Source organism: Vibrio sp. 1F255, from assembly GCF_041439145.1.
In the GTDB taxonomy this organism is placed as follows: Bacteria; Pseudomonadota; Gammaproteobacteria; order Enterobacterales; family Vibrionaceae; genus Vibrio; species Vibrio crassostreae_C.
Genome location: NZ_JBGONQ010000037.1, coordinates 1 through 44,203, shown reverse-complemented (window position 1 = coordinate 44,203; position 44,203 = coordinate 1). Strand labels below are relative to the sequence as shown.

Genomic DNA, 44,203 nt, shown 5'->3' with positions numbered 1-44,203 from the left:
AACATCACTTCACGCTACCCCTTATTCCATATGGGTTTTTCATGATCTTGCCCTGTCATGCCAATCTGATTTTGCATGATAAATGGCATCACTGATACGGTGGTGATCATCAAGCTAAAGTTAAGCCAGCCAATACTCGCAAAGCTCATAAAATAACGAGAAGTGAGTAGCTCTTTGTATTGAGAAATCATTTTCTTCGGTGAAGGGATAGCCGAAACCTTAGTGACGGTTTCCTTAAACTTGAACGCCAATACCACCCAAGCCAATGAGACATAGCCAAGTAGTGAGATAAACACCATACTCCAGCCAAAGTGGAAGTTAATAAACCCACCGATAACAGGCGCGATCAAAGGTGTTATAGAGGCAACCATCGCAATATAAGACATAGCCAAAGGCAAGTCTGCGCCGTTGAATCTATCGCGCGTCGAGGCACGAGCAAGTACAGCGCAACAGCCGGTTCCTAGGCCTTGTAGAAATCGCCCCATCACCATATTGGTAAACGAGTGGCTGAAGAAAATGATCATCAATAGTCCCAGCATGGCGATTAATAATCCGCTCAGCAGCACTTTCTTGCGCCCAAGAGCATCGGAAATAGGGCCATAAATAAACTGGGAAGGCCCAAAACCTAATAGGTACACGCTTACCAATAGCTGGGCTTGCTCTAGTGATACATCGAAGTCTTTGGCGATCCAAGGTAGTGATGGAAACACCAGTCCCATACTGAGCTGACCGATACTGATGACCAAGCACGCAAGTAAGATCGATTTAAAATCAAATCCACGACTCATCGTTTAATAGGTCCGTTCGAAGAAAAATCGTGCGTATCTAACTCACAACATAAAAACTGAGAAAATAGCGAAAATGCTGCTGGTGAGTTGTTCATAATGCTCCGACAGGATCAAATAGAGAAAGGCAGAGTAAACATACGTGAGCTTGTATAATCATACAATAGGCGTTCAACTAAATATGTGAATAGTCACTTTTCAGCAACCTCGGCTTTCCGCCTATCGGCCACAAGCGCTAGACTAACACTAGATGCTCATAATCAAGGGACTTCAATGAACACTCATCACCGTATTTTTTCATGTGCTTTGGCGCTGCTTGCCTCAGGTCCTGTAACGTCAGCCTTTGCTTGGCAGGCAGAGAAGATCACCGACGGACTCGTGATCCCTTGGGGACTGGCTTATGTCAACGATAAGTCCATGCTAGTCACAGAAAAATCAGGCGTCATTAAACATGTCGATTTAAAAACTGGCGATCAACACACACTCTTCAGGCTGCCCAATGTATGGTCGAAAGGCCAAGGTGGATTATTAGATATCGCACTTTCCCCTTTTGAAAACGGAAAGTTCTACGTCACTTACAGTAAAGACATCGATGATGAAGGCGTAACAACACTGGCTTCTGCTAATTACAGCAATAATGAAGTCATCAATTGGACAGACGTGTTTGTAACTAAATCCAGAACGGACACAGGACGTCACTTTGGTAGCCGTATCACCTTTGATGATAGCCACCTGTATTTTTCAATCGGTGATCGAGGTGATCGAGACAACGGCCAAGACACCATGACTCACGCCGGATCAATATTACGACTGAATGCCGATGGAAGCACACCAAGCGATAACCCATTCACGGATAACAACAAAGTGCTCAATGAAATTTGGAGCTTTGGCCATCGTAATCCACAAGGTCTGTATTACGATTTCCCGACTCAAAAGCTTTGGTCGATTGAACACGGCCCTCGCGGTGGTGATGAAATTAACCTAATAAAAGCGGGTGCCAACTATGGGTGGCCTGTCACCTCACACGGAAAAGAGTATTGGGGCCCTATCAGCGTTGGCGAATCGGAAACCAAAGATGGTATTGAAGCGCCAAAAAAAGTCTATGTTCCTTCAATCGCTCCGGGCAGTTTGCTTGTTTACCAAGGAGACAAATACCCAGAGCTGAAAGGCAAACTGCTGGCTGGCGCACTAAAACTTACTCACATCAATATTGTGACAGTCAATGAACAAGGTGAGGCAATCGAGGAAGAACGCATTTTAGAGGACTTGGGCGAAAGGATAAGAGACATCGAAACTTCACCAAACGGAGACATCTTCTTCAGCACTGATAATGGCAACCTGTACCGCTTGAAAAAGTAGCCGAGACCTCGTTCAAGTAAAGGCACTTACCTTACAACGACATTTATAAATATAAGCCGTTAAAAGTGGGCTCAACGCCCAGTTAGCGGCTTTAAATTTGCAAAAATGAATGCGCTAAAACAGTGCATTGACTCCAAATTCGTCATCAATTTCGACCACCTTTTTCACAAAAACTACAACAAATCACCATACAACTGTAACTCCATGATATTTAAGGAATGCAAAGTTTGACTACCCCCAAGTTTCTGCAACCTTTCCCTATGTATTCGATTGACTATCCCCTGATTTGATTTAGACTCGTTTCCGGCTAGAAAGAAAGTTCTTTGTATATAAACATTTCGTTGGATTACTAGTAACCCCGTTGTGTTGTACGCAATAGCAATAAACTTTTCCGCGCTATCAGTGCCACAATTGGCTCAAAATAAAAATTTAATTTTAGGATATCATCATGTCTAACACAGTTACTGGTACAGTAAAATGGTTCAACGAAACTAAAGGCTTCGGCTTCATTCAACAAGAAAACGGCCCAGACGTATTCGCACACTTCTCTGCTATCACTGGCGACGGTTTCAAAACTCTTGCTGAAGGCCAAAAAGTTGAGTTCGTAGTATCTCAAGGTCAAAAAGGCCCACAAGCTGACAGCATCAAAGTACTTTAATTTAGTATTTTAAAGCTTTCTAAAAATAGCCAGCCTCTGCTGGCTATTTTTTTACCCGCTATTCAGAGATTTAAGGTAATATTCCCCTTCACTATTTCTACCTAAGACACCCTCTCAATGGCTCTTAAACCGACAATCTACAAGTTTCGTATCTCTTTAACCGATATGAATCGCGACTATTACGACTCTTTCAATCTAACGGTTGCACAACACCCTTCTGAAACAGAACAGCGAATGATGGCTCGAATCATGGCTTTCTGTATCAATGCGTCTCCTGAACTTGAGTTCACTAAAGGGTTGTCTAGCATTGAAGAACCCGATTTATGGCAAAAGTCGTTAGACGATCAAATCCTAGAATGGGTTGATGTAGGCGAACCTGATCCAGAGCGTGTTAAGAAGGCAACTCGCCTATCTAAATCAGTACGCGTATTCAGCTTCAACACTAAATCAAACGTTTGGTGGGAGCAGAACAAAGGTAAATTCGGCTACCTAAAAGCTCAGATCGTTCGTCTAGACAACGATGGTATTGAGCAGCTAGCAGCGATGACACAACGTACGATGGATCTTTCAGTCATGCTGACGGGTAACTCTGCTTTCATTAACAGCGATACTCAATCGGCAGAAGTAACGTGGGAAGAGCTACAGAGTAATGACTGAGCGTCCAACCCCGAATAATTCGCAAACAGCAGCTAGCCAGCTAGAAGAAGCCAAGCAACAAGCCGACGCGCAGCAAGAAATCAAAGCTAAACAACAAGCTAGAACCAAGCTTCACCAGTGTTTAAAAGAAGCAGGTTTAGGTTCAGTCAAAGCGCTCTCGACAGGCTACGAGAAAGAGCTGTCGTCATTTATTGATGAAAACCACGCTTTGTTTAAACACGCTTGCGAGAACAAGCCGGAGAACTCTGCACGTCAGACGTTGCTTGGCTTGCTAACCAAGGTACATATCGATGCAAGCTATCGCTTTGAAAGCAATAAAGAAGCGAATGAGGCGATGCAAAATGTATTCGATAATACAGTGGGAACTGAGCACAGCGACAAGTTTCAAAACTCTAACGCTCAACAGTTAAAACTAGTCACGCATTTGTGGTTGTTCATTCAAGGACGACTAGGAATGGATTACAGCCTAGCCAATGATCACGCAGCTGTAGCCGCTACGCTACTGTCTCGTATATCGAGAAGCAGTGATGATGAGATTCGCGTAGAGTTCATGGCGAGTTTTTACGATGGTTTGAGCATCTATCAAGCCGAGAACAAGCCATCCGGTATTGTTCACCACTTAAAGCGTTTGTTTAACCTTTCTTAAGCACTCCACCAGCGACTGATTCTAGTTACGCTCTATATGCTTTCAACAAACGTTAAGATATAGAGCGTGCTTTTTCTGCTTGGCCGCAACAGATTCCCTATTACGTTCATTCCTCACTTTAGGGAATGGCGAAAGTGAATAAGTCGCTCATTCTTCACTTTAGGGAATAACAGCATTCTCAGCCATTACAGTTGACTTCATTGCAGGCGTAAAAAAGCCCCGCATAAAGCGAGGCTTAGAATATATTTCAATGAACATCAATTTACAGAGGCTAAATTGAATTCATCTAATAATGCAGTGAATCAACGCAGGCCGTGTAAGAACTCGTGGCGCGTTGCTGGGTTTGATCTGAAGATACCGCCCAGAGCTGTTGTTGTCGTTTCGCTAGTCGCGTCCATTACACCGCGTGATTTCACGCAGTAGTGAACCGCATCCATGGTGACAGCAACGTCATCAGTTTCGAGTAGCGTTTGCAGTGCAACAAGGATCTGCTGCGTCATACGCTCTTGAACTTGTGGGCGCTGAGCAAAGAATCGAACAATACGGTTAATCTTTGAAAGACCAATGATTTTTCCACGCGGGATATAAGCGACCGCAGTCTTACCATCAATCGTCACTAAGTGGTGCTCACAAGTACTGGTCACGGTAATGTCTTTTACTCGTACCATCTCACGAACGCCCATCTTGTTTTCGATTACCGTAATTTTAGGGAAATTGGCGTAATCCAAACCAGAGAAAATTTCATCCACGTACATTTTAGCAATACGTTGCGGTGTTTCTTCCAGACTATCGTCCGTAAGATCAAGTTCAAGGAGAGTGAGAATCTCACGCATATGGTGTTCGATTCGTTCCTTTTTCTCTTCTCGGCTAACCTGGTTTGGACTCATTGGTGTCTCTAAACCACGGCTTGCTAGCGCATCTTTAACCAACTTCGCTGATTCGCTAAGACCTGACATTGAACTTCCTCTTTTATTACCCCTTCTGGATGGCAAACAAGGATACTCGGAATTTTGAATAAATACACCCATATTTTAAGGGAGGTCATTATTTACGGGGCTTAAACTGTGCTAGAGTGGCTAGAATTTCGTTGGCGAACCATCATGATTTGATAACTATTGAATCCCTATTGCCAACCGCCAAATCAAAATAATAACGATCAAAGGATTTCAATTATGGGCTGTTGCGACGCTCCGGGCTTGATGCCAATTGAAGAAGCACTAGATAAGCTGCTATCACCAATTCAACCTATTCAAACGACCTTATCACTGCCATTAGCAGAAGCATTGGGTTACGTACTTGCTGAAGATATTCTATCCCCTATTTTCGTACCTCCTTTTGATAACTCAGCAATGGACGGCTATGCACTGCGCTTAGCAGACCTAGAGAACAGTAAAGTGCTGCCTTTAGCGGGCAAGTCCTTTGCAGGTCAACCATTTGAAGGTGAATGGCCTGCAAACACCTGTATTCGCATTATGACTGGCGCAAAGATCCCGGAAGGTTGTGACGCCGTAATCATGCAAGAAAACACGGCTGAAACTGACGCTGGCATTGAGATTCAACAAGACGACATCAAGCTAAACAATAACATTCGCCCTACTGGTGACGACATCAAACAAGGCGATATCGTTCTTAGCCGTGGCGAACGTTTAACACCTCGTGACATTCCAATGATTGCTTCGCTCGGTGTGAGCCATGTAACTGTGGTACACAAGCCTAAAGTCGCTTTCTTCTCTACTGGCGATGAGCTCAAGCCATTAGGTCAGCCTCTTGAAGATGGTCAGATCTACGACAGCAACCGCTACGGTATCAAACCACTGATTGAAGCGTTTGGTTGCGAAGCAATTGACCTAGGTATTATTCCTGATTGCCCTGCAACGCTTAAAGAAACCTTTGTAAAAGCACAAGAACTGGCAGACGTAGTTGTCACCTCTGGTGGCGTAAGTGTCGGCGAAGCTGATTACACCAAAGACATTCTTGAAGAGCTTGGCGAAATCGGCTTTTGGAAACTAGCAATCAAACCAGGTAAACCATTCGCATTTGGTGAGCTAGACAACGCTTGGTTCTGTGGCCTACCGGGTAACCCAGTGTCTGCAATGATGACCATGTACGTGTTAGTTCAACCTATGCTGGCTAAACTTGCCGGTCACACTGCGTGGACAGCACCAGAATCGATTCCTGCTATCACTAAATCTGCATTCAAAAAAGGCCCAGGCCGTACTGATTACCAACGTGGCATCTACTCGATTGAAAACGGTCAGTTTGTAGTAGAAACAACAGGTAACCAAAGTTCAGGCGCTTTCCGCTCAATGAGCTTAGCAAACTGCTTTGTGGTACTAGAGCGCGAACGTGGCCGTGTTGAAGTCGGTGAAACGGTTCAGATTCAACTGTTTAACTCCACGCTTTACTAACGAGGCTTGCTGATGGAAATACTGTCTGACGCAGAGATGCTTCGTTACAATCGCCAGATCATTCTCAAACAGTTTGATTTTGAAGGCCAAGAAGCGCTGAAACAGAGTTCAATCTTAGTGTTAGGTGCAGGTGGTTTAGGCTGTGCCTCTGCTCAATACCTCGCGACTGCGGGAATTGGTAAGCTAACACTGATCGACGATGATATTGTCGAGCTTTCAAACTTGCAGCGACAAGTGCTTCACACCGATGCTGACATTGGTAAGAAGAAAGTCGTTTCAGCCGCTGAATCATTACAGGTGTTAAACCCACACCTTAGAGTTGAAACGGTCGACCACAGACTTGATGACGAGGCACTAGCAAAGCTCATTGAAGCGCATTCGTTAGTACTTGATGCCAGCGACAACGTTGAAACGCGCAATCAACTTAACCGTTTGTGTTACGCATCAATAACGCCTCTAGTATCGGGCGCTGCGATTCGCATGGAAGGTCAGATTAGCGTATTCACTTATCAAGATGAAAATGCACCTTGTTACCAGTGCTTGAGCGCTCTATTCGGCAACGCTGCTCTAAGCTGTGTTGAAGCCGGTGTGATGGCACCTGTTGTTGGCATGGTTGGCGCGGCTCAGGCTTTGGAAGCTATCAAGGTTATTGCCGGGTTTGGACAACCAAAGCAAGGCAAGCTTTTGATTCTCGATGCCATGTCTCACAGCTGGCGTGAAATGAATTTAATGAAGATGCCTAATTGTTCGGTGTGTGGATAAGATAAATCATATCCCCCTCTGATCGAAAACCTAAGCCTTGACTATATGTTGGGGCTTTTTTATGTCTCAACGTCAGCATCTCACTCGCTTTATCAATTTGAAATACTCTATGAGAGATTAGTTTCATTTGAGTTCTCATTTTGAGAATACAGTGAAAAAATCAGCACCTAAAAACATAACCTTTAAAAATCAATAATTTAAAATTGGCACATAACTTGTAACTGTATCTGTACCTTCCATCACAAGGATGTAGATATGAGAATTACAACGTTAAGTTTGCTATTAAGTGCCCCTCTAGTCGCCAACGCAGCGCCATTCGATACCTGCCCTAGTCAAGCATACCTCTTTCAGTCGAAACCCGTTGAAGTTTGGGGGGTAAACCTTGTAACAGGTTCAACCACTCTGTTGGAAGACGATACGGGTATGAATGCCAATATCAATGGTGTCGGTTTCGACTTTCAAGACAGATATATTTATGGCTATGACACCACCAACAAACGCTTGGTGCGCCTTGGACAGGATTTCCAAGCTGAAGTTATCAATACCAGTGGCTTACCAACCGATCACACTTTCTATGTCGGCGACGTCTATGACCATGTTTACTACTTGTATCGTACAGGTAAGGGACTATTTACTGTTGACCTCTCTCCTTTAGACTCTGATCCGAATGCGACCGTCACGGTCAACAAAATCGCAGGCAGCCCTGCAACTGTAAAACTGACTGATTTCGCCTTTCATCCAAGTGATGGCTCTTTATATGGTATCGATAATAACTCTGGTGGCTTATACAGCTTCAACCCTACAACTGGTGCCGAAACCTACATCGGAGACACCGGCGAGTTAGGTACGTTCGGTGCTGGCTATTTTGATGTCAACGGCTACTACTACGTATCTCGAAACCAAGACGGTAAAATTTACCGTATCAATCTGTCTCCAGACAACGCTGCCAATATCGCGGCAGGTATTGTTCCAGCCGTTGAATTTGTTTCGAATGGCCCAGCTTCTGGTCAAAACGATGGTGCTCGTTGTGCTAATGCACCTGTTGTTGATGAAGACTCAAACATCGACTTCGGTGATGCTCCAGACAGCTACCTAACGTTACTGGCGAGCAATGGCCCTCGACATGAACTCGATGGCATCACATGGTTAGGTACAACTCCTCCAGATGCGGATTTAGATGGTTATGTCACACCTCAATCAGATGAAACTGTCGGGGTGGATGATGAATGGGCAAACGGTGGTATCGGTTTTGTTACCGCACTTGAAGCAGGGCTTGATTCAAAAGTAGTAATTGAAGCTTCAACAACCGGTTACCTTTCAGCTTGGATAGACTGGAACCAAGATGGCAGCTTCGATGGCGCCAACGAGCAAGTGTTTACAGATTACGCGCTCGATGCTGGTGAAAACGATCTATTCCTAAATGTCGACATCAACGCACTAACCGGTACTACGTGGGCTAGATTTAGATTCAGCCAACAAACCAACCTAAGTTACTTTGGCGGTTCAACCTCTGGTGAGGTGGTCGATATTCAAGTCGATGTCCTTAACGATGGCGCCACCGCTCGTTACTTCCCAAGTGCTTCTGGCTACGCAACGCTCGCGTACGAAGATAACTGGCCTTATAAAGCCGACTACGACATGAACGATGCTGTTCTTATGTATCGCATTACTGAGATCCTTAAAGATGGAAAAGTCGTTAAGTCCACTATCGACGGCCGCCTAGCTGCTGTCGGGGCAACGTACAGAAATGGTTTTGCTGTTCGACTTCCTAACCTAGACCCGAGCTTGGTGAGTAGTGGTAGCTCTTACATGAAACACAACGGTGTATTCACTGACCTTGACCTAGAAGATGGACGTAGCGAAGCAATCTTTGTTATCGCCAATGACCTGACAGAAAAAATCAGCACTGGCTGTACCTTCTACCGCACCAGTAATGGATGTAAAGAGGATGAGCAGTTCTCATTCCAAATTGGTATTACTTTAGCCGGTGACGGTGTGAGTACTGGCAGTTGGACCGATATGCCTTACGACCCGTTCATTTTTGCAACGCCTGGGTATTATCACGGTGAAAACCTACCTCTACATCCAGGGCGCAGCTGGGAGGTTCACTTGCCAGACCAAGCTCCAACCGAAGCATTTGATACCACTAACCTCTTTGAAGCTGGTTTAGGCGTCGATGACAGTAATCCATCAACAGGTAAATACTTCAAAACAGCAGAAAACCACCCTTGGGCTCTCATAGTAACTTCGGATGACGAATGGGAGTGGCCTCTAGAGTACGTCGATATTGTTACCGCTTACCCAGAGTTTAAAGAATACGCAGAATCCGGCGGTGACACGAACCAAACATGGTACCAATCACCTGCAGACAACCAACGTTACGAACCATAAGGAGAGACGTTATGACTATTCACACTAAACAATATCGAGACAATCATTGCGTTGATTCAAGCCGCAATCTCTCTGAGGAAGAACGTATGTCTGTACAAAGCACTTGGAACATGAAGAAGTCACTAGCCGTTATTTTAGCTACAGCGCCATTGGTATTAGCCGGTTGTGGGGGCGGCGGCGGTGGGGGCGGAAGTACATCTACGGCATCACCATCTACACCCTCGACACCTGCAACTCCGTCGAATCCGGTAACAGCAACGACTCCGGTAACAGCAACGCCTTCGCCGTCTCCCGCGACAAGTGCGGTAGCAGCGCAGAGCTATACGATGAGTGATTTGGTGGTACCTGATGGATTTGACTACAACTCTGTTGAACAGTTTGATCTCAACATTGACATCAGCAGCATTTCGACAGACCGTTCTTTTGTGACCGTTTATAGCCGCTTTAGTACAAGAGATGACTCAACCTTGAAGCCGGATTACTCCAGCAAGGTCATTTCGGGCCCACTAGATAACGGTGTGTTCGCCTCCAACTTTGCAGCACCAGTAAACCATGACGCACTCTTGATAGAGATTTGGTTTTACGATGGTCAACCTCCATTACAACAAGTGGTTTCTAGCGGCGACTCTCAGATTGTCTGGCAGTAAATTGTTTAACAGCAGGTAACTTGTCGTTAGCGAGATCTCTGACGAAACAGAGTCAAAATGGATTGTTTGTAAGTAGAAAGTGAGCAGAAATGCTCACTTTTTTATTTTCGTCGAGGAGCAGTTAATTCAGCTTTCTTAGCGAGTAGCATTCACTTTACCACCAACCTCACTTATATTTTCAACATAACCTTCAAAGACTTACTCTCATGAAACAGTTAAAAATAGGTCTATTTATCTTAATGTGTGGCGTAGGCGTGTTAGTTGCCCTTGCCTATTTCCCGCTAACATCAGAGACGGGGCAACGTATTCAAGCCAAAGTAATTTCGAACACGCTTACTCAATCCTTAGATGGGCACAGGCGTTATCTGACGGTTCAGACAAAAGATAATGACGTATTTCGGCTCTCTATTGCTCCTACCACAGACTGCCCTATTGATTCTGTGGTCGCGCTTGATACATTAAACAATCAAATAACCGGACAAAGCAGTTATCAGTTCATCCACTGTCGAGCTGCACAGTAGCCATCGATGCAACAACGGTATTCGTAAAGCAACTGTATTCGCAAAAGCAACAGTAATCGCTCTACCACTGTATTCGCTAAAACAGTATGAATCGCTAAAACAACAAGAATGGATATAACAATAATGAATCAGCCACTCATCTCACCACAACAACTTCAACAACGTTTGCTAGCAGAAGACAATATCATCATCCTCGACGCCAGCATCGAGTTTCAAATTCCAAGCGAGTCAGAAAAGATCAAAGGACAAATGATTCCTGGTGCTATTCGTTTTGACTACGACAAAGACTTTTGTAACAAGCACACTCTGCTTCCTCACATGTTTCCGAGCGAAAAACACTTCAACACTCGCGCAAAAGAAATTGGCATCAATCAAGACAGTACGATTGTGGTTTACGATAACTCCGGAACCTTCGCTTCTCCTCGTGCGTGGTGGATGTTTATGGCAATGGGACACAACGACGTATTCATCTTAGATGGCGGTTTGCCAGCTTGGATCGAAGCCGGTTACGCGACCGAGACTGACTATCGCACCGAAGTAAAAGCGGGCAATTTTGAAGGCCATATTCAAGACAACTACTTTGTCAGTGCTCAGCAGATTGAAGGTTACTCAACTGACAAGAGCGCAAACATTGTAGATGCTCGTTCTCAAGCTCGTTTCGATTCAGAAGTTCCTGAACCACGTGAAGGCTTGCGTAGTGGCCATATACCGAATTCTATTTGCCTACCATTTGCCCAAGTACTCAAAAACGGCAAGTTAAAGTCCCAAGAAGAGCTTATTGATATCTTTTCAACGCTAGAATTAACGCCTTCTCAACCTATGTTCTTTAGCTGTGGCTCTGGCGTAACAGCTTGCATCATATTATTAGCCGCTAAACTCGCTGGCTATAACGGTGAAATGGGTGTTTACGATGGTTCATGGACGGAATGGGGTGCTAACGACAAACTCCCTATCGCCGTGACTAAAAAGTAATTCAACTTCGCTTAATGCAACTATTAGAATATACTGCGCATGCATAAAGAGCTTACTGATAATGATGGCCCCACGTCTCATGAAGTAAGCCTCTATGTCGCAGTTAACGCTATGTTCATTTGAGACCAAGACTCGATTCACGCTGTTTGATTTGTAACCCACATCAACTTGCTAACCATAATTCGTGATTAATCATAAACTAATCGTTATCGACGTTATGAATACTAATTTTTCACTCAAGAATCTCTGCTCGTAGTCGTTACACTATTTAATCATTAATACTTTCATCATTGATGTTTGTATTTTTCGTTGCATGAATCGCGCTGACAACCCAATAGTTTGTCACTTGCAGTCTGTTAAAAGTAGTAACCAACAAAGGCATCTCATGGCTCTATTTAAGCAAAATATCTGGTCGCTGTACGCGTTTGTCGTACTACTGACCCTGATACTTTTCGCCGCGTTGGGAATAACAAACTGGAAAGCAAACAGAGACGACTTCATAGAGCAGCAACACATTCAGGTTGAGCTTTTTTCTAGCTCCGTCAACTCGCTGCTGACCAGTCAAGAAGCCTTGTTAGAAGTGGTTGGCCATCAACTGGCTCAACAGTCTGATTTCACACGTACTGCATCTATCCAGATTAGGCCAATATTAGACAAGCTACTTGAGACCCACCCTGCGATAGCAGCGTTTGGCTTGTTGAACACCGACGGTGATTACCTCTCGATTAGCTCAAATCTCGAACTTGCGAATCAAAGGAACTTGCTGCAATACGCGCCAACCAGAGGCTCCTTCCTAGACGCCCTATCAAGCAGTAGCATGGTGCTTGGCCGTACCTATTTTCAAGATTCGTTGAATAGCTTAGTCATCCCGCTGAGAAAATCCATTTCAATCGATGGCAAGAAAACCGATGCAGTAATGACCGCAGGGCTACGATTAGACGCAACGATCGTATTTGAAAATAATGCTCACGCCGGAAGTTTCAATACACTAAGCCTGATCAGAAAAGACAGCTATCGCCAGTTTTATTCAAGTGATATTGAATCTGAGAGTGCCTATTCCTCTCCAGTCGGCAAAGATGTCATACAGCGTATTGCAAGTATCTTTACCGACCACTTCGGAATTAGCGTACAAGAAGCGATGAATGGGCAAGAAACCTATTCTTTTGTCGTCGACGATGAAGAGTACCACTCTTTGATGAGCGCGAAATACATCCCAAACTACAAATTATGGGTGGTAGGACGTACGGATCTAACTCACGTCGATAGTATATTCATACAAGAGTTCAGCATTCTTTTCGTTGCCTTTATTTTTCTTCAGTTTGGTTTCTACTTTTTGGTTAAGTCGATTGCCAAGAATGAACAACGGACTCGTAGCCAACTCATTTATCAGGCGAACCATGACCCTTTAACCTCTCTGCCAAACCGTTTGTACATGCGTAGAAACATTGGTAAATGGATTGACGATGAGTCAGAGCCGTTTTCGCTGTTGTTTATCGATATCGATAACTTTAAATGCGTCAATGACACCCACGGGCATGACTTTGGAGATAAGGTTCTCAAACAGATCGCTTTGCGTTTGATGAGGTTCCGATCTCGCCTCAGCCTATTGGTACGTGAATCCAGTGATGAGTTTTTGTTCTTGACGCCCTTGTCGAATGAAGCTGAAATTAAACGACTCGCCAAGCGCATTATTGAAGTGCTTTCTCAACCTTATGAAGTTGAAAGCGCTCAGTTTTTGTTAGGTTGCAGCATCGGCGTAGCGCGTTTCCCAGAACACGGAAAAGATCTGGATAGCCTGTTACGTTCTGCCGATATTTCAATGTACAAAGCGAAACAGCAGCAAAACTCGTACAGTATTTTCACAACGGAAATGCAAGATGCTCATCTCTACAAAATGAAAGTAGAACAAAGGCTACGCATCGCTATCGAGAAACAAACGCTGTTCATGGTTTTCCAACCGCTGGTTCGTGCAAATGAAAGTATTCATGGTGTAGAAGCACTCGTGCGCTGGATTGATGAGGAATTGGGTTTTGTTCCGCCAGATGTCTTTATACCGATAGCAGAGAACACGGGTTTAATGCAAAAACTGGGGACTTTTATTATTGAGTCCAGCATTATGCAGATCGCCCACTTGCACCGAACAACAGAACAAAAAATCGGGCTGTCGATCAACATATCAGTGTGTCAGTTTTCTCATCAATCCTTCTCTGAGCACTTGTTCGCGACACTAGAAAAGTATCAACTCTCTCCTAGCTGTGTAACGCTAGAAATTACCGAGAGCTTGTTCATTGAAGATGTGACTTTGGTGAAACCGACTTTTGAAGCCCTCAAAGAGAAGAATATAAAGATCTCTTTAGATGATTTCGGGACAGGTTATTCATCACTAAGTATGTTGAAAGCACTGCCTATCGATGAACTTAAAATCGATAAGAGCTTTATTGAGAACATTGCTGTCGATCAGCAGTCACTCACCATGGTGCAAAACATCATCGCAATCGGTAAGAACTTCGGCATGGTGGTATTAGCAGAAGGCGTAGAATCAAACGAACACTTCGCAATTCTAAAGGCATGTGGATGTGACTTAATGCAAGGCTATTACTTCTCTCGCCCTATTCCTTATGATGAGCTGGCTACTCACCTAAACAAGAAAGTGACCGAGCACGCGGAATGTTCTGTTTAAGAACGTGAGTTAAATAGACGAGCTAAATAAGGTAGGCGGCTAAACACCTACCTTATTTTCTAGGTATTTTCTGTTCAGTTATTTATTCATTTCACTTTTTATTCATTTCACTATGCATAACATCGATCAACTGCCCGGAAGGATCTCCTGATAATTCCCAAGTAAAAATGCCGCCTAGGTCTGATTTCTTCGCCCATTCTGCCTTTGCTTTAATAGAACGCTGATCTTCAAAAGATATGAATACTTTTTTATCTGGGTTCCACAAATAAGGTGCTTGAGCTTGCTCATCATACTTATACTCATAACCTTGTTTACTGCTGTAGTTATTCATAAGATCCCAAAACATGAAGTAACCGTTTTCGCCGGTACCAAACTGCGCCCCTTGTTCAGAAACTAGGTCACCTTTAGGCAGCTCTCCAGCAAAGTCTTTTGTCCCTTGCCAACCTCGACCATAAAAAGCCGCCCCGATCACGAGCTTCTCGCTAGGAATACCTTGCTCTATCATCTGATTAATGAAGACATCAGCTCCCATTCCCCACCAACTACGCTCGGTGGCATGTAAGTTTGTTGTGTGACCTGTTTGAGTTCCCCAGCCTCCGAGGAAGTCATACGTCATCGCAAACATGTTCGTCAGATATGGGCTAGCTGCGTTCCAATCAATTTGAGCTGCCTTAGCACCAACACCGACAGCCGTTGAAAGCTCGTAATCTCTTTGAGTCGTCTTTGATAGAGCGTCCAAATCACTTCTGATTGTTTTTACTAAAAGTGTGAAAGCTTCACGCTCTTGCGCTTTCTGCTCATCCGTTAGTTTCGTCTCTGGGTTCCAAGGGGAAGTGGTCAAGCCGCCGCCTCCTGGGTATTCCCAATCAAGATCAATACCATCAAAGAAGTCATATTTTTGAATCAACTCAACAGCAGTTTTTGAAAAGTGCGCAATGGCTTGAGGATCTTTCGCCATCGCATGGAAAGGTTCAGACATTGTCCACCCTCCAAATGAGGGCAAAATTTTGATATTTTGATTGTCGGCCTTCAGTTGAGCTAACTGGGCAAAGTGACCTTTATAGGCGACATCAACACCCACGTCTCCGAAATCGACTTCTAACGCAGCTTCTTTATCCACAATAATCGCGGTATATGGTTGTTTGTCTGCACATTGCTGCTGAATTTGTTTTTGGACGGGCTCACCAGCACCGCTATGAGGACCACACATGCTCAAGAAGGCGTAAATAATATGTGAGAGCTTGTCTGCAGGTATGTCGTCAACGGTATAAGGGTTGTCTTTATTCAGATATTGCCAATCCGCAAAATACCCTGCGACGACTTTATCATCGGCATGTACTGTAGGTGTGAGCATACAAGCCGTGGCTATTGAGCTAAGCCCAAAGATAGAAATAGATTTAAAGATAGAACTTGATTGGTCACTGTTGCTAGAAATAGCGTGTGTGATAAATGACAGTTTCATAATTATCTCCTTTAGTGTGGCTTAACATTAAAGAGTGATAATTCTTTCAACCGCTGAACAAATTCACTATTCGAGTCATGTCTAATAGTTATCCCCCTTATTGCACTGGTTTCATTAGGGGGATTTTCCATGATTACTCAAATAGTGAATTCAACGAAGCACAAATATCTTACTATTCACTGCCGTATGGTTTATTCACGCTAAGTTGTTCGTCCAAATTAAGTACCGTTAAAGCATTACTTACGCTGGTTGCGATCACGTCTACCACGCCGGTTCTTAGTGCACCTAACAAAGCGAGTGGTTTACTGTTCTCTGCTGCAATGGCAATGACTTCTGCAATTGGGCGGAATTCTTCCAAGGCCAAACCAATCACACGGTCACTCATTACTGTGTTTGCTGTTTTACCGTGAACATCGAAAAAGTCATAACCCGCAAAGTCACCGACGACTCCTTGCAATAAACGAGATTGAACGACCTCACCTGCGGTAAACCAACCTAAGTCGACCATATAGCTGTTTTCACTCATATCACCGATACCGACTAATGCAACATCGGCTTTTCGAGCGAGATCGAGGGTCTGCTTAACGGTGCTGTTTTCCATGAATGCGGTTTTTTGCGCTTTATTCTCGGCATAAGCGGGCGCGTATAAGGTTTCAGAAGATCCACCGTACTTTTTGGCTAACTGCCTGCATATATGGTCGGCATTAAACATACCGCCTCTTGGGTGAATACCGCCGATACCACACACGAATTTGCAGTCTCGTGGCGTAATGACGCCAGTGTGATGAGCAACAGACGATACGTTTCGCCCTTGTCCTACTGTCACTACCATGCCGTTTTTCAGTGTACTGGTAAGGTAGTTAGACACTAAACCAGCAACCTGTAATCGCTGCTTCTCTTCATTTGGTTGGTCTAGTGCCACAAGCGCACGCTTTACACCAAATCGTTCGATCAAACGTTGCTCGATCTTCGCACTAAAGACGGGGTGATATTTCACGGTGATCTCAACAATGCCCTCATCTCGGGCTTGCTTGAGCATTCGACCAACCTTTGCACGGGAGATAGAGTACTTTTTAGATATCTCTTCTTGCGTGGCACCATCTTGATAATAAGCAACCGCTACTTCAGTGAGGAGATCAGTGTTTTCTTCGGAAACATCTTGGATATTCTTACTCATATACCACTCAACCAATATTTAACAATTATTTTACCTGCTTGAAGAACAAATGTTCGATGCTTAAGCAAGTGATACACAAGTTTACACCCCGAACATATGTAACAGCAAGGTACATTTGCTCATAGTCATAACCATGGTTTTGTTGTTGATTAATTCACCTCACTTTGCTCGTTAAACGTTTGCTTGCATAGCCCATGATTACTAGAGCGAAATATATTTGACTGAAGTCACCATACAGTACTATTTACCGTTGACTTTGGGGCTAGATCGGATAAATATGGCTACATCATTTACTCATCGAGCGATCAAATGTTCTGTGCAAATGTTCGTTCGGAGAAAAATTTAAATTAATGTAAGTTTGGCTCACTGGTACAACCATTGAGAACTTCATTAGTTAGCTTGCAAATGCCCACACCTCTCCCATTAATGAGGTGTTATGCGATACATAGGATGATCAAAATGAGCAATAAATTAGAGCAACTTCGTAAACTAACAACTGTTGTAGCTGACACTGGCGATATCGAAGCTATCAGCAAGTACACTCCTGAAGATGCAACAACTAACCCATCTCTAATTCTTAAAGCTGCTCAAATTGCTGAGTACGCTCCTCTAATCGATGCTTCTATCGAATACGCAAAAGCGCAAAGCGGTGATAAAGCACAGCAAGTTCAAGATACTTGCGACATGCTTAACGTGAACATCGGTAAAGAAATCCTAAAAGTTGTACCTGGCCGTATCTCTACTGAAGTAGATGCTCGTCTTTCTTACGACATGGAAGGCAGCGTTGCTAAAGCTCGTCAACTTATCAAAATGTACAACGACGCTGGTATCACTAATGACCGCATCCTTATCAAACTGGCTTCTACTTGGGAAGGCATCCGTGCTGCTGAAATCCTAGAGAAAGAAGGCATCAACTGTAACCTAACGCTTCTATTCTCTTTCGCTCAAGCTCGTGCTTGTGCTGAAGCTGGCGTATTCCTAATCTCTCCTTTCGTTGGTCGCATCATGGACTGGTACAAAGCGAAAGAAGGTCGTGATTTCGAAGCTTCAGAAGATCCAGGCGTAATCTCTGTTTCAGATATCTACAACTACTACAAAGACCACGGCTACAAAACTGTTGTTATGGGCGCAAGCTTCCGTAACATCGGCGAGATCCTTGAGCTTGCTGGTTGTGACCGTCTAACTATCGCTCCTCAACTTCTAGCAGACCTAGAAGCAGCAGAAGGCGAAGTAGTAGAGAAGCTTATCGACTCTAACGGTACTAAAGAGCGTCCAGCAGCGATGACTCACGCTGAGTTCCTATGGGACCACAACCAAGATGCAATGGCTGTTGAGAAACTGGCTGAAGGCATCCGCAACTTCGCCGTCGACCAAGGCAAACTAGAAGACATGATCGCAGCTAAGCTGTAATCACTCTTACCAAATTCAAATAGGGGAACGTTCAGTTCCCCTACTTTTATCAATTTTGTTTTTCTTAATTTTTATTCGGAAGTTCTTATGAATCGCAAACATCTAGCTAACGCTATTCGTGCTCTAAGCATGGACGGCGTACAACAAGCAAACTCTGGTCACCCAGGCGCACCTATGGGTATGGCTGACATCGCTGAAGTACTTTGGCGTTCTCACTTAAACCACAACCCAGCAAACCCAGAGTGGGCTGACCGCGACCGTTTTATCCTGTCTAACGGCCACGGCTCAATGCTGATTTACTCTCTGCTGCACCTAGCAGGTTACGAGCTTTCAATTGAAGATCTTAAGAACTTCCGTCAACTGCACTCTAAGACTCCAGGTCACCCAGAGTACGGCTACGCACCAGGCATCGAAACAACGACTGGTCCTCTAGGTCAAGGCATCACTAACGCTGTTGGTATGGCTATGGCAGAGAAAGCGCTAGCAGCACAGTTCAACAAAGAAGGCCACGACATCGTAGACCACTACACTTATGCATTCATGGGTGATGGCTGTCTGATGGAAGGTATTTCTCACGAAGCATGTTCTCTAGCAGGTACGCTTGGTCTTGGTAAGCTGGTTGCTTTCTGGGATGACAACGGTATCTCTATCGATGGCGAAGTTGAAGGTTGGTTCTCTGACGATACACCTAAGCGTTTCGAAGCTTACGGCTGGCACGTAATCCCAGCGGTAGATGGTCACGATTCTGACGCTATCAACGCAGCGATTGAAGCGGCTAAAGCAGACCCTCGCCCTACTCTAATCTGCACTAAAACAGTGATTGGCTTTGGTTCTCCAAACAAAGCAGGTACGCACGACTGTCACGGTGCTCCACTAGGCGCTGAAGAAATTGCAGCAACACGTAAAGAATTAGGTTGGGAGCACGGTCCTTTTGAAATTCCGCCGGAAGTTTACTCAGAGTGGGATGCGAAAGAAGCAGGCGCAGCTAAGGAAGCAGCGTGGAACGAGAAACTTGCAGCTTATGAAGCAGCATACCCTGAGCTGGCAGCTGAATTCAAACGCCGCGTAAACGGTGACCTACCAGCTGAGTGGGAAGAGAAAGCATCGGCAATCATCGCTGATCTTCAAGCTAACCCAGCAAACATCGCATCACGTAAAGCATCTCAAAATGCTCTAGAAGCGTTCGGTGCTATGCTACCAGAATTCATGGGCGGCTCTGCTGACCTTGCGCCTTCTAACCTAACTATGTGGTCTGGTTCTAAGTCTCTTGAAGCGAACGACTTCTCTGGTAACTACATCCATTACGGTGTACGTGAATTCGGTATGACGGCTATCATGAACGGTATCGCTCTACACGGTGGTTTCGTACCATACGGCGCAACGTTCCTAATGTTCATGGAATACGCGCGTAACGCTATGCGTATGGCTGCTCTGATGAAAACTCAGAACATCCAAGTTTACACGCATGACTCTATCGGTCTTGGCGAAGATGGTCCAACTCACCAACCAGTTGAGCAAATCGCTTCTCTACGTCTAACTCCAAACATGAGCACATGGCGCCCATGTGACCAAGTTGAGTCTGCTGTTGCTTGGAAACTAGCAATCGAGCGTAAAGATGGTCCTTCTGCACTTATCTTCTCTCGTCAAAACCTTGCACAACAAGATCGTGACGCTGAGCAAGTAGCAAACATCGCTAAGGGTGGTTACATCCTGAAAGATTGTGAAGGCAAGCCAGAGCTTATCCTTATCGCAACGGGTTCTGAAGTTGAGCTAGCGGTTAACGCTGCTGCTGAGCTAACGGCTGAAGGTAAGAAAGTACGCGTAGTTTCTATGCCTGCTACTGATGCGTTCGACAAACAAGACGCGCAGTACCGTGAGTCTGTACTTCCATCTGACGTAACGGCACGTATCGCTGTAGAAGCTGGCATCGCTGACTTCTGGTACAAGTACGTTGGTTTCGGTGGCAAGATCATCGGTATGACAACGTTCGGCGAGTCTGCACCTGCAGGTGAGCTATTCAAGATGTTCGGTTTCACTACTGAAAACGTAGTAAACACAGCGAAAGAGCTTCTAGCTTAATCTTGAATACATTGTCTCGCCCTTCAATGGGTTGATGCATACAGAAAGCCCCGCATGAAAATACGGGGCTTTTTTTGTCTTTTCTCTCATTCGGATTAAATCTAACGGCTATTTTTCTTCGAAACGCTTTGCCAGTTGGTAGAACTCATTGACTTGTTCTTTTAGCTCTGTGGAGTGGTCTTTCACAGAATGCGTTGCCACTAAGTTTTGTTCTGCGGTCGAGGCGATAGACTGCATATGCAGATTGACTTCACTCGACAGCTCACGTTGCTTATGAGCAGAACTTTCAACAGACTGCATGAGTTCATTCATGGATTGCATTAGGTTTTCGACTTCCGACAAGCGCTCTGCACTTACCTTAGCAACATCACCACACGCGTCCGTTTGCTCTCGGTTCGCCAGAATATCTTTCTGCCACCCTTCAATCGTCGTTAGCATTGTATCAATGCTCTCTTTGATCTGAACCGTAGCCTTTGAGGTTCGACCCGACAATGCACGGACTTCGTCTGCAACGACAGCAAAGCCTCGTCCTTGCTCGCCCGCTCTCGCCGCTTCAATCGCAGCGTTCAGGGCCAACAAGTTGGTTTGTTCGGCGATTCCACCAATCTCTTCCATTATCTTACTTACGCTCTGCGCTTGGTCGCTCAGTTGGTAAGTCGTTTGAGTCGCCTTTTCGGCCTGAGAAGCTAGTCTCTCTAAGTTTTGATGAGTTTGATTAATACTCTCTTTAGCGCCAGCACAGGTTTGCAAAGTCACATCGACAATCTGGTGCGCTTCTTCTGTGCGAGAAGAGACCTCATTAGCGGTGACTTCAACCTCTTCAGTCGCCTCTCGTACTTGAAGAATATCTTTTGTTTGTTGATCTAAAGCTTCAGATACTTCAAATGACGTGGCATTCAAGTTGTCAGCCAAATCTTGTAACGGCTTGGCAGAGTCTGTCATACGACCTAATACGGTGCGGATTCTTGCAGACAATAGTTTTAAGTGAAAATCGGCAATAGAAAACTGACTATTACCTGAATAAACAAGACGACTAACACTATCGAATTTAGATTGCAGCTTTTTCAACTGCAGTGGAGTATCAATCAGCTCTTGTCGGAAAAGCAGTGCTAATGCTGAAACAGGAAGTAGGCTCAACAACCATTGTGATACTTGCCCTACTTCAATGAGATTTGAAATTAACGGCGCAGCCAAAGAGCCTAGCAACACGGCGTAACGAACACTGTCACTGATCTTTAATGACCATTGGCGACCCGACTTTTCAGCCTTCAAGAGGCCTTGGTAAGCCTTATCTGCAACTTGTATCCATTCATTCTTTGGCTTAACACGAACAGATTGGTAGCCACTCACCTTACCATTGTCGTAAATTGGAGTTACATAAGCATCGACCCAGTAAAACCCACCAGATTTGGTTTTGTTTTTTACGATGCCACGCCAAGCTTTACCTTGCTTTAGGTTAACCCACATATCAGCAAAAGCGGCTTTCGGCATATCGTTATGCCTTACGATATTGTGGTGTTGCCCTAGCAATTCTTGTTGGCTGTATTCCGCTATGCGACAAAAAGCATCATTACTGTACGTAATCACGCCTTTTAAATCAGTGGTAGAGACAAGTTGTTCGTTTTCGCTGAGAAGCGTTTCACGAGATTGAGTAGATGAGCTGACAGTCATTATATTAACTTAGGTTAATTATTATTTTAGGCGAGGAATATATACAATTATTAAAGTTATGACAAAATGTGAACGTCACATTTTGTGTAAATGCCTGCTATTTATACAAAAATACGCTCGACACCTCACAAAGCTCAACGCTTCACGCTTCTTCTCAAATCAACATTTATAAATCATCTAAGTTACCTACAGTTTAAATCTCATGGTTCTCATTGAAACAGAGGTATGGAATGTACGAATGTTTAAATCTTTGCACAGCACTCATTCAACAAAGCCTTTAGTAAGCTTGGATGTCTTAACCATGGCAATCCTCTACTCAACCATAAGTAAATCGCTAACGCGTACACGAACTAAAAAGCCTAAACGCGGGCTCTTTTTCTTATCTGATAACTCCATTTGATCGAGCTATTGTGAAATCTGTTCTCTTGAAGCACTTTAAATCGCGCTTAATACCCTAATTATTGATATTTTGAGTAAAAATAATTTGAGCATGGGTATTTACTAATGACTCAGTTATTACATGCGTATTTTAAAACACCGATAATAAAAAATCATCTTATTAGTTAGAACCCAACGCCTTGTATAAAGCGCCCTCCAGAATAATAACCACGACCTAATCAATGTTATTAAACATCCAAACTATCAACTATTCATTCAACAAAACCCATTAAATAACTGACAATAGAATAAATAACACTCCTTATTTTATATTAACTCTAAATGTTGAAACCGGAACGAATAATTAATTGTAATAATTATCCATTTGATTGGTAAATTTTATAAATATATTTTGTTACATAATCAAAACTGATGGCTTGATATAATAATGTCACACAAAACAATGGCTTTAATGGTTCTAATTTTTTCCTCACTGTCACAGGCTTCCACTATTGAGAACGACGAACTATTGCTGAAGTCATTGATAAAACAAGGTGTTATCTGTTCAGGCTTAACCTATGAGGAAAATCAAGAAGCTTTGCGTATCTATCTCAACGCTAAAAAAGTGAAGAGCACTCCGTTTGATTCAAAAAATAGAAAAGAGACAACCAATACAAAAGAGATAGAAGGTAAAAAACATACAACAAACACACGTCAGTTAAATAAGACACCACAAGAGTGTATTAGGCCAAACTCGGACAACAGATCCGAATAAGGCAAGTTGATACTGATATCGACATGGAAATACAAAAAGGAAATATAATGAAAATGATGAGAAAAACATTGTTGGCTTCAGCAATGCTTACTCTATTTAGCGTCAGTGGTTATGCAAAAACACCTATTGATTTAGGCGTAGTTAATGAAGACAAACTCATTGAAATGCTAGTTAGACAAGGCTTAGTCGACCAAGATGCAACCGATGCGGCAAAGCGCGATGCGCTTAACCGTTACTTAAAAAATAAGATCAATTCCGGTTTCAAAGGCGATGCTCAATTCGGTAAAAAAGCACTTGAACAACGAGCGAAAATACTCAAAGCCATTGAGAAAGGGTCTGGCGTTAAAAAAGCGAGTGTCTTTGCTTTAGAAGTCGGCACCAAGCGCACCGATAAAGTACTCGCTCTATTGGTCGATTTCCCTGATTTGAACTGGGATGACAACAAGTTGACCGAAGAGCACACGCAGATGCTCTACGGGAGCTACAGCCCTGAACATTATCAAGAGTTGTTGTTTTCAAATTCTGGCTACACAGGGCCAAATGGCGAAAACCTAATCTCGATGCGCCAATATTACCAAAGCGAATCAGGCGACAGTTACAGCGTTGCAGGTCAAGCGGCAGGTTGGTATCGCGCCTCTAAGCCTGCGTCATTCTATGGTGGCAACTCCCCTACCACCGACAACGACCTAAACGCCCAAGAACTGGTTCGTGAAGCGCTGAATCAACTGGCTCAAGATCCGAGTATCAACCTTGCCGATTACGACGGTGACGGAAATTTCCGCGAACCCGATGGTGTGATTGATCACCTGATGGTGTTTCATGCATCGGTAGGCGAAGAAGCCGGTGGTGGCGTGTTAGGCCCTGATGCGATTTGGTCTCACCGATTCAACCTTGGTCGCATTCATGTACTGGAAGGTACTTCTAGCTCGCTTCCAGATCGATTTGGTGGCCAATACGCGGCGTTCGATTACACCATTCAACCGATTGATGCGGCTGCAGGTGTTTGTGCCCACGAATATGGTCATGATTTAGGCTTACCAGACGAGTATGACACGCAATACACAGGCAGAGGCGAACCGGTTTCTTACTGGTCAATCATGTCTTCGGGCAGTTGGGCTGGTCAAATTGGTGGTACACAACCAACGGCATTCAGCTCTTGGGCAAAACACTTCCTACAGAAATCGATTGGCGGACGTTGGGTTAACGATGATCAGCTCTCGATTGATGACCTAGAAGACAACCCACAAGTGTATACGCTGTTCCAAACAACGGATAACAGTCGTCCTAACATGATCAAAGTGGATCTTCCTGAAAAGCAGATTGAAAGTCTGAAACCCTTTGAGGGCGAGTATTCATTCCACTCTCAAAAAGGCGATGATCTGAAAAACAGTATGACTCGCAAGTTGATGATCCCAGCGGGTGATTCTGCACTGCTGTCTTTCAAAACTTGGTATGAGATTGAAAAAGACTACGACTTTGCGCGCGTGCTAATCAACGGACAAGCCATTGCAGGCAACATTACCTCAATGGACGACCCATACAACACGGGCCTCGTTCCTGCTATTGGCGGCGAATCTGGCGGATGGGTTAACGCTGAGTTCGACGTTTCACAATGGGCAGGACAAGAAGTTGAACTTTCATTTGAGTACATCACCGATGGCGGCTTAGCAATGGAAGGCTTCTATTTAGATAACCTTGCTGTGGTTGTCGATGGTGAAGTGACCTCAATAGATGATGGTGAAAGCAACTCCACCTTCTCCCTTAATGGTTACAAGCTGAGTAATGGATTCCATCAAGCGCAGCACTACTATCTATTGCAGTGGCGCAGCCACATGGATGTTGATGAAGGCCTAGCGAACATCAAACGCATGGGACAACTGATGTCATTCGACCCAGGATTGATCATTTGGTACGTCGACGAATCACTCACCGACAACTGGGTAGGTAAACACCCTGGTGAAGGTTGGTTAGGCGTGGTCGATGCAGACCAAAATGCCATGGTGTGGGCAAACTCTGGTGAAGTGGCTCAAACACGCTACCAAGTTCGAGACGCTGCGTTTTCACTCAAAGATCATACTCCAATGCGCCTTGTAAACAGCGATAATGATGTACTCGAAGATACCAGTTTGGTTGGCAATGCTAGCTTCTCGGATGACCAAGATTACACATCGCCTCAAGCACTAGATTCAGGACGCATCCTGACGGAGTTTGGTTTAGCGGTCGATATTGTGAATCAGAGTGATAACAACGAATACGGTGTGGTTCGCTTATCTAAAGTAAGCCAACACAACATCGTTCCTACTGCGAACTTCGAGCTTAATGTGACTGGTCTGACTGTTTCTGCAAACAACTTCAGCTCAGACCAAGACGGTGAGATCGCCCGTTACCTATGGGACTTTGGCAACGGCACAACAAGTAACGAAGTGGCACCAACTTGGTCTTACGAGCAAGCGGGCGAATACACGGTGAACTTGACTGTTGTCGACGACAAAGGCGCTACCGCTTCATTTAGCTCCGTAGTGAGTGTTGAATCTCCAAACGCCCTTCCAGAAGCGAGCGCGAAGTACATTCACTTGGGCCGCTGGGTAACCATGTGGTCTACAAGTTCAGACAGCGATGGTCGTATTGTTGATACCGAGTGGACACTTCCAAACGGAAAGGTGAAACGAGGTCGCACATTCACGTCAATCTTCCCTTCATACGGAAAGCACGAGGTGACACTGAAGATAATCGATGACCAAGGTGGGATTACCACTAAGACAATTTTGGTCGACCTGTAAATCATCGCTGGCTCTGTCATGCGTATTTACAACACAAGCTTAAGTACTGTTGTCACAGGATATAAGCCACGACAGCAGTTTTAAGAAAACGTTATTATTTAAGCCGTAAGCAAAGGCCCTACCGATTTGGTAGGGCTTTTTATTGGTCGCAGTTCGAGATACTAGGGTTTTAATCACAGTAACAAATTTACTGAACCACCATTCGATGAGCCATTACACAGGCTGCTTTTGAATACGCGATTTACGAGCACTGAATGCGAACAGCAAGATAACAGCTAACACGAATGGTAATACGTAGATATTGAGGTTCTGCCACCCTGCTGTCGATTCTAGCCAGCCAGAGAGCATGGCGGTAATCGTCACACAGCCAAAGACAATAAATTCATTAAACGCTTGTGCCTTAGCTTTATTCTGCGATTGGTAGGACTGACTAAACAAACCTGTTGCCGCGATAAACATAAAGTTCCAACCGACACCAAGCACAACTAGAGCCGCTCTGAAGTGCCAGATAGATTCGCCATGAATGTTAATCGCGATACAGACGACGAACAGAACCCCGCCTGCCAAGATCATCATTCTTGAGCCAAACTTCTCGATAAGTGAACCAGTAAAGAATGCAGGAACAAACATCCCCAATACGTGCCACTCAATGACGCCCGCTGCTTTGGTAAAGTCAAAGCCACAACCAATCATTGCCAATGGCGTTGCTGTCATCAGGATATTCATCACCGCATAAGCGACCATGGCAGCAAACACTGCGCCAATAAAGTTAGGCGCTTTTACTATCACACTGAGAGGATCGGATTTAGGTGCCTGACTATTAAAAGAGACTTTTGGAAACTGAATTGTTTGTAAGATGAGTAACGCAAGAATGTTCAATCCAATCAAAGAAGCAAAAGCACCAATGTACAAGCCATCTTGCGACCACTGTTGCGACATAATCGCCAAATTTGGTCCTAATACCGCGGCTAAAACGCCACCAGCCATCGAGATAGAGATCGCTCGGTGACGGGCATTTTCATCACACACCTCGATTGCAGCAAAACGATAAAGCGTGCCAAAACCTATGCCTATCCCAAGTAAGAACGTAGCGAAACAAAACAAATAGAAATGTTGTTGAGACAGTGCGTAGGTGGCAAGACTAGCTCCTGTAATGCCAACCACATTACCAATGCTAAATCCTCGCTTTCTCCCTAACTTGCCTGAAATTAAAGATGCTGGAATAGTGGCTGCCATTAAACCCAAAAACTGCAGTGCAACCGGCAAGGTGATCATGCTGACACTGGGTGCAATCTGCTTACCGATCAAACCAATCACAGAGATCAGTAATATGTTACCCGTCATCAACAAGGCCTGACACAGTGAAAGCAGCCAAACATTTCTATTCATCTTCGTTCCTAAATATGAGCACAGTTGGTCAATAGACCAAAAATTCAACAAAGTCGCAACACTTTGTTACTCATAGCAACTCTACAAAGCGACCAATAGACCAATATAAAGTGCTACCACCACATGACTTTGATTAGCGTTACTTAAGACGCTAGAGTTGAAATTATCATTACTTAAGATAATAATAATTTTCTGTTATTTATTGGCTTTGTTATTTATAGGCTTTAGTATTTGAAGGTGAGTATGATTAATCCACTTTGGCTCAATACGTTTAAGACTCTGGTTGAAGTTGGCCATTTCACCCAAACGGCAGAAAAGTTGTATATGACACAACCTGGAGTCAGCCAACACATCAAGAAGCTTGAACAAGCTTGTAATTGTGACCTGCTATCTCGAGAAAACAAGAGCTTCGAACTGACCGAACAGGGTCGGATTATGTATCGCTATGCGATCAAACTAGAGAAAGACCAAGAAGATATTTTTGAGTCTCTGAGTTTTGATAATCCTTATGCTGGGCAATGTCACTTGTCTTGCTCTGGTTCACTCTCTTTGCGTCTGTATCCCAAGCTTCTTGAACTTCAGCAGCAACACCAAGAGCTCAGCATTAACTTAGAAGCAGCTCCAAACAAAAAGATATTGAATGACCTAAGTGAAGGCACTACCGATATCGGCATTGTTAGACATTCCCCGAACGACAGCTACTACCAAAGCCAAGTCATCGGTAAAGAAGCACTGTGTCTTATTGTTCACCACAGCCTTGCTGATTTAGAGATAACGCCGCAAGTATTGAACGACATTGGCCTTATTGCCCACCCAGATTCCGCACACTATCTGTCTTTGTATTTCGACCTTTGCGGAGATAAAGACTTAGCGAACATCAACGTTAATGAGATACCAAGATCTGGCTACATCAATCAGCTTCACCAGATCTTGCTACCCGTATCAAAAGGATTAGGTTTTACCGTGTTACCGGCTGGCGCGGTTGAACACTTCCCAGATAGAGACAAGCTACACGTTGTGCCGCCAAAGGTAGAAGTTGAGGAAACGTTGTATCTGGTTCAAAAACGAAACCGAAAACTGCCGCACCGATACGATACGGTTGTTGAATTGATCAAACAGAATGTGAGTGGTTAGTTCGGTATAGATAGATTTAAAGCCTTTAGCTAGCGCGTTATTTCGCTGTAAGAGCTAAAGGCTTTAATGTTGAAGTGATATTTATAAAAGACAACTACTCAGAAGCGCCAAGCCCCTCTTTGGCTCGTTCAAAGTCATAATTATCTAACGCACTTTGAACATCTTTAAGAACAACAGAATGTGGATACTGTGCCAGTAACTCAGTCACATATTGAGTTGCATCGTTATCATACGCATCCAGCAGTGATAGCAACTGAGCATGCTGTTCTGACGTGATGCTCGGTGAGTCAGAGGTATCAGCAAGACTCACATCGGCTACTTCAGAACTTGTCGTATTAGATCCTTTGGCACCAGGCACATCAAAGCTGATCTCAACTGCTTTAATCAGTTCAATTAACCCAAGCTCACCTTGTTTAAGATCCTCTTCATCACACGCCTTGTTATGAGCTTTGCTTTCTAAATCACTGAGTAACTCTGCCAATCGCAACCCACCAATCGAAGCTGCCATGCTTTTTAAGGTATGTAGATTACGCTCTAACGTCTCCCATTCGCCTTGTACTAAGCTATCAAAAGCATCCGACATCATGTCTGGTGATCCTTTGCAGAACCTATCAAGCATTTTGGCTTGCAGTTTCACATCATGATAAGTCAGTTGCTCAAACCTCGACTGAGAGAAAACAGGCGGTTTTATGTAAGTATCAGAGTGTAATTCCGCACTCTCATCAGAATCACCTGTCTGTATCGCATCTGAATGCGTTCTACCTTCAACTAATACCTCAGGAACAATGTATCGAGTAATCAGAGACATCGCTTTATCAATAACAATAGGCTTGTCTAAGAAGTCCGTGACACCCGCTTCCCTCGCTCGTTGTTTCGCATCAGCAAAAACATTGGCTGACATTGCAATAATCGGTACATCTATATCGAATTCACGAATCAAACGGGTAGCTTCAAAGCCGTCCATAATCGGCATTTGAAGATCCATGAAGATTATTTCGTAGTCGTTGTTTTTAGCTAACTCCAGCGCTTCCTTTCCGTTTTCAGCAAGATCGGCATTTAATTTAGAGCGACTGAAAAATGCTAAGGCGAGATCTTGGTTCAGCTCATTGTCTTCAACCAATAACACTCTTTGGCCTTTGAACTCTATCTGGTAATCCAGTTGCAGTTCTTGGGCTTTGAAGTCGGCTAACGCATCCGAGCTTGATCGTGGCAATGTCAGTACAAAGGAGAACTCACTGCCTTGCCCGTAAACACTCTCCACCGTAATTTGACTGCCCATCGCATGCACTAATTTCTGGCTAATGTTGAGTCCAAGCCCTGTACCGCCAAACCGACGTGTCGTTGTGGTATCCGCTTGGCTAAAGGCTTCAAACAGCTTGTGACGGTTCCCATCCGAGATGCCTATCCCGGTATCCATCACACTCACCTTCATGGTTAGACTGCTATCGTTCGAGTCAACATGCTCCACCGTTAACGCTACGCTGCCTTTTTCCGTAAACTTAATCGCGTTACCCACAAGGTTGAGTATGACTTGGAACAACCTCAATGGATCGCCTTGCAATGGCGTGTCTAACTCAGAGTCTATGACCATCGACAAATTGAGCTGCTTCTCAGCCGCTTTCGACTCCATCAGCTCAATCACATCTTTAAAGGTCGTTACGGGATCAAACGGGACGTTATCAATAACAAGTTGTCCAGCTTCTATCTTTGAGAAATCAAGGATGTCATTGATGATACCGAGTAACGAATGGCCAGAACGGTGCACTTTCTCAATATAATTTCGAGCGACAGGATTAGATATTTCGCCAATCGCCAGATAAGACAAGCCAATAATGGCATTCATTGGGGTTCTTATCTCATGGCTCATATTAGCTAAAAATTCCGATTTAGCTTGGCTCGCCAAATCGGCTCTCTGTTTTTCTTCTTCCAATTGTTCGTTAAGGCGCTTCATTTCTGAAATATCGAATGCCCAAAATAGTGTGGCGACTTCCCCATCAATCTCAAAAAGATAGTAACTGACCAAAGCAACAAATCGGGTTCCATCAGACTTTCTGAGTACCAACTCCCTATTTTCAACTTTACCGTTAAGGTCGAGCTCTTTATGCACGCCATCACGAACGCTCAGCGAGTCATGGATAGCAGCGACGTCGATAGAAGACAACGCCTGATTATCCACGCCAAACAAACGTTTCGCCGTATCATTCGCGTAACGAACCTCTTCTTCAAATACCACGCTGGCTGCAATTGGAGAGCTATTTAGCATGTTGTAGAGTTGGTTCTGCGCCTTTTCCAGAGCTTCGGTCGCTTCCTTAGCAATACTGATCTGCTTCGCTAATTTACGATTCCAGAAAATAATAAGAAGAAGGATCACCAGAGAAAAAACCGAAATGGTGTAAACCAATTGATAATCAACTCTTTCTATCGCTTTGGGTGCAGCCCATTTTGCAGAGATCTTCTGGTGTTCTTCAGCTGAGATACTGCCTATCGCTTTGTTCACAATAGACAACATCAAAGGTTCAGATTTGATGACATGCAGAGTTGGCGACAGGAAGAAGTCTAATCGACCGATGATGCCAATTCCTCGATAGCCAAATGAGTCGATTAAGTAATTTAAGACGTCAACGGTATCAATCATCGCATCAAACTCACCCGATTCGACGAGCTCTAATCCATCATTAGTCGATGACACCATCGACCAATTGATCTCAGGGTAACTATCCACAATAGCTTCTGTGTTGGCTCCCCCTTCTAAAATACCTATTTTCCAACCTGCAGCTTCTTCTAAGACAAGGCTGTTCACATCTCGTCTTGAGGCAATAGCCAAACGACTAGAAAATAACGGCTTACCCGCCTTCACGCCCTCGCCAAGCGAACGATTCTCCACAGCGGCCGACACAAGGTGCACTTTTCTATGGTCAACGAGTCGTCGAGTCTCCTGCCAACTGCCGACATCAACATGTTCCAAGCGTAAACCTGTTTTCTGCTCGATCAGCTTTAGGTAATCATCGATCATGCCGATGTATTCCCCTTTGCTCGATACGGCTTCATAAGGCAAAGAGTTAGGATCAATACCGATTTTCAATACTGGATGAGATTTTATCCACTGACGTTCATTTTGACTAAGATTAAGAAGTTCACCGGCTAAACTGTTCGATTGATAAACATCTGAAATATAACGTTTTGCACCATCTCCGAATGAATCAAACTGCTCAATGGCAGGGAAATAAACATAACTTCCTTCCACGGAATCCACATCGAAATAGAACGTCATAAACCCAGCATTGGTGCTGCCCGTCTGCGTTTTATAGCCAACGCCTTTCGTTACGGATGACAATTTAGAGGTGTTTTTCTTGTCCAATGATGGCGTTGATACATCTCCTAGGAACCAAGATTCAAGCGGTCGCTTATTATTATCAGCCAGTGCCGAAATAACCATGAAAGTATTATCTGCATCAAATATGTCAAAAATCTTAGGCAATTCGTCAAAGCGATCATTAACAATAAAGTACGCTGAGATTTGAGCAATAATATCGGCCTTCTTCAGAACCGGAGTCAGGTCGTTCTTAATTTGTCTTCTAAGAATTGGCTCAAACTCCCCGTCTTCCCTTTTCAGGTTTGCCAATGCGGCATTGAAGCGGTCTCTTAGCTCAGCCCCCCTGAAATCCACGTAGATGGGATAACTGACTTTATAATCTTCATGGATCTGAATCTCGCGCATTTCAATAAACCGGGTATTGGTGACAAACCAGGTTAATACGCGCCTTTCTACCATCAGGAGATCAACATTTTGAGCTCTCAGTTGGGAAAACGCCGACTCTAAGCTGTCGAGATCATCTATCCGATCAATGCTCAATTGGCTTTCCAACACTTCTACGGAGTTTTTAATCGGCGATGTTTCATCGAACAACAATGCACCTAAGGACAAATTTTTTGCCGACTTCAAATCCAGCTTACGCCTCTTTAATGACACTGGCACAAAATCAACATCCATCACCTTGTCACTGACAAAGTGCAATGAAGAGTCATCAAGTTGAACGCCAGAAACAAATGATATTGAGTTGTTGTTATCGATAGCTTGACGAGCTGCAGTACGAGGCAAAGTGACAACGTCACCCAATCGATACCCCATATCGTTCAATGCCCTTTGCATAATGTCATGCTCTAAGCCAACAGAAGTACTGTCTGGATACATGTAAGGCGGGTTGCCGAATCCAAATACACCTTTAATGGGAGAGCGATAAGGCGAGTCATCTAACCATTTAGATAAAATGCGGTTCTTTTTACTGATATCAAACGTTGCAATCTGTTGATTCAATAAGTTAAGCAGCTCATTGTCGTTTGAACGAATAACCATGGCTGCTTTGATGTTCTTCCAGCGATCAAGTACATGGTTGACCGCTAAATTCTCGACTCCGCTTTTATGAGCAAGATCCATGGTGGTTACAGGTTCAGCCAGTAAGCCATCAACCGACCCATCTTCTAATGCACGAATAGCATCAATGGCCGTATCGAATTCAACTCTCTCAATCGAACTAAGCTGCACGCCAGATCGCTTTAGGTCGATGCTTTCTCGAACCATGGCAATTCGCCTTTTGGCCTCTTGCTCTATTTTATTATTGAGATGATCTTCGGTAGGAAGAATGACGGCAATTTGGTACGAGATATAAGGATCAGTTTGAAGGAAACGTCCTCCTTCGCTGGGATCAAACTGTTGAAACGGAAACACATCGCCTTTCCCGTCTAACAAAGCTTGCTTTGCTTCAGCATGAGAATCTACGCTGATGAAGTTGGTTTTTACGTTGAAACGCTCTTCAAGATCGTAAGCCCAATCTCGAATAATCCCGTCGACTTTTCCGTCATCACCAATAAATGAGTAAGGATAATGACTGGATAGTGTAACAAACGTGATTTCACGATCAGGATCTTGCCATAGGTTTGGTTGTTGATCCGGAGCAGCCTCAGCGTTAACGCTAGCGGCACGAACAACGAATACAACAAACAAAATTATGGCGATGACATAACGCTTACCCCACTTACCCCACATCTGCCAGAGGTCACTCATCTTTGAACTTCTCTTTAATCTCTAGAATCTCTGGCAATTTAATGAAAAACAGATCAACGATAGTCGGGTCAAAATGCTTACCTTTCTGCTCAGTGATTAAAGCCAAAGCATCTTCGACACTCCAAGCTTTTTTATAAGGGCGTTCTGCCGTTAGAGCATCAAACACATCAGCCACAGCAGCAATTCTGCCAACCAGTGGGATATCTTCCCCTGCCACTTGACTCGGGTAACCAGAGCCGTCCCATTTCTCATGGTGATACTGCGCCACTTGAATCGCCATGCGCATCAGTTTTGAATCACTTTGCTGCCCTAAAATCTCCACACCATACTCGACGTGCTTCTGCATGATCGCCCACTCTTCCGCATCGAGTTTTCCGGGCTTAAGCAACACGTTATCAGGGATACCTATCTTACCAATATCGTGCATTGGCGCCGCGTCACGGAGCGTTTCGGCATCTTCGTCAGTCATGCCCAACGCCTTGCCTAGCACCTCACAGTAGTGGCTCATGCGCTTAACGTGCATACCCGTTTCGTTGTCTTTAAATTCCGCTGCTCTCCCTAAGATATTGAGCGTCTCAAGTTTACCTAGGTTGATCTCGACGGTTTTGTCTTTCACTTGATGGAACAGCGCTCGTTGTTGGTCATACAACGCGATGTGGGTTTTGACACGCTGGAGCGCGATTTCAGGCGTAATTGGTTTCGTTAGGTAATCGACAGCACCTAAAGACAAGCCTTTCACTTCGGCTTCTGGACCAATTGTGGCGGTCACGAAAATGATAGGAATGTGAGCCGTATTCGGCTGAGCTTTAAGTTGGCGGCAAACCTCGTAACCATCAATGTCAGGCATCATGATATCAAGGAGGATAAGGTCTGGCTGCGGCACCATCTTCGCAATCTTGATACCAATGGTGCCGTTAATCGCCACTTTCACTTGATAGGTATCTTTGAGTATTGCCGTTAACACATCCAAGTTACTTGGGGTGTCATCCACGACTAACACTATGGGTTTCCGACTCATTGATACCTCGTATACAAATCAAACAGTTATAACCATAGTGTAGAACGGTTTTCAGAGGTTAAGCAGAAAAAAAGCAATTGATTTTCAAAAATGAAGAGTAGATCTGTGAGTGACTTCAAACTGGCGTTATTAGAAGTACGACCAGTCAATATTACGTCAGTTAAGTTATTATTATACAAGGGGAATTACCTTTGCATTGCAACATTTCACTAACAACACAGATACTATCCGAAAACAAAAAGAGCTCCTCATATGGGAGCTCTTTTCGTTCAACGGCTAGAAAGCAAAACAACCGAGTTATTCAGTAATCTAACGACCAGAATAATACATACAGATTCGAACACCATCGAACTCACGAATCTCAAATGGGATCTCATAGATCGACTCCATCACTGATTTTTCAACCACTTCCGAAACCTTACCCGACTTAACCACTTTACCTTTCTTCATCGCGACAATGTTATCCGAGTAGCAAGAAGCGAAGTTGATGTCATGAATCACGATAACGACCGCTTTATTGAACTCATGCGCTAAACGACGCAACGTCTGCATAATTTCGACCGAGTGTTTAATATCAAGATTGTTCAGAGGCTCATCTAAGAACACATAATCCGTATCTTGCGCCACAACCATCGCGATAAACGCCATTTGACGCTGACCGCCACTCAACTCATCAAGGTATTTGTTTTGGATGTCAGTAATGCCAAGGTGTTCTAGTGCTGTATCGACGATCTTATGATCTTCGTCTTTCAAGCGACCTTGAGAGTGTGGGAAACGACCAAAACAGACCAATTCACGAATCGTAAATCGCATGTTGATGTTATTTGATTGTCTTAACACGGCAAGGTGCTTCGCTAGCTCTTTGGTATCCCACTCAGCCAGTAACTTATCGCCAATGACCACTTCACCCGCGTCGCTGTCTGTTAAGCGGCTCGCCATTGAAAGCAGTGTACTTTTACCCGCACCATTTGGGCCAATGATAGAAGTCACTTCGCCTTTCGGGAACATAGCACTGGCATCATCAACCACGAGTGACTTGCCATACTTCTTACTTAAACCTGTTAATTTAATCACTACTTACTACCTTTACTGAATTCTGGTGCGTAACAACAAGAACATAAAATACAAACCGCCGACCAAGTTAATAATCACACTCACAGTGGTTTCAAACGCCATCACTTTTTCGATAAACCATTGGCCAGAAACCAATAGAACGATCGCTAGTAAGCTGCTTGCGATGATAAGCACACGATGCTGATAAGATCGGAATATCTGGCGAGCTAAGCTTACGGTGATCAAGCCAAAGAACAGCACTGGGCCAACCAAAGCAGTCGATACCGCGACCATCACTGACACAATCACCAAGGTAATCTGAGTCAGTCGTTTGGTGTTCACACCCAAGCTTGTTGCGTTATCAACACCAAGCCAAAGTACATCAAGCTTAGGCGCTAACAACCAAAGGCCAAGCAAGCTCAAACCCAAAGGAATAAGGCTGAGGTAAACCAACTCGCCTTTCACGTTATTGAAACTTGCGAACATCACATTCTGCAGCACCGCGAACTCGTTCGGGTCAATCAACATCGCCAAGAAGTTAGACAAACTCGAGAATACGCTGCCACATACGATGCCTATCAACAGCAGTGTGAATACGTTGTTTCGCTTGCTCTTAAAGTAGAAATGGAACAGAGCAAACGAGAACAAGATCATCACAGTCACAGACATCGAAAAGTTTGCGATCGAGTCAATCACCCAGAAGCTAGCACTGCCAAACACAAACAGAAGTACCGTTTGTACCAGCATATACAAGCTGTCAAAGCCCAAGATGGAGGGGGTTAGAATTCGGTTATTAGTAATGGTTTGGAAAACCAATGACGACGCCGAGATCGCTACCGCCGCCAACACAATCGACAGCAATTTTGGTAGGCGCAGAGACAAGAAGAACTCGTAGTTATCCCACGTCAGCCCCTGCCCGATGAATAGCGCTGTCATACCCAAAGACGCGATAGCCAGAATCGCAATTTTTACTGAATCACGCATTCGACTTGTCTCTCATGATTAGGTAAATAAAAATCATGCCACCAAAGATGCTGATTACCATCGAGATTGGAATCTCATAAGGGAAGATGACGATTCGAGCTAGCAGGTCACAAGCCAACACCAAGATCACCCCCCAGTAGGCAGTCCAAGGCAGAATCTTCTTCATGTTATCGCCCATCATCAGCGACACGATATTCGGCACGATAAGGCCAAGGAATGGGATAACACCAACGATCATCACCACAGAGGAGGCACTGATAGCCACTAACGCAACACCAATGAAGACGATCTTCTGATAATTCAAACCGATGTTTTTCGCGAAGCTCTCACCGATGCTCGCCGCACTGAACTGGCTCGCGAAATAGTAAGCCAATACACAAGCAGGCACCGCGAGATAAAGGATTTCATAGCTGCCCTGCAACACGCTCGCAAAGTTCGCCATAGTCCATGCCGACATGGTTTGTACTAAGTCGTACTTATAAGCAATAAAGGTTGTTAGAGACGAAACAACGTTGCCATACATAATGCCAATCAAAGGCACCAATACCGCGTTCTTAAACTTGAGGTGTTGTAGGAAGCGAACCAATAGCATGGTGCCAAACACTGCAAACGCGAAGATAAAGCCTAAGTAGCTCCATTGCGCAGCATTGCCTAGCACTAGAATGCCGACAATGTAACCCAACATCGCACAGTCAATGGTGCCCATCGTCGAAGGCGCGGCAAACTTGTTCTGTACGATTTGCTGCATGATCAAGCCAGAAACACTCAATCCCGCTCCGGCAAGCACGATCGCGAGTAGTCGAGGAATCCGACTAACAATATAAATAGAATTGGCGTGTTGGTTGCCATTGAAGAAGTCACTAAAACTGATTTCAGCGACTCCAATCATCAATGACGCAACGCATAACACAACAAGAAATACAGCAGCTGCAATGGGTTTCAACATAGGAATAATACTAAAGATAGGTCTCGGGTAGCCCGTATAAAAAAGTGAAAAAGGGCTTATAAGAACACTCTTATAAGCCCGAAAATCTGATGGTTAGTAACTATTGAATCGTACGTTCAATGTCACTAATCATTCTGTGAATCGCCGTCACACCGCCACCAGCCAGATACCAAGCACTTGAATCAAGGTAAACGATATTGCCGTGCTGCGCTGCAGGTGTTGCCGCAACCAGTGGGTTATCAAACAGTTGTTGAGCGCGACCTTCTGATTTGCCAATCGCTTTTTCGCGGTCAAGCACGTAAAGCACTTCCGGTTTTGCATCAGCAATGTATTCAAAAGAGATTAGGTTGCCGTGTGTTCCTTTGATCGGAGCCACAGTTGCACTCTTTGATTCCACGAAACCAAAGTCATCAAAGATGATTGAGAAACGGCTGCCTTTGTTGAACATCGCAATGTTGTTACCGTTGTTCATTAGCATCATTGCTGAAGTTTCGTCAGACGCTACTTTGTCGTTTACCGCTGTGATAGAAGCTTGAGTCTCTTTAATGATCGCTTCGACTTCAGCTTGCTTACCAAAGATGTCGCCTAGCACACGCCAGTTTTGCTGAGCATCAGCCCAGTACTTGTCGCCTTCAATAGAAAACATGACAGTAGGAGCAATTTGTGCCAGTTTGTCGTAAACCTTAAGCATGCGGTTTTCCGCGATGATGATGTCAGGCTTCAACATGTAGATAGCTTCAAAATCAGGTTCGCTTAAAGAGCCTGTATTTGCCGTCGTATCTTTGTACGAAGCTAGGTAATCAGGCAGCAAGCTATGAGGCGCGCCAACTGGCTGTACACCAATTTTATCGAGCACGTCTAAGCTACCGTGGCCTAGAACCACCACTCGCTGTGATACTTCAGTAAACTGCGCTGTGCCTTTCACATGCTCAATGGTGACGGTTTCCGCATGCGCGGTCATCATGAATGATGATGCTAGAACGATGGCAAGCCCGCTCAATAACTGGCGAACTGAATTGATTGTTTTCTTCATGTTTCTTCCTTTGCCATTGATACAAACCACCACTCATGACAATGAAAGTCACATTACTCATAGACGAGCATGGGGCGTACACAACTGCTAAATAACGATAATTTAAAGTCTGTCATTGGATTGACAACAAACTTGTAACGCAAGTGAGAACTATTATCAATTATATTTGCACTAAATTGGCGATACAACAACTTTATTATTCAGAAATGTAAAAGTGAGTATTCATATTTTGCGTAGTCAGGAGAGGTATTAGGAATCAGAAATATCAAAAAGACGCGAAGAGGAAAATACTCATCAACCTGAAGAAAAAAACAGATGGGGAAAGCACCCAAAAACCCTGTAATTACAACGCTGAACCCCAAAATCATGGATTGTAATTTACAATGTAAAGATCATATACAACAGAGACTTAATCATCACCAAATTAGCTGATCAATTAAACCCACTAATGACAACGAATACGAACAGCTGAAAAGCCAAGACTCAGTCAGATATCATGGTCAAATCCCTGACCTTCGCTCATTTAACCTTCAGTAACCGATGGTAAATCACCCAAAAATATTTTTGAATTTAATTGAAAATAGGGTTGTAATTTTGAAAACTAGGCGTATAGTTCGCCACCTGGCTCTAATCTATAGAGCTGTTAATGCTAAAGTAAGTCCAAGTTCCACATAGACAGTTCTCGATTCCCTCGTTACACCATCTCTGCGTCAGCTTTCACCCAGATAGTCATTCAATAGCTTTTAAATTCGATCCTACTACCGATCTATCGTCATTTGCTCTTTTGTCAGCGAAGTCAGAATAGATCGAGCACTTAAATACAAATGTAATAAACACAAGGCACAGTTATGTCACGCAGAACAACACGACAAACCCATTGGTACCAACTATCACGCGAAAAAACAGTCAATAAACTAAAAGGTAATAAATGCTCAAGATTAAAATAGATTTACACAAAGAAGAGATTTCATGGGTCACCGAGATTCGACAGCTCAATAGCGATATACTCCACCGCCACATATTGCCCAAGCTACAACATCACAGCTATCTCATCGACTTTGAATTTAATGAACGAGAAAGCATCGGAACTATCGTTTCAGGCAACGGAAACACCCTAGGACATTTCACACTCCTATAGCATTTCCCAAAGGCTACAAAAGAAACACCATCTAGTCCCAAAGATGTAAAAGATGTCACCCTCAATTCGCTCTAGCAGAACAAAATAGAGTAGAAGTAAAACAGATCTGAAACCTAGCCCTTTTTGCATTTCACACGCGGCTAACGCTAGCTAGGTTATCGTACTTCTATTGAAACCAACTTATATCAAACTCTAAATCACCATTGAGTCATTATCAGTGCATTCATGGACTAATAAGTTAACGGCATCGACCTTAACTTCTGATCAAGAGTATATAAGTGTTCTGCAGCTTGCATGTGTTGAGGGTAATCACTGAACTTCTCACGATTCTCCTCATTCATCTTACATGTCTCATCCACCAGCATTAACTTCCAATACAGCTTCGTTGTATGCAACATCGCCAGTAACGGTTTGAACACCTCTTTCTCATAAGCTTGAATCAACTCTTCAATCAACTCGTCACGTTCGTCTTCGCTTGCGATTGAACCCTCGGTTGCCGACAACACTTTTTGATACTTCAGGTTTTGTTGCAGCTTATCCATGACCGTTTGGTTTTCTTCCGCTAAGTCAACAAGCTTCGACTTAATGATGTTTACCCAATTCGCTTGGCTCAGTACTGTGTCATCAACGCTGGTAAAATCTTCTCGTATTTGTCGTTCAACATCTTTTTGAGCTTTCTTTAAAACCGCACGCACCTTTTGGAAAGGCAGCTGATACTCCTTACTTAGCTCGATAATCAGTTTATGAAAACCACCATTTGGAAGGTGTAAGTTTTCTTTAAACGTCGCCATTGCAGCTTCTTGCTGTTCGGTAAGGTGAGTCATTCTGTTTCCTATTCTTTATCACTTATGGTGCTGAGCCCGCGATCATACCATTATTACCCTCGTTTTTTCGGTAACTTGATCAGTTACACCTCGCTATGCCGTTAAATTCTCTCAGCCCTTTCTCTTTTGGCTAGTTATTAACCCACTTGGCATAAAATGGTAAATCTCTATCGGCGAAAGTTCGTACATTACGCGCTCAGGGGACATCGCCAGACAGGAGTCGTTACTTACATATGAAAGACAAGCGCGAGAAATGAGAAAACAGATGACCTATTCAGAATACAAAGAATCCGATTTGCATAAGTGCGTGAGCATTGGTTCAGAAGCAATGGTATCCATTGCCCAATTTCGAACAATCGCACCATTGAAACCGGTGAGATGATTAAGATCGACGAAAACACGATTCAAATGGACATCGTCTATACATCTGGTGAAACAGCGACTCTAACGGGCATCAAAGACGGTCAAAACGTTACCTATTACATGGATGGTCAGCTTGTATCGCAAACAACTATCGCTGAATTAGAGAAGATTCAAGGCACTGAAGCTTAAGGTTCATCGCCCACACAGAGTTCAAACTTAAAGAGACTTTTGAGCCCATAAAATAGAACAAGCCCGGCGATTGCCGGGCTTGTTTGTATGTGCTCTATTATTTGTAAATGCTCTATTGGGACTGAGACTGTGCAAGTCGAATGCTCACCAAACTCGCCACCATGATAGCTAAGTAAAAGCTGCCGATAATGGATTCCATAAACACAAAGAATTGAGCAATAGGCAGAGCTGGTGATATGTCGCCGTAACCAACCGTAGTCAAGGTGATAAAGCTAAAGTACATCGCATTAAACAAGTTCGTCAGCCAGACTTGCTCTTCTAACCCGTTAAAGGCATTAGGAAAGATCTCTAAAATTAACAAGTAGATGGTCGACCAAGCAAACCCTAGCAACAAGTAAATACAGATGGAGCCGATGATGTGATTGGGTGTCACCGTTTTGGCTTTCATCACCTGCTTCAACGCCGAGTAAATGTGTGAAAACAAGAACACAGCCAACGCCGATAGCGTCACTATCGACAGGTTATAGCCTTCCAAAAATGAAAACACGCCAGACACGAGCGCCGTAATCAATAAAAGCCCATACCAAGAGCGATACAAGGCTCGCTCTTTATGAATACCGGCAATTGAACTCGCCAACGTAATAATGATAAGAAATAGGATTGTTTTCTGGCCTTGCGGATAAAACTGCTGCATCACCGCGCAACCAAGAAACAACACCAACAGTGCATAGAATAAGAAGTAGAAGTTGTCGTCTTTAGAGACTGGCTTCATCTATTTTCCCTCGACCTCTGCAGGTTTTTTCTCAGTTTCTTGTTGGTTTTTCTCTTCAAGTCCAAGCCACGCCATCATCAGCTCATAGCTTAAACTCAGTATCACAGCACCGACAAACAGACCGACGATGCCTGACATCGCCATTCCGCCCAGTGCACCCAATAGAATTACCAACATTGGAATGTGAGAGCCACGGCTCAGCAGTACTGGCTTCAAGATAGCGTCACTGCCGCTCACTAAAATACACCACACTAAGAACAAGCTCGCCGCCAGTGTCGATTCAACGCTGAACATGTAGATGATCGCAGGTAATAGAGCAAGAATCGGTGGCAGTTGGATTATCGCAATGAGCAGCACAGCTAGCGCCCAAAACGCAGCCGCAGGAACGCCTGCAATCACCAAACCGATTGCCGACATCATGGATTGAATCACAGCCACACCAATCACACCTTGCACAACGCTTCGCACGGTCGATTTAGAAAGCTCTACCAATTCTTCACCTTTACCGCCCGTTAAACGCGCCACTAAGTGAGTCACACCAGTTTTGCATTTATCCGCATTGCTCATGAATGCACCAGCAATGATGGTAGAGATAATGAACTGAATGAAGCCACCACCTAACGAGCCAAGAACAGAAGCGGCTTTCGTCGCGAACTGTTTAACTTCGTCTGCATACTTTATGAAAGTGCCTTCAATATTGTTCGAGGCGGCAACCAAGGTTGAATAAACCTTTTCCCCTATTAATGGAATATCTTGTAAGGACTCTTTCGGTTTAGGCAATGACAATGTGCCATCTTGAAGGCCTGTCATCAGGTCAGTCGCGCTGGTGTAGATACCAGAAGAAAGCGCCGCCAAAGGAATAAATAGAAGAATCACACCAATAAAGCTCAGCAATGCACTGGCTTTACCTTTCGACATCCCGGTTTTATTTGAAATGGCGACCGCCACTGGATACAACGCAGTCGCAATGATCGCACCCCATATCACCAAAAGAATGAATGGGCGCAAAATCGAAAAACACCAATACACGAGCATGGCAATCGCTGCGATCTTGATGGCAGCGTCTATCGCCTGTTTTGAAAAATCATCGATTAACTTCATGAGACGTCCTTGTTAGACAAAATTAAGGCTGATTTTGTAGGAACTTCCAATTCCGTGTTTCTAGGAATAGAGAAGCCAAAATCATATATATGCCAATTAACACTAATTGGAATAAGCGTATAAGGGTGTTGCTATCGATATCACCGGAGCTCATCAATGTGCTACCAACAAGTACGAGCAACGTACTAAATGCAGTGGCGAAAATAGGTGCTTTTTCGGGAACCGTGTAGATCTTGCTAGCCATAAGAATGGCAATAAGTCCTATAAACAAAGAATAGAAGACAATGTTGGGTACTATAGAAAGAATTGAAAAAGCAGCAATCGCCAGCAATCCCCCGATACCGTTACTTATCACCAGAAAAGCGCTCAACTTTATCGACTTCTCTGACGTAATCATCAACGATAACAACGCAATGAACATCATTGTCAGCAAAGCTTCAGATATTTGAAAAATAAAGAAAAAACACACCACTGGATAGGAGATAATCATCGCTCTAAAGGCCGCATACCAACGCTGTTTCTTTTCGAGTGGCGCAGCAGCGAAGCCAGAGAACGCCGATTTAGGCTCAGGGAAAAACACATGCACTAACGCAAAACAGGAATGTGTGTAACCATAACGCTCTGCCAGGTTAGAATAATGTTTTAAGTCGTTATCAAAGCGGCGTCGATTCCAGCACCCTGTCAGTGAATCCGTTTCCACCAGCATTCTTAATCGACGCTCCAATATCTTGCGTCGGCTAATATCCGTAAAGGTCACCACGTACTTGTTATTGTGCGGCAGAATTTCAGTTAGCTTTTCCACCACAACGTTTACGGTAAACTGCTCACCAAGTCGACTGACGCCACTCAACTCACCTTTCCATCTCTGGTTTTCCTTCAGTGAGCGAGTAATGGTCGTGATTAGGCTGCTGTTAGGCTTTGTTACGTAATTCAATGGAACTAAATCAAGAACCTACGATCTGATCAGCTACCACCACTC

At 44.1% G+C, this 44,203-nt stretch carries 32 protein-coding genes and 2 pseudogenes; 18 read left to right on the top strand and 16 right to left on the bottom strand.

Translation table 11 applies throughout. The annotated features are described in order from the left end of the window. Positions 1-41 precede the first annotated feature (41 nt). Positions 42-788: pseudogene (locus tag ACED41_RS18490) on the bottom strand (MFS transporter); the annotation flags it as partial. A gap of 270 nt (positions 789-1,058) precedes the next feature. Between ACED41_RS18490 and ACED41_RS18485 the strand changes: the two are divergent. The 4 genes from ACED41_RS18485 (at position 1,059) to ACED41_RS18470 (ending at position 4,105) form a co-directional block, all read left to right on the top strand. Beyond that, on the top strand, positions 1,059-2,144 hold the full coding sequence (locus ACED41_RS18485) for a PQQ-dependent sugar dehydrogenase (protein WP_371725444.1): 1,086 nt from the start codon (positions 1,059-1,061) through the stop codon (positions 2,142-2,144). A gap of 448 nt (positions 2,145-2,592) precedes the next feature. Beyond that, positions 2,593-2,802 (top strand): cold-shock protein, encoded by a 210-nt coding sequence (locus ACED41_RS18480; protein ID WP_010430417.1) that lies wholly within the window; start codon positions 2,593-2,595, stop codon positions 2,800-2,802. A 117-nt stretch (positions 2,803-2,919) separates the two neighbouring features. Further along, positions 2,920-3,459 (top strand): YaeQ family protein, encoded by a 540-nt coding sequence (locus tag ACED41_RS18475; protein WP_017061727.1) that lies wholly within the window; start codon positions 2,920-2,922, stop codon positions 3,457-3,459. Continuing rightward, the gene (locus tag ACED41_RS18470; RefSeq protein WP_371725443.1) at positions 3,452-4,105 is read left to right on the top strand and encodes a hypothetical protein; all 654 of its coding nucleotides are present in this window, start codon (positions 3,452-3,454) and stop codon (positions 4,103-4,105) included. The genes ACED41_RS18475 and ACED41_RS18470 overlap by 8 nt, the downstream gene beginning before the upstream one ends. 302 nt (positions 4,106-4,407) lie before the next feature. Here the strand turns inward: ACED41_RS18470 and folE are convergent, their stop codons facing one another. Further along, positions 4,408-5,061, bottom strand: coding sequence for a GTP cyclohydrolase I FolE (folE, locus tag ACED41_RS18465; protein WP_017061725.1), 654 nt, complete (start codon positions 5,059-5,061; stop codon positions 4,408-4,410). A gap of 216 nt (positions 5,062-5,277) precedes the next feature. On the opposite strand from folE, the gene moeA reads away from it, so the two are divergent. From moeA to ACED41_RS18430, 7 genes are all read left to right on the top strand, one after another. Continuing rightward, the gene (gene moeA, locus ACED41_RS18460; protein ID WP_371725442.1) at positions 5,278-6,513 is read left to right on the top strand and encodes a molybdopterin molybdotransferase MoeA; all 1,236 of its coding nucleotides are present in this window, start codon (positions 5,278-5,280) and stop codon (positions 6,511-6,513) included. A 12-nt stretch (positions 6,514-6,525) separates the two neighbouring features. Next, positions 6,526-7,275, top strand: coding sequence for a molybdopterin-synthase adenylyltransferase MoeB (moeB, locus tag ACED41_RS18455; RefSeq protein WP_371725441.1), 750 nt, complete (start codon positions 6,526-6,528; stop codon positions 7,273-7,275). 255 nt (positions 7,276-7,530) lie between these two features. Next, the gene (locus ACED41_RS18450; protein WP_102333908.1) at positions 7,531-9,666 is read left to right on the top strand and encodes an LruC domain-containing protein; all 2,136 of its coding nucleotides are present in this window, start codon (positions 7,531-7,533) and stop codon (positions 9,664-9,666) included. An 11-nt stretch (positions 9,667-9,677) separates the two neighbouring features. Beyond that, positions 9,678-10,313: a hypothetical protein gene (locus tag ACED41_RS18445; protein WP_371725440.1), complete on the top strand. Its 636-nt coding sequence runs from the start codon at positions 9,678-9,680 to the stop codon at positions 10,311-10,313. Positions 10,314-10,519: 206 nt separating this feature from the next. Further along, the gene (locus ACED41_RS18440; RefSeq protein WP_017061706.1) at positions 10,520-10,834 is read left to right on the top strand and encodes a hypothetical protein; all 315 of its coding nucleotides are present in this window, start codon (positions 10,520-10,522) and stop codon (positions 10,832-10,834) included. A gap of 123 nt (positions 10,835-10,957) precedes the next feature. Then, positions 10,958-11,806: a sulfurtransferase gene (locus tag ACED41_RS18435; protein ID WP_017065718.1), complete on the top strand. Its 849-nt coding sequence runs from the start codon at positions 10,958-10,960 to the stop codon at positions 11,804-11,806. Between the two features lie 385 nt (positions 11,807-12,191). After that, positions 12,192-14,486, top strand: coding sequence for a putative bifunctional diguanylate cyclase/phosphodiesterase (locus tag ACED41_RS18430; protein WP_371725439.1), 2,295 nt, complete (start codon positions 12,192-12,194; stop codon positions 14,484-14,486). Positions 14,487-14,577: 91 nt separating this feature from the next. On the opposite strand, the gene ACED41_RS18425 is transcribed toward ACED41_RS18430, so the two are convergent. Both ACED41_RS18425 and ACED41_RS18420 read right to left on the bottom strand, forming a co-directional pair. After that, positions 14,578-15,948 carry a glycoside hydrolase family 18 protein gene (locus ACED41_RS18425; RefSeq protein WP_371725438.1) on the bottom strand — a complete coding sequence of 457 codons (1,371 nt, stop codon included), beginning with the start codon at positions 15,946-15,948 and terminating at the stop codon, positions 14,578-14,580. A gap of 172 nt (positions 15,949-16,120) precedes the next feature. Further along, entirely contained in the window at positions 16,121-17,125 is a 1,005-nt protein-coding gene (locus ACED41_RS18420; protein WP_017064428.1) for a sugar-binding transcriptional regulator, read from the bottom strand. A 459-nt stretch (positions 17,126-17,584) separates the two neighbouring features. Here ACED41_RS18420 and tal point away from each other — a divergent pair, with 459 nt between their 5' ends. Continuing rightward, the gene (gene tal / locus ACED41_RS18415) at positions 17,585-18,535 is read left to right on the top strand and encodes a transaldolase (protein ID WP_009845571.1); all 951 of its coding nucleotides are present in this window, start codon (positions 17,585-17,587) and stop codon (positions 18,533-18,535) included. A gap of 87 nt (positions 18,536-18,622) precedes the next feature. Further along, the gene (gene tkt, locus ACED41_RS18410; RefSeq protein ID WP_371725437.1) at positions 18,623-20,614 is read left to right on the top strand and encodes a transketolase; all 1,992 of its coding nucleotides are present in this window, start codon (positions 18,623-18,625) and stop codon (positions 20,612-20,614) included. A gap of 108 nt (positions 20,615-20,722) precedes the next feature. Here tkt and ACED41_RS18405 read toward each other — a convergent pair whose 3' ends face one another. Next, positions 20,723-22,285 carry a methyl-accepting chemotaxis protein gene (locus ACED41_RS18405; RefSeq protein ID WP_371725436.1) on the bottom strand — a complete coding sequence of 521 codons (1,563 nt, stop codon included), beginning with the start codon at positions 22,283-22,285 and terminating at the stop codon, positions 20,723-20,725. An 826-nt stretch (positions 22,286-23,111) separates the two neighbouring features. Here ACED41_RS18405 and ACED41_RS18400 point away from each other — a divergent pair. Further along, complete coding sequence (locus tag ACED41_RS18400) at positions 23,112-23,438, top strand: hypothetical protein (protein ID WP_017064423.1); 327 nt, start codon at positions 23,112-23,114, stop codon at positions 23,436-23,438. 47 nt (positions 23,439-23,485) lie between these two features. Then, the gene (locus ACED41_RS18395; RefSeq protein WP_371725435.1) at positions 23,486-26,218 is read left to right on the top strand and encodes an immune inhibitor A domain-containing protein; all 2,733 of its coding nucleotides are present in this window, start codon (positions 23,486-23,488) and stop codon (positions 26,216-26,218) included. Between the two features lie 213 nt (positions 26,219-26,431). Here ACED41_RS18395 and ACED41_RS18390 read toward each other — a convergent pair whose 3' ends face one another. Continuing rightward, positions 26,432-27,607, bottom strand: coding sequence for an MFS transporter (locus tag ACED41_RS18390; RefSeq protein ID WP_017061890.1), 1,176 nt, complete (start codon positions 27,605-27,607; stop codon positions 26,432-26,434). A gap of 243 nt (positions 27,608-27,850) precedes the next feature. Between ACED41_RS18390 and ACED41_RS18385 the strand changes: the two genes are divergently transcribed. Beyond that, positions 27,851-28,741: a LysR family transcriptional regulator gene (locus ACED41_RS18385; RefSeq protein WP_371725434.1), complete on the top strand. Its 891-nt coding sequence runs from the start codon at positions 27,851-27,853 to the stop codon at positions 28,739-28,741. A 94-nt stretch (positions 28,742-28,835) separates the two neighbouring features. On the opposite strand, the gene ACED41_RS18380 is transcribed toward ACED41_RS18385, so the two are convergent. The 6 genes from ACED41_RS18380 to ACED41_RS18355 all read right to left on the bottom strand — a co-directional run bounded on the left by ACED41_RS18380 (position 28,836) and on the right by ACED41_RS18355 (position 38,837). Beyond that, positions 28,836-33,803, bottom strand: a complete 4,968-nt coding sequence (locus tag ACED41_RS18380; protein ID WP_371725433.1) for an ATP-binding protein — start codon at positions 33,801-33,803, stop codon at positions 28,836-28,838. Next, positions 33,796-34,821, bottom strand: a complete 1,026-nt coding sequence (locus tag ACED41_RS18375) for an HD-GYP domain-containing protein (protein WP_029235213.1) — start codon at positions 34,819-34,821, stop codon at positions 33,796-33,798. The genes ACED41_RS18380 and ACED41_RS18375 overlap by 8 nt, the downstream gene beginning before the upstream one ends. A 309-nt stretch (positions 34,822-35,130) precedes the next feature. Next, a complete protein-coding gene (locus ACED41_RS18370) occupies positions 35,131-35,895 on the bottom strand; it encodes an ABC transporter ATP-binding protein (protein ID WP_017061894.1) in 765 nt (254 codons plus the stop codon). 12 nt (positions 35,896-35,907) lie between these two features. Next, positions 35,908-36,858: an iron chelate uptake ABC transporter family permease subunit gene (locus ACED41_RS18365; RefSeq protein ID WP_136978264.1), complete on the bottom strand. Its 951-nt coding sequence runs from the start codon at positions 36,856-36,858 to the stop codon at positions 35,908-35,910. Next, the gene (locus tag ACED41_RS18360) at positions 36,851-37,804 is read right to left on the bottom strand and encodes an ABC transporter permease (RefSeq protein WP_017061896.1); all 954 of its coding nucleotides are present in this window, start codon (positions 37,802-37,804) and stop codon (positions 36,851-36,853) included. Before ACED41_RS18360 ends, ACED41_RS18365 begins: the two co-directional genes overlap by 8 nt. A gap of 100 nt (positions 37,805-37,904) precedes the next feature. Further along, positions 37,905-38,837, bottom strand: coding sequence for a siderophore ABC transporter substrate-binding protein (locus ACED41_RS18355; RefSeq protein ID WP_371725432.1), 933 nt, complete (start codon positions 38,835-38,837; stop codon positions 37,905-37,907). Positions 38,838-39,765: 928 nt separating this feature from the next. Between ACED41_RS18355 and ACED41_RS18350 the strand changes: the two genes are divergently transcribed. Continuing rightward, entirely contained in the window at positions 39,766-39,975 is a 210-nt protein-coding gene (locus tag ACED41_RS18350; protein WP_004731601.1) for a hypothetical protein, read from the top strand. Between the two features lie 230 nt (positions 39,976-40,205). On the opposite strand, the gene ACED41_RS18345 is transcribed toward ACED41_RS18350, so the two are convergent. Next, the gene (locus ACED41_RS18345) at positions 40,206-40,799 is read right to left on the bottom strand and encodes a hypothetical protein (RefSeq protein ID WP_017061898.1); all 594 of its coding nucleotides are present in this window, start codon (positions 40,797-40,799) and stop codon (positions 40,206-40,208) included. Positions 40,800-41,141: 342 nt separating this feature from the next. Between ACED41_RS18345 and ACED41_RS18340 the strand changes: the two are divergent. Continuing rightward, positions 41,142-41,351, top strand: a pseudogene (locus tag ACED41_RS18340) (hypothetical protein); the annotation flags it as partial. Positions 41,352-41,463: 112 nt separating this feature from the next. On the opposite strand, the gene ACED41_RS18335 reads toward ACED41_RS18340, so the two are convergent. From ACED41_RS18335 to ACED41_RS18325, 3 genes are read right to left on the bottom strand one after another with little or no spacing between them, the layout of a single operon-like run. Beyond that, the gene (locus ACED41_RS18335; RefSeq protein WP_017061900.1) at positions 41,464-42,123 is read right to left on the bottom strand and encodes a potassium channel family protein; all 660 of its coding nucleotides are present in this window, start codon (positions 42,121-42,123) and stop codon (positions 41,464-41,466) included. Then, positions 42,124-43,224 carry an AI-2E family transporter gene (locus tag ACED41_RS18330; RefSeq protein WP_371725431.1) on the bottom strand — a complete coding sequence of 367 codons (1,101 nt, stop codon included), beginning with the start codon at positions 43,222-43,224 and terminating at the stop codon, positions 42,124-42,126. A gap of 22 nt (positions 43,225-43,246) precedes the next feature. Continuing rightward, on the bottom strand, positions 43,247-44,158 hold the full coding sequence (locus ACED41_RS18325; RefSeq protein ID WP_371725430.1) for a GGDEF domain-containing protein: 912 nt from the start codon (positions 44,156-44,158) through the stop codon (positions 43,247-43,249). Positions 44,159-44,203: the final 45 nt, after the last annotated feature.

Coding starts and splice junctions, on each gene's coding strand:
- ACED41_RS18485 (WP_371725444.1), top strand. CDS start 1,059: ATGAACACTCATCACCGTATTTTTTCATGTGCTTTGGCGCTGCTTGCC.
- ACED41_RS18480 (WP_010430417.1), top strand. CDS start 2,593: ATGTCTAACACAGTTACTGGTACAGTAAAATGGTTCAACGAAACTAAA.
- ACED41_RS18475 (WP_017061727.1), top strand. CDS start 2,920: ATGGCTCTTAAACCGACAATCTACAAGTTTCGTATCTCTTTAACCGAT.
- ACED41_RS18470 (WP_371725443.1), top strand. CDS start 3,452: ATGACTGAGCGTCCAACCCCGAATAATTCGCAAACAGCAGCTAGCCAG.
- folE (WP_017061725.1), bottom strand. CDS start 5,061: ATGTCAGGTCTTAGCGAATCAGCGAAGTTGGTTAAAGATGCGCTAGCA.
- moeA (WP_371725442.1), top strand. CDS start 5,278: ATGGGCTGTTGCGACGCTCCGGGCTTGATGCCAATTGAAGAAGCACTA.
- moeB (WP_371725441.1), top strand. CDS start 6,526: ATGGAAATACTGTCTGACGCAGAGATGCTTCGTTACAATCGCCAGATC.
- ACED41_RS18450 (WP_102333908.1), top strand. CDS start 7,531: ATGAGAATTACAACGTTAAGTTTGCTATTAAGTGCCCCTCTAGTCGCC.
- ACED41_RS18445 (WP_371725440.1), top strand. CDS start 9,678: ATGACTATTCACACTAAACAATATCGAGACAATCATTGCGTTGATTCA.
- ACED41_RS18440 (WP_017061706.1), top strand. CDS start 10,520: ATGAAACAGTTAAAAATAGGTCTATTTATCTTAATGTGTGGCGTAGGC.
- ACED41_RS18435 (WP_017065718.1), top strand. CDS start 10,958: ATGAATCAGCCACTCATCTCACCACAACAACTTCAACAACGTTTGCTA.
- ACED41_RS18430 (WP_371725439.1), top strand. CDS start 12,192: ATGGCTCTATTTAAGCAAAATATCTGGTCGCTGTACGCGTTTGTCGTA.
- ACED41_RS18425 (WP_371725438.1), bottom strand. CDS start 15,948: ATGAAACTGTCATTTATCACACACGCTATTTCTAGCAACAGTGACCAA.
- ACED41_RS18420 (WP_017064428.1), bottom strand. CDS start 17,125: ATGAGTAAGAATATCCAAGATGTTTCCGAAGAAAACACTGATCTCCTC.
- tal (WP_009845571.1), top strand. CDS start 17,585: ATGAGCAATAAATTAGAGCAACTTCGTAAACTAACAACTGTTGTAGCT.
- tkt (WP_371725437.1), top strand. CDS start 18,623: ATGAATCGCAAACATCTAGCTAACGCTATTCGTGCTCTAAGCATGGAC.
- ACED41_RS18405 (WP_371725436.1), bottom strand. CDS start 22,285: ATGACTGTCAGCTCATCTACTCAATCTCGTGAAACGCTTCTCAGCGAA.
- ACED41_RS18400 (WP_017064423.1), top strand. CDS start 23,112: ATGTCACACAAAACAATGGCTTTAATGGTTCTAATTTTTTCCTCACTG.
- ACED41_RS18395 (WP_371725435.1), top strand. CDS start 23,486: ATGAAAATGATGAGAAAAACATTGTTGGCTTCAGCAATGCTTACTCTA.
- ACED41_RS18390 (WP_017061890.1), bottom strand. CDS start 27,607: ATGAATAGAAATGTTTGGCTGCTTTCACTGTGTCAGGCCTTGTTGATG.
- ACED41_RS18385 (WP_371725434.1), top strand. CDS start 27,851: ATGATTAATCCACTTTGGCTCAATACGTTTAAGACTCTGGTTGAAGTT.
- ACED41_RS18380 (WP_371725433.1), bottom strand. CDS start 33,803: ATGAGTGACCTCTGGCAGATGTGGGGTAAGTGGGGTAAGCGTTATGTC.
- ACED41_RS18375 (WP_029235213.1), bottom strand. CDS start 34,821: ATGAGTCGGAAACCCATAGTGTTAGTCGTGGATGACACCCCAAGTAAC.
- ACED41_RS18365 (WP_136978264.1), bottom strand. CDS start 36,858: ATGCGTGATTCAGTAAAAATTGCGATTCTGGCTATCGCGTCTTTGGGT.
- ACED41_RS18360 (WP_017061896.1), bottom strand. CDS start 37,804: ATGTTGAAACCCATTGCAGCTGCTGTATTTCTTGTTGTGTTATGCGTT.
- ACED41_RS18355 (WP_371725432.1), bottom strand. CDS start 38,837: ATGAAGAAAACAATCAATTCAGTTCGCCAGTTATTGAGCGGGCTTGCC.
- ACED41_RS18350 (WP_004731601.1), top strand. CDS start 39,766: ATGCTCAAGATTAAAATAGATTTACACAAAGAAGAGATTTCATGGGTC.
- ACED41_RS18345 (WP_017061898.1), bottom strand. CDS start 40,799: ATGACTCACCTTACCGAACAGCAAGAAGCTGCAATGGCGACGTTTAAA.
- ACED41_RS18335 (WP_017061900.1), bottom strand. CDS start 42,123: ATGAAGCCAGTCTCTAAAGACGACAACTTCTACTTCTTATTCTATGCA.
- ACED41_RS18330 (WP_371725431.1), bottom strand. CDS start 43,224: ATGAAGTTAATCGATGATTTTTCAAAACAGGCGATAGACGCTGCCATC.